General features: G+C 71.7%; 41 protein-coding genes, 1 tRNA gene and 1 pseudogene. 27 read left to right on the top strand and 16 right to left on the bottom strand.

Annotated elements, in window-relative coordinates; all coding sequences use genetic code 11:
- Positions 1-63: 63 nt before the first annotated feature.
- From DEJ30_RS16365 to DEJ30_RS16355, 3 genes are read right to left on the bottom strand one after another with little or no spacing between them, the layout of a single operon-like run.
- Positions 64-834 (bottom strand): ABC transporter ATP-binding protein, encoded by a 771-nt coding sequence (locus tag DEJ30_RS16365; RefSeq protein ID WP_110862737.1) that lies wholly within the window; start codon positions 832-834, stop codon positions 64-66.
- Complete coding sequence (locus tag DEJ30_RS16360; RefSeq protein ID WP_258370020.1) at positions 834-1,658, bottom strand: ABC transporter permease; 825 nt, start codon at positions 1,656-1,658, stop codon at positions 834-836. The genes DEJ30_RS16365 and DEJ30_RS16360 overlap by 1 nt, the downstream gene beginning before the upstream one ends.
- A gap of 43 nt (positions 1,659-1,701) precedes the next feature.
- A complete protein-coding gene (locus DEJ30_RS16355; RefSeq protein ID WP_110862735.1) occupies positions 1,702-2,397 on the bottom strand; it encodes an NTP transferase domain-containing protein in 696 nt (231 codons plus the stop codon).
- A gap of 297 nt (positions 2,398-2,694) precedes the next feature.
- Here DEJ30_RS16355 and DEJ30_RS16350 point away from each other — a divergent pair, with 297 nt between their 5' ends.
- The 3 genes from DEJ30_RS16350 to DEJ30_RS16340 all read left to right on the top strand — a co-directional run bounded on the left by DEJ30_RS16350 (position 2,695) and on the right by DEJ30_RS16340 (position 5,863).
- On the top strand, positions 2,695-3,948 hold the full coding sequence (locus tag DEJ30_RS16350; RefSeq protein ID WP_258370019.1) for an ABC transporter ATP-binding protein: 1,254 nt from the start codon (positions 2,695-2,697) through the stop codon (positions 3,946-3,948).
- Entirely contained in the window at positions 3,924-5,495 is a 1,572-nt protein-coding gene (locus DEJ30_RS16345) for an ABC transporter permease (RefSeq protein WP_110862734.1), read from the top strand. Before DEJ30_RS16350 ends, DEJ30_RS16345 begins: the two co-directional genes overlap by 25 nt.
- 107 nt (positions 5,496-5,602) lie before the next feature.
- Positions 5,603-5,863: a DUF3039 domain-containing protein gene (locus DEJ30_RS16340; protein WP_099051947.1), complete on the top strand. Its 261-nt coding sequence runs from the start codon at positions 5,603-5,605 to the stop codon at positions 5,861-5,863.
- 173 nt (positions 5,864-6,036) lie between these two features.
- Here DEJ30_RS16340 and DEJ30_RS16335 read toward each other — a convergent pair.
- Positions 6,037-7,329 (bottom strand): annotated as a pseudogene (locus DEJ30_RS16335) (nicotinate phosphoribosyltransferase); the annotation flags it as partial.
- A 112-nt stretch (positions 7,330-7,441) separates the two neighbouring features.
- Between DEJ30_RS16335 and murI the strand changes: the two are divergent.
- From murI to rdgB, 3 genes are read left to right on the top strand one after another with little or no spacing between them, the layout of a single operon-like run.
- The gene (gene murI / locus DEJ30_RS16330; RefSeq protein WP_027464600.1) at positions 7,442-8,287 is read left to right on the top strand and encodes a glutamate racemase; all 846 of its coding nucleotides are present in this window, start codon (positions 7,442-7,444) and stop codon (positions 8,285-8,287) included.
- Entirely contained in the window at positions 8,284-9,021 is a 738-nt protein-coding gene (gene rph, locus DEJ30_RS16325) for a ribonuclease PH (RefSeq protein WP_027464601.1), read from the top strand. The genes murI and rph overlap by 4 nt, the downstream gene beginning before the upstream one ends.
- Complete coding sequence (gene rdgB / locus DEJ30_RS16320; protein ID WP_110862733.1) at positions 9,018-9,611, top strand: RdgB/HAM1 family non-canonical purine NTP pyrophosphatase; 594 nt, start codon at positions 9,018-9,020, stop codon at positions 9,609-9,611. Before rph ends, rdgB begins: the two co-directional genes overlap by 4 nt.
- Positions 9,612-9,739: 128 nt before the next feature.
- Here rdgB and DEJ30_RS16315 read toward each other — a convergent pair whose 3' ends face one another.
- The 3 genes from DEJ30_RS16315 to DEJ30_RS16305 all read right to left on the bottom strand — a co-directional run bounded on the left by DEJ30_RS16315 (position 9,740) and on the right by DEJ30_RS16305 (position 12,081).
- A complete protein-coding gene (locus DEJ30_RS16315; protein ID WP_110862732.1) occupies positions 9,740-10,447 on the bottom strand; it encodes a DedA family protein in 708 nt (235 codons plus the stop codon).
- Positions 10,448-10,592: 145 nt separating this feature from the next.
- A tRNA-Leu gene (locus tag DEJ30_RS16310) sits at positions 10,593-10,673 on the bottom strand.
- Positions 10,674-10,773: 100 nt separating this feature from the next.
- On the bottom strand, positions 10,774-12,081 hold the full coding sequence (locus DEJ30_RS16305) for an MFS transporter (protein WP_110862731.1): 1,308 nt from the start codon (positions 12,079-12,081) through the stop codon (positions 10,774-10,776).
- A gap of 56 nt (positions 12,082-12,137) precedes the next feature.
- Between DEJ30_RS16305 and mnmA the strand changes: the two genes are divergently transcribed.
- From mnmA to DEJ30_RS16260, 9 genes are all read left to right on the top strand, one after another.
- Positions 12,138-13,244: a tRNA 2-thiouridine(34) synthase MnmA gene (gene mnmA, locus DEJ30_RS16300; protein WP_110862730.1), complete on the top strand. Its 1,107-nt coding sequence runs from the start codon at positions 12,138-12,140 to the stop codon at positions 13,242-13,244.
- 66 nt (positions 13,245-13,310) lie between these two features.
- Positions 13,311-15,641, top strand: coding sequence for an NAD-dependent DNA ligase LigA (ligA, locus tag DEJ30_RS16295; RefSeq protein WP_110862729.1), 2,331 nt, complete (start codon positions 13,311-13,313; stop codon positions 15,639-15,641).
- A gap of 179 nt (positions 15,642-15,820) precedes the next feature.
- The gene (locus DEJ30_RS16290; RefSeq protein ID WP_110862728.1) at positions 15,821-17,251 is read left to right on the top strand and encodes an alpha/beta hydrolase; all 1,431 of its coding nucleotides are present in this window, start codon (positions 15,821-15,823) and stop codon (positions 17,249-17,251) included.
- 231 nt (positions 17,252-17,482) lie between these two features.
- A complete protein-coding gene (locus DEJ30_RS16285) occupies positions 17,483-19,801 on the top strand; it encodes a transglycosylase domain-containing protein (protein WP_110862727.1) in 2,319 nt (772 codons plus the stop codon).
- A 131-nt stretch (positions 19,802-19,932) separates the two neighbouring features.
- On the top strand, positions 19,933-20,232 hold the full coding sequence (gene gatC, locus DEJ30_RS16280; protein ID WP_017887005.1) for an Asp-tRNA(Asn)/Glu-tRNA(Gln) amidotransferase subunit GatC: 300 nt from the start codon (positions 19,933-19,935) through the stop codon (positions 20,230-20,232).
- An 11-nt stretch (positions 20,233-20,243) separates the two neighbouring features.
- Positions 20,244-21,791 carry an Asp-tRNA(Asn)/Glu-tRNA(Gln) amidotransferase subunit GatA gene (gatA, locus tag DEJ30_RS16275; protein ID WP_110862726.1) on the top strand — a complete coding sequence of 516 codons (1,548 nt, stop codon included), beginning with the start codon at positions 20,244-20,246 and terminating at the stop codon, positions 21,789-21,791.
- Positions 21,791-23,296 (top strand): Asp-tRNA(Asn)/Glu-tRNA(Gln) amidotransferase subunit GatB, encoded by a 1,506-nt coding sequence (gene gatB / locus DEJ30_RS16270; protein WP_110862725.1) that lies wholly within the window; start codon positions 21,791-21,793, stop codon positions 23,294-23,296. The genes gatA and gatB overlap by 1 nt, the downstream gene beginning before the upstream one ends.
- A gap of 109 nt (positions 23,297-23,405) precedes the next feature.
- Positions 23,406-24,569 carry a type III polyketide synthase gene (locus tag DEJ30_RS16265; protein WP_110862724.1) on the top strand — a complete coding sequence of 388 codons (1,164 nt, stop codon included), beginning with the start codon at positions 23,406-23,408 and terminating at the stop codon, positions 24,567-24,569.
- Positions 24,566-25,288, top strand: a complete 723-nt coding sequence (locus DEJ30_RS16260) for a methyltransferase domain-containing protein (RefSeq protein WP_110862723.1) — start codon at positions 24,566-24,568, stop codon at positions 25,286-25,288. Before DEJ30_RS16265 ends, DEJ30_RS16260 begins: the two co-directional genes overlap by 4 nt.
- Positions 25,289-25,389: 101 nt before the next feature.
- On the opposite strand, the gene DEJ30_RS16255 is transcribed toward DEJ30_RS16260, so the two are convergent.
- Positions 25,390-26,439 (bottom strand): zinc-dependent alcohol dehydrogenase family protein, encoded by a 1,050-nt coding sequence (locus tag DEJ30_RS16255; protein ID WP_110862722.1) that lies wholly within the window; start codon positions 26,437-26,439, stop codon positions 25,390-25,392.
- 80 nt (positions 26,440-26,519) lie between these two features.
- Between DEJ30_RS16255 and DEJ30_RS16250 the strand changes: the two genes are divergently transcribed.
- Both DEJ30_RS16250 and DEJ30_RS16245 read left to right on the top strand, forming a co-directional pair.
- Entirely contained in the window at positions 26,520-27,497 is a 978-nt protein-coding gene (locus DEJ30_RS16250) for a DUF3097 family protein (RefSeq protein ID WP_110862721.1), read from the top strand.
- Between the two features lie 70 nt (positions 27,498-27,567).
- Positions 27,568-28,221 carry a spermidine/putrescine ABC transporter substrate-binding protein gene (locus DEJ30_RS16245; protein WP_110862720.1) on the top strand — a complete coding sequence of 218 codons (654 nt, stop codon included), beginning with the start codon at positions 27,568-27,570 and terminating at the stop codon, positions 28,219-28,221.
- A 7-nt stretch (positions 28,222-28,228) separates the two neighbouring features.
- Here the strand turns inward: DEJ30_RS16245 and DEJ30_RS16240 are convergent, their stop codons facing one another.
- Entirely contained in the window at positions 28,229-28,651 is a 423-nt protein-coding gene (locus DEJ30_RS16240; RefSeq protein WP_111192599.1) for a DUF3054 domain-containing protein, read from the bottom strand.
- A 585-nt stretch (positions 28,652-29,236) separates the two neighbouring features.
- Between DEJ30_RS16240 and DEJ30_RS16230 the strand changes: the two genes are divergently transcribed.
- The 4 genes from DEJ30_RS16230 to DEJ30_RS16215 all read left to right on the top strand — a co-directional run bounded on the left by DEJ30_RS16230 (position 29,237) and on the right by DEJ30_RS16215 (position 33,641).
- Positions 29,237-30,823 (top strand): inositol monophosphatase family protein, encoded by a 1,587-nt coding sequence (locus DEJ30_RS16230; protein WP_181420187.1) that lies wholly within the window; start codon positions 29,237-29,239, stop codon positions 30,821-30,823.
- A gap of 120 nt (positions 30,824-30,943) precedes the next feature.
- The gene (locus DEJ30_RS16225) at positions 30,944-31,735 is read left to right on the top strand and encodes a hypothetical protein (protein ID WP_110862718.1); all 792 of its coding nucleotides are present in this window, start codon (positions 30,944-30,946) and stop codon (positions 31,733-31,735) included.
- Between the two features lie 59 nt (positions 31,736-31,794).
- Positions 31,795-32,796, top strand: a complete 1,002-nt coding sequence (locus DEJ30_RS16220; RefSeq protein WP_110862717.1) for an ATP-binding cassette domain-containing protein — start codon at positions 31,795-31,797, stop codon at positions 32,794-32,796.
- A complete protein-coding gene (locus tag DEJ30_RS16215) occupies positions 32,793-33,641 on the top strand; it encodes an ABC transporter permease (protein ID WP_051596514.1) in 849 nt (282 codons plus the stop codon). The genes DEJ30_RS16220 and DEJ30_RS16215 overlap by 4 nt, the downstream gene beginning before the upstream one ends.
- A 71-nt stretch (positions 33,642-33,712) precedes the next feature.
- On the opposite strand, the gene DEJ30_RS16210 is transcribed toward DEJ30_RS16215, so the two are convergent.
- Both DEJ30_RS16210 and DEJ30_RS16205 read right to left on the bottom strand, forming a co-directional pair.
- The gene (locus tag DEJ30_RS16210) at positions 33,713-34,375 is read right to left on the bottom strand and encodes a response regulator transcription factor (RefSeq protein WP_110862716.1); all 663 of its coding nucleotides are present in this window, start codon (positions 34,373-34,375) and stop codon (positions 33,713-33,715) included.
- Positions 34,372-35,607 carry an ATP-binding protein gene (locus tag DEJ30_RS16205; RefSeq protein ID WP_110862715.1) on the bottom strand — a complete coding sequence of 412 codons (1,236 nt, stop codon included), beginning with the start codon at positions 35,605-35,607 and terminating at the stop codon, positions 34,372-34,374. Before DEJ30_RS16205 ends, DEJ30_RS16210 begins: the two co-directional genes overlap by 4 nt.
- Before the next feature lie 114 nt (positions 35,608-35,721).
- Here DEJ30_RS16205 and DEJ30_RS16200 point away from each other — a divergent pair, with 114 nt between their 5' ends.
- The 4 genes from DEJ30_RS16200 (at position 35,722) to DEJ30_RS16185 (ending at position 40,502) form a co-directional block, all read left to right on the top strand.
- Positions 35,722-37,122 carry a PspC domain-containing protein gene (locus DEJ30_RS16200; protein WP_181420186.1) on the top strand — a complete coding sequence of 467 codons (1,401 nt, stop codon included), beginning with the start codon at positions 35,722-35,724 and terminating at the stop codon, positions 37,120-37,122.
- An 11-nt stretch (positions 37,123-37,133) separates the two neighbouring features.
- Positions 37,134-37,442 (top strand): hypothetical protein, encoded by a 309-nt coding sequence (locus DEJ30_RS16195; RefSeq protein ID WP_110862713.1) that lies wholly within the window; start codon positions 37,134-37,136, stop codon positions 37,440-37,442.
- A 154-nt stretch (positions 37,443-37,596) separates the two neighbouring features.
- Entirely contained in the window at positions 37,597-39,498 is a 1,902-nt protein-coding gene (locus DEJ30_RS16190) for an amino acid transporter (protein ID WP_258370021.1), read from the top strand.
- Complete coding sequence (locus DEJ30_RS16185; protein ID WP_220032976.1) at positions 39,495-40,502, top strand: DMT family transporter; 1,008 nt, start codon at positions 39,495-39,497, stop codon at positions 40,500-40,502. The genes DEJ30_RS16190 and DEJ30_RS16185 overlap by 4 nt, the downstream gene beginning before the upstream one ends.
- 53 nt (positions 40,503-40,555) lie before the next feature.
- Here DEJ30_RS16185 and DEJ30_RS16180 read toward each other — a convergent pair whose 3' ends face one another.
- Complete coding sequence (locus DEJ30_RS16180; protein WP_110862711.1) at positions 40,556-42,238, bottom strand: long-chain-fatty-acid--CoA ligase; 1,683 nt, start codon at positions 42,236-42,238, stop codon at positions 40,556-40,558.
- A gap of 95 nt (positions 42,239-42,333) precedes the next feature.
- Here DEJ30_RS16180 and DEJ30_RS18690 point away from each other — a divergent pair, with 95 nt between their 5' ends.
- Both DEJ30_RS18690 and DEJ30_RS16175 read left to right on the top strand, forming a co-directional pair.
- Positions 42,334-42,930, top strand: a complete 597-nt coding sequence (locus DEJ30_RS18690) for an oxygenase MpaB family protein (protein WP_375231885.1) — start codon at positions 42,334-42,336, stop codon at positions 42,928-42,930.
- Complete coding sequence (locus DEJ30_RS16175) at positions 42,825-43,259, top strand: oxygenase MpaB family protein (RefSeq protein ID WP_375231886.1); 435 nt, start codon at positions 42,825-42,827, stop codon at positions 43,257-43,259. Before DEJ30_RS18690 ends, DEJ30_RS16175 begins: the two co-directional genes overlap by 106 nt.
- An 82-nt stretch (positions 43,260-43,341) precedes the next feature.
- Here DEJ30_RS16175 and DEJ30_RS16170 read toward each other — a convergent pair whose 3' ends face one another.
- The 4 genes from DEJ30_RS16170 to DEJ30_RS16150 all read right to left on the bottom strand — a co-directional run bounded on the left by DEJ30_RS16170 (position 43,342) and on the right by DEJ30_RS16150 (position 47,156).
- Positions 43,342-44,331: an aldo/keto reductase gene (locus DEJ30_RS16170; protein WP_110862709.1), complete on the bottom strand. Its 990-nt coding sequence runs from the start codon at positions 44,329-44,331 to the stop codon at positions 43,342-43,344.
- The gene (locus DEJ30_RS16165; protein ID WP_071246600.1) at positions 44,328-44,894 is read right to left on the bottom strand and encodes a TIGR03086 family metal-binding protein; all 567 of its coding nucleotides are present in this window, start codon (positions 44,892-44,894) and stop codon (positions 44,328-44,330) included. The genes DEJ30_RS16170 and DEJ30_RS16165 overlap by 4 nt, the downstream gene beginning before the upstream one ends.
- A gap of 683 nt (positions 44,895-45,577) precedes the next feature.
- The gene (locus DEJ30_RS16155; RefSeq protein WP_027464630.1) at positions 45,578-46,138 is read right to left on the bottom strand and encodes a YceI family protein; all 561 of its coding nucleotides are present in this window, start codon (positions 46,136-46,138) and stop codon (positions 45,578-45,580) included.
- A 109-nt stretch (positions 46,139-46,247) separates the two neighbouring features.
- Entirely contained in the window at positions 46,248-47,156 is a 909-nt protein-coding gene (locus DEJ30_RS16150) for a hypothetical protein (RefSeq protein WP_146238630.1), read from the bottom strand.
- Positions 47,157-47,526 lie beyond the last annotated feature (370 nt).

The following is a 47,526-nucleotide window of genomic DNA, read 5'->3' as shown; positions in this document are numbered from 1 at the left end:
AGATGTGTATAAGAGACAGAGCCAGTGACACCCGTGTTGGTGCAGGGGGAGTACCTCGGCCGGTCAGGAGCCGTAGTCGGCCGCGTACCGGGCCAGCGCGGCCTCGATGGTGCCGTCGAGCTGCAGACGACCCTTGTCGAGGTAGAGCCCCCGGTCGCAGAAGCGGCGGAGGTCCTTGTCGCTGTGGGAGACGAAGAACAGCGTCCGGCCGCCGGCCAGGAGCTGCTCGATCCGCTTGTAGCACTTCTCGCGGAAGGCCTTGTCGCCCACCGCCAGCACCTCGTCGACCAGGATGACCGGCTCGTCGAGCCGCGAGATCACGGCGAACGCGATGCGGACCTTCATGCCGCTCGACAGGTGCTTGTAGGGGGTGTCCACGAAGTCGGCGATCTCGGCGAAGTCGATGATCTCGTCGAAGGCATCGCGGATCTCGGCCCGCGACATGCCGTGCAGGCCCGCCGTCAGGTACACGTTGTCGCGCACGGTGAGGTCACCGACGAAACCACCCGTGATCTCGATGAGCGGGGCGACGCCGGCACCCACGTCGACACGGCCCTCGTCGGGCAGCATGACCTGGGCCACGAGCTTCAGCAGGGTCGACTTGCCCTGTCCGTTCCGCCCCACGACGCCGATCGCCTCGCCCGGGCGGACGTCGAACGACACGTTGCGGAGCGCCCAGAACTCATCCGCACGCTTGCGGCGCCCGCGTCCTGCGAACAGGTCCTTGAAGTTCCGGCTCGCGCGACGGTTGCGCTTGAAGCAGATGCCGGCGTCGCGCACCGAGATGACCGGGGAGACGGTCTCGGTGTGTCGGGTCTGGTCGGTCGCGGTCATCACAGCTCCTTCAGCACACGGTGCTCGCTGCGGCGGAACACCGCGAAGCCGACCACCAGGACGATGCCGGTCACGACCACCGAGGCGCCGACCTCGAGCCAATCGAGCTGGCCGGGGAAGAACGCCGCACGGTACATGCCGAAGATGCCGGTGAGCGGGTTGATCGCGGCGATGTCCCGCAGGGCGGGCGGCAGCGCGTGCGTGCCGTAGATGATCGGGGACGCGTAGAACAGGAACCGAAGCACGAGCTTGGTGGCGCGCTCGAGGTCACGGAAGAAGACCACGAGCGGGGCGACGATGAGCCCCAGGCCGTAGACCAGCGCGCACTGCAGCACGATCGCCAGCGGGAAGAACACGACCTGCCAGTGCAGGTGCGCACCCGTCGCGATGGCGAAGGCGGCCAGGACCGGCAGGCTCAGCAGGAACTCGATGCCCTTCGACGCGTCGATCCGTGCCACCCAGATCGTGCGGGGGATGGTGGTCGAACGGATGAGCTTCGATTCCTTGATGAACGCCCGGGTGGAGTCCGAGACGCCACCGGTGAACCACATCCACGGCAGCAGCGCGGACAGCAGGAACACGATGTACGGATCTTCACCGACCGAGCCGCGGTGGAAGACCTGCGTGAAGACGAACCAGTAGATCCCCGACATCACGAGCGGGTCGAGGATCGACCACAGGTAGCCGAGCGCCGACGTCGAGTAGCGGACGCGGAGGTCGCGGACGGTCAGCAGCCAGAGGGCCTGACGATAGCGCCGACCGGCGCTCCGGGCCTTCGCGGGTGCGGGAGCCACGGGCGCGGTCGGCGCACTCGCTGTGGTCACGATTTCCCTTCGGGCGGAACCGCCGAGGGATCCTGACGGTGGTTCAGGCGAACAGGTTGTTCGCGCGCTCGAGGTCCTCGGCGAAGTCGATCTCGACCGCGTACAGGTCGGAGATGTCGATCGGCGTCCAGCGTAGTCCGTCCTCGGCGATGGCAGCCTCGATGCCGCCCTCGAAGTACTCCTGGTCGTCGACGCGACCGAGCTGCCGGATGAGGGCCTGCTTGTCGGCGGCGGAGACGTAGTTGATCCCGACGGCTTCGCCGAGACCCCCGACGACCTGCTTGGAGAGCTTGTGGATGAAGCCCTCGGCGTCGACGGTGTACTTGACCTCTTCGTCGGAGACCTTGTCGGTGTTGACGCTGACGAAGGAACGGCCCTCGTCGATCATGTCGGCAGCACGGACGAGCGCCATCGGGTCGAACACCACGTCACCGTTCATCCAGAGCACACCGCTCTTGCCGGTGGCCTTGAGGGCGCGCAGCAGGCTCTTCGAGGTGTTGGTGGAGTCGTACGACTCGTTGTAGACGAAGTTCGCGTCGGGGAACGCCTCGACGATGTGCTCCGACTTGTAGCCGACGACGATCGTCACACGGGCGCTCGAACCGAACGCGGCGCGGATGTTGTCGAACTGCTGCTGCATGATGGTGCGGCCGTCACTGAGCTCCGTGAGCGGCTTCGGCAGGCTGCGGCCGAGACGGCTGCCCATCCCCGCTGCGAGGATCACGATCTGCGTGGTCATGCTGGTCCCTTCTGGTGTCCGCCCGCGCACCCTGGGGTACGGGCGGGCCTCGTCGAGTCTGCGCTTCCAACGTCCGAGTTGCCCGAGAACCGTTCGTGTCGACGGGGTCGTCGCTGCGAAGAGGCCGCCGGGATCGCCTGCTGGAGCAGGTTTTCAAGTGGTGAACACTCCTTCGTGCCCTGGTGAATGATACGGAAACACCCCCTCGCGGGGTACGGGTCTGCGCGCTTCGTACTCAATTCGTGACCCTGGCCGCGACGGTTCCCGACGGTCGGAGAGCGTTGGTACGGTGGGTCGATGCCAGCGCGAGCAGAGAACGAGGACGTGTACGCCACGGCCGACGCTGCCTGGATGACCGAGGCGGGGGACGCCGACGACGCGGACACCGCCGCGGCTGCTGAGGACGACGCAGCCGACGACGACACGGGGGACACCGATGCGGACGACGCCGCCACTGATGACGCCATGACCGACGCCACGACGGACACCCGCACGGACGCGACGGACACCCGTACGGACGCGACGACGGATGCCCGCTCCGACGCGACGACGGACGACCGCACCGACGACGCGACGACGGCCGCAGCGCCGCGCCCCGCGAAGGCGCGCAACGGCAAGGGACGCACCAAGCGCCCGACGAAGGCCGCCCCGCGGACCGGCGCCGAGCCTCCCGTCCCGACCGACGCGGACGACGCGACGGACGACGCCGGCCGGGCGACCGCCGCCGCCCCGCCCGCGACCAAGAAGCGCGCGCCCCGCTCCGCCGCACCGAAGCAGCCGCAGACGCTCCAGCCCGTCGTGCTCGCAGCGAGTGGCCTGGTCAAGCGGTACGGGCAGACCCTGGCCGTCGACGAGGTCGACCTCGAGATCCGGCAGGGCTCGATCTTCGGCGTGGTGGGCCCGAACGGCGCCGGCAAGACGACGACCCTGTCGATGGTCACCGGACTGCTGCGACCCGACGCCGGCTCGGTGACCGTGCTCGACCACGACGTCTGGGCCGACCCGACGGCGGCGAAGCGCAGTCTCGGCGTCCTGCCGGACCGGCTCCGTCTGTTCGACCGGCTGACCGGTGCGCAGCTCCTCTACTACTCGGCCACGCTCCGCGGCCTCGACGGTGCCACCGCACGGAAGCGCAGCGCCGACCTCGCCGAGGCCTTCGGGCTGGGTGAGGCGCTCGGCCGCCAGGTCGCCGACTACTCCGTCGGCATGGCGAAGAAGATCGCCCTGGCCGCGACCCTGATCCACTCGCCGCGCGTGCTCGTGCTCGACGAGCCGTTCGAGTCGGTCGACCCGGTGAGCGCGGCGACGATCACGGACATCCTGCGCCGGTACACCCGGGGCGGCGGCACGGTCGTGCTGTCGAGCCACTCGATGGAGCTCGTGCAGCGCACCTGCGACTCGGTCGCCATCATCGTCGGCGGCAGGGTCCTGGCGTCCGGCACCATGGCCCAGGTCCGCGGGCGCAAGAGCCTCGAGGACAAGTTCGTCGAACTCGCCGGCGGTCGTGTCGTCGCGGAGAGCATGGAATGGTTGCACAGCTTCTCCGGCTGAGGGCGGACCTGCTCGCGGGCGAGGTCCGCGGCACCGCCCGCCGGTCCGTCGCCGTCGTGCTCGCCAGCCTCGTCGGACTCCTCGCCGCCGTGTTCGTCGCGTCGCAGACCATCGCCCTCGGTGACGCCGACCCGGACGTCGCACGCGCGGTCATCGTGCCCGTCGGCACCCTGATCACCTTCGGGTTCACGGTCGTGCCGCTCGTCGTCGGCCGGAGCGACCAGCTCGACCCGCGGCGCTTCGCGGTGTTCGGCATCGAGCGCCGTCGCCTGGCGATCGGGCTCGTCGTCGCCGGACTCGTCGGCATCCCGGTGATCGGCGTCGTCATCGTCGCCGTCGGCCAGGTCGTCGCCTGGGCGCGCAATCCCGGTCTCGGCCTGCTCGCAGTGCTCGGCGGGGTGCTCGGCGTCGCGACCTGCGCGCTCCTGATCCGCGTCTGCTGCACCGTCGGCTCCCGGCTGATCGGGCCGGACCGCTCCCGCGACGCCGGGTGGCTGGTGGCCCTCGTCATCATCGCGCTCTCGATCCCGACGGTGGCGCTGCTGCTGCGGGTCGACTGGCTCGACCCGCAGGGCGCCGAGATGCAGCGCGTCGCGGACGTCGCCGGCTGGACCCCGTGGGGTGCCGCGTGGGCCGTGCCCGCCGAGGTCGCGAGCGGCCACGTCGGCACCGGTGTCGTGAAGCTCCTCGTCGCGGTCGCCGTCGTCGCGCTCCTCGCCTGGGCGTGGTGGGCACTCGTCAGCCTTGCGCTCGAGACCGTCGACGACCGCGCCCGCACCCGCCGCTACCAGGGCCTGGGCTGGTTCGACCGGTTCGGTTCGGCCCCGGTGTCGGCCGTCGCCGCCCGGGCGCTCACCTACTGGGTCCGCGACCCGCGGTACCGCACGTCGTACCTGATCATCCTGCTCGTGCCGATCGTCGTCATCCCGCTCGGTGTCGCCGGGGTGCCGTGGCAGTGGACCGCCCTCGTGCCGCTGCCGCTGATGGCCCTGATCGCCGGGTTCCTGCCGCACAACGACGTCTCGTACGACAACACCGCCGTGTGGCTGCACGTCGCCTCCGGTGCACCCGGGTGGAGTGACCGGCTCGGTCGGGTCGTGCCCGTGCTGGTCGCGGGGGCGCCCGCGATCGTCGCCGGGGCCGCGCTGTCCGCGTGGCTGTTCGGTGACCGGGCTGCCTTCCCGCTGCTCATCGGCGTCAGTGCGAGTGCGCTGCTGTCCGGGCTCGGGTTGTCGAGCGTCGTGTCCGTGCTCATGCCCTACCCGACGGTGCGCCCGGGCGACCACCCCTTCCAGCAGCCGCAGGCCGCCGGCGTGACCGCCACGGTCGCGCAGGCGACCATGGTGATCGGCATCGTGCTCTGCACGGTCCCCGCTGTCTGCCTCGCGGTGCTCACCGCCGTGCAGGGACCGGAGCCCTGGTCGGTGCTGACGCTCCTGGTGGGCGTCGGGATCGGTGCCGTCGTGCTCGTCATCGGTGTGTCCGCGGGTGGACGCCTGTTCGACCGCCGTGGCCCGGACCTGCTCGCCGCGGCCCAGCGCAACTAGGGGCGCACCGCACCGCACCGCACCGCAGCGAGCGGCGAAGCGCAACTGACGGCACAGCGCAACGAACGAGCGGCGCACCCGAGGGCGGACCGTCGTACCCTGGACCCATGAGCATGACGGAACCAGGCGGCGGCCTCGACGTGATGGACCGGGAGCTCGAGAAGCTCCTCGAAGACGAAGCGATCGAACCCGGTGACCACGAGCGGTTCTCGCACTACGTGAAGAAGGACAAGATCCTGCAGTCGGCCCTGTCCGGCAAGCCGGTCAAGGCCCTGTGCGGCAAGAAGTGGATCCCGGGTCGCGACCCGGAGAAGTTCCCGGTCTGCCCGGACTGCAAGGCCATCTACGAGAAGATGAAGGCCGAGTAGACGCGACCAGCAGACGGACAGGAGGCCCGTGGCGACGCCGCCACGGGCCTCCCGTCCGTCGTCTCCGTCAGCTGGCCGGACGTCGTGAGCAGAAGAGGTCGGGTCGCCCTCGGACACCCGACCATCGCTGCTCACGAAGCGGCGACGCGACGCGACGCACGTGCGCGCGTGCCCTAGATCACCAGGGTGGGGATGGCGGGGTCGCCGCGCCCGATGCGCGACGCGTCGGCTGGCAGCTCCGCCTTCGCGCGCTTGTGGTGCGCGCGTGCGGCCTCGACGCCCTGCGTGCCGAGGAACGCCGGGTCGACCTCGCCGCCGGTGACGACGGGGACCAGCAGCGGCCGCTCGTCCGGGCCGACCTGCGCACCCGTGAGCACGATCTCGGCGGTCGCGACGCCGTTGCGGAGTCGTCGGCCCGCCTCCTTCCGGCCGCCGATCGATGCCTTGTCGGCCGACTTCTTGGCGACGGGGACCCAGTCGCCGCCGTCGGCGTCCCGGTGCGCGACGAGCTTGAACACCATGCCGGCGGCGGGGTGCCCCGAGCCGGAGACGACCGAGGTGCCGACGCCGTACGAGTCGACCGGGGCAGCTCGGAGCGCGGCGATCGTGTACTCGTCGAGGTCGTTCGTCACCGTGATCTTCGTGCCCGTCGCGCCGAGGCGGTCGAGCTGGGCGCGCACCGCGGCGACGACGGACGGCAGGTCACCGCTGTCGATCCGGACGCCGCCGAGCTTGCCGTCGGTGAGCCGGACGGCCGTCTCGACCGCGGCCTCGATGTCGTAGGTGTCGACGAGCAGGGTCGTGCCGCTGCCGAGCGCGTCGAGCTGCGACCGGAACGCCTGCTCCTCGGAGTCGTGCAGCAGCGTGAAGGCGTGCGCGGCGGTGCCCATCGTGGGGATGCCCCAGGTGCGGCCGGCCTCGAGGTTGCTCGTCGCACCGAAGCCGGCGATGTACGCGGCACGGGCAGCGGCGACCGCGTTCCACTCACCGGTGCGGCGGGAGCCCATCTCGGCGAGCGGGCGGCCGTCGGCGGCGGACACCATGCGGGCGGCGGCCGAGGCGATCGCGGAGTCCGCGTTGAAGATGCTCAGGGCGAGGGTCTCGAGCACGACGGCCTCGGCGAAGGTGCCCTCGATCTGCAGGATGGGCGAGTTCGGGAAGTAGACCTCGCCCTCCCGGTAGGCGCGGACGTCGCCGCTGAACCGGTAGTCGGCGAGCCACGAGGCGGTGCCGGCGTCGATGACGCCGCGGTCGCGCAGGAACCCGATCTCCTCGTCGCCGAAGCGGAAGTCGCCGAGGGCGGTGAGGAAGCGTCCGAGTCCGGCCGCGACACCGTAGCGGCGGCCGTCCGGCAGCCGCCGGGCGAACACCTCGAAGACGCATCGGCGGTCGGCGGTGCCGTCCTTCAGGGCAGCGTCCACCATGGTGAGCTCGTACTGGTCGGTGAGGAGCGCGCTGGTCACGTCTTCGACACTAGTGACGTGACCCTCGGGAGGCCCGGATCACTCCGGGCGCCCGGCACGCGTGGCGCGCGTGGTCGCGTCGGTGCTCGTCGGCGGGCGTCGGTACGCTGGTGCCGTGACGGATGCACCGATCGGAGTCTTCGACAGCGGGGTCGGCGGCCTCACCGTGGCCCGCGCCATCATCGACCAGCTCCCGCGCGAGAGCATCCGGTACGTCGGCGACACCGTGCACTCGCCCTACGGTCCGAAGCCCATCGCCGACGTCCGCCGCTACGCGCTCGAGGTCATGGACGACCTGGTCGAGCAGGGCGTGAAGGCCCTGGTGATCGCGTGCAACACCGCCTCGTCCGCCGTGCTCCGCGACGCCCGCGAACGGTACGAGCAGGCGTACGGCATCCCCGTGGTCGAGGTCATCCAGCCCGCGGCCCGCGCCGCCGTCAAGCAGACCCGCACGGGCCGCATCGGGGTCATCGGCACCGTCGGCACCATCGCGTCGCGCGCCTACGAGGACGCCTTCGCGGTCGCCGCCGACGTCACGCTGACCACCGCCGCGTGCCCCCGGTTCGTCGAGTTCGTCGAGGCGGGGGACACCTCGTCGCCGTCGCTGCGCGAGATCGCGGCCGGGTACCTCGACCCGATCCGTGCCGCCGACGTCGACACCCTCGTGCTCGGCTGCACCCACTACCCGCTCATGTCCGCCGCGATCCAGTTCGTCATGGGTCCGGAGGTCACGCTCGTCTCCAGCGCCGAGGAGACCGCGAACGACGTCTACCGCCGGCTCGTGGAGCACGGGCTCGAGCGCACCGCGACCACCGCCCCGACGTACTCGTTCGAGGCGACGGGCGACGACAAGAACGGCTTCATCCGGCTCGCCCGGCGCTTCCTCGGCCCCGAGGTCTCGAGCGTCGGCCACCTCCAGACGGGGGCCATCACGCTGCCCCGCACCGAAAGGACCCCATGACCGACAACCTCCGCGTCGACGGCCGCACCGCCACCGACCACCGTCCCGTCACCATCGAGCGGGGGTGGAGCACGCAGGCCGAGGGCAGCGCGCTCATCTCCTTCGGCAACACCAAGGTGCTCTGCACCGCGTCGTTCACCAACGGCGTGCCCCGCTGGCTCGCCGGCAAGGGCACCGGGTGGGTCACCGCCGAGTACTCGATGCTGCCGCGGTCGACCAACGAGCGCATGCAGCGCGAGTCCATCAAGGGCAAGGTCGGCGGTCGCACGCACGAGATCTCCCGCCTGATCGGGCGTTCGCTCCGCGCGGTCGTCGACACGAAGGCCCTGGGCGAGAACACCCTCGTCATCGACTGCGACGTGCTGCAGGCCGACGGCGGCACCCGCACGGCGTCGATCACGGGTGCGTACGTGGCGATGGCCGACGCGATCGAGTGGGGCCGCGCCAAGGGCTTCATCGCGAAGAAGGCCACGCCGCTCACCGACAGCGTGCAGGCGATCTCGGTCGGCATCGTCAAGGGGGAGCCGATGCTCGACCTGGCCTACACCGAGGACTCCGCCGCGGACACCGACATGAACATCGTCACGACGGGGTCGGGCAAGTTCATCGAGGTGCAGGGCACCGCCGAGCACGCGCCGTTCGACCGTGACGAGCTGAACGTCCTGCTCGACCTCGGCCTGGCCGGCAACCAGTCGCTCGCAGCGATCCAGCGTTCGGTCCTGGGTCTGGCGTGACGTCCCGCGAGGTGGTGCTGGCCACCCACAACCAGGGCAAGGTCGTCGAACTGCGCGAGATCCTCGGGTCGGCGCTGGGCGAGGGTGTCGAACTCGTCGGGTACGACGGCCCCGAGCCGGTCGAGGACGGCGACAGCTACGCGGCGAACGCCCTGATCAAGGCGCGTGCCGCCGTCGCGCACACGGGGCTGCCGGCGCTCGCCGACGACTCCGGGATCGCGGTCGACGCCCTCGGGGGCGCACCGGGCATCCACTCGGCCCGGTACGCCGGCACCCGCTCGGACGCCGACAACATCGCGCTGCTGCTCACGAACCTGCAGGGTGTCGTCGAGCGGACCGCCGCGTTCGTGTGCGCAGCAGCCTTCGTGACGCCCGACGGCCAGGAGCACGTGGTCGAGGCGGTCTGGAACGGCGAGGTCCTGACCCAGCCCGTCGGGGACGGCGGCCACGGCTACGACCCGGTGTTCCGGCCGGACGACGCCGATCGCTCGTCCGCCGAGCTCACCCGTGACGAGAAGAACGCGCTCTCGCACCGCAGCAAGGCGTTCCGGGGGATCGCGCCGATCGTTCGGGAGCACTTCGGCGTCTGAGCGCCAGCGCTCTTTCCGTTCCGCACGACCGGAGTCGCCCCGGACCACGTGATCACGTGGTTCGGGGCGACTTCGGTCGTGCGCTGGAGCGCGGGAGCGCGGGAGCGCCGGTACAGCCGGTGCTGCGGCTAGAGCGTCGGGTCGATCGTCGGGGCCGTGGTGGCCTCGGCCTCGTTCGTGTGCTTCGCCTTGCGGGCGTTGCGCAGGTACGTCAGCGCCATCGGCACGACGGTCACGACGACCGCGGCCAGCAGGATGATGTCGATGTACTCGCGGACGATGTGCGCCACGAAGGGGATGTGCCCGATGAAGTACCCGAGGAACGTCACGCCGACGCCCCAGACCACGGCGCCGATCGCGTTGTAGAGCGAGTACTTCTTGTAGTCCATCCGGCCGACGCCCGCGGCGATCGGGGCGAAGGTGCGGACGACCGGCACGAAGCGCGCCAGGATCACGGCGAGGGGGCCGAAGCGGTGGAAGAACGCGTTGGTGCGCTCGACGTTCGCCTTGGAGAAGAGCCCGCTGTCCTTCCGCTCGAAGATCGGTGGCCCGGCCTTCTTGCCGATGTAGTAGCCGAGCTCACCGCCGAGGAACGCGGCGGCGCCGATCATCAGCGCCGCGACCCACACCGGGATGCCGCCGATCTCGCCGCCGCGGTCGAAGGCGAACAGGCCGGTGATGACCAGCAGGCTGTCGCCCGGGAAGATGAAGCCGATGAGCAGACCGGTCTCGGCGAACACGATCGCGCAGACCACGAGCACGGCGATGGCCCCGAAGTGGTCGAGGATGTACTGCGGATCGAGCCACGGGATCAGGGCGAGTGCGACGGAGTGCATGGTTCTTCCGGTCGTGGAGGCGGGGGTCACGGGGAGGACTCCCGCGGGACGAGGGTACCGCCCGGAAGTGACCGGGCCATCCCTCGCAGGGCTGACCCGCTCGAGGCGTGCGGATGACCGCAACGGTGCGGCAGGAGGGACTCGGTGCGGAAGGAGGGACTCGAACCCTCACGCCTGGGGCACAGGAACCTAAATCCTGCGTGTCTACCGATTCCACCACTCCCGCGAGCAGCGGCAGTCTACCGAGCGCGGGGTGCGGGGCGGACGTGCGCCGGGCCTCCAGGCCGTGGTGCGGACCGTGCGCGGTCCGCAGGCGCCGCCGTGTGTCAGCGCAGCGGGCGCGGCAGGTACCGGGGGACGTACCGGAGCAGGATGCCCGCGCCGACCAGGCCGAGCACGCCCATCACCCCGCTGGCGACCGCGATGGACGCGACGGCGGTCACGCCGGAGATGAGGAGCGGTGCCGCCGCCGACCCGAAGTCGCCGGTGAACCGCCAGGCCCCCAGGAACGGTGCCGGGGCGTCGCGCGGTGCGAGGTCCGCGCCGAGCGTCATGAGGATGCCGGAACCGACCCCGTTGGCCAGGGACATGCCCATCGCGATCGCGACGAACCAGCCGACCCGGGCGTCCAGGTAGCCGCTCCAGGCGAGCAGGAAGTAGCTGATGCTCAGGCCGAGCATGCAGGGCAGCGCGCTCGCGAGCCGTCCCCACCGGTCCATGATCTGCCCGCTCGTGTAGAAGAGCGCGAAATCGACGGCTCCGGCGATGCCGATCACGAGCGCCGCGGTCGAGTCGTCGAGGCCGACGCTCACCGCCCAGAGCGGCAGGATCACCTGCCGCCCGGCGCGCATGGCGCCGATCAGGCCTGCTCCGCTGCCGAGCCGCAGCAGGACCGCCCCGTTCGCGCGGATGGTGCGGAAGAGGCCCTGCGCCTCCTGCTGGACGAACTGCGCGCCGGTGTCGGCGGGCTCTTCGGTCGCCTGGTGGCTCGCGTCCGTCGCGTGGTCGGCCGACAGCCGGGAGGCCCGTGGCGGCAACCGCAGGCCGCGTGTGCCCGTCGCCGGGTCGCGCAGCACCAGGAGCACGGTCGCCGCCGCCAGGCAGCACACGACGTGGATCCAGAAGGCGCTGCTGGTGGTCCCGGTCAGGTGGATGACGCCGGCGGCGATGAACGGGCCGACGAAGTAGCCGAAGCGGAAGACGCCGCCCAGGCTCGACAGCGCCCGTGCCCGGATCCGCAGGGGGATCGCGGTGGTCATGTAGGCGTGCCGGGCGAGTGCGAACACCGCGGTGGAGACGCCGACCAGGAACACCCCGAGCGCCAGGACCCAGGCGTTCGCGGCCGTCGTGGCGACGACGAGCCCGACCACCGAGACGAGCGCGGCGCCGATCATCGCGTTCCGCTCACCGATGCGGGCGACGACGATGCCGGACGGCACGTCGCCGATGAGCTCCCCGACCAGGATGAGCGAGGCGACGAAGCCCGCGAACGCCAGGCTGGCGCCGAGGGAGTCGGCCGCGATCGGGATGATCGGGATGATCGCACCCTCGCCGATCGCGAAGAGCGCGGCGGGCAGGAACCCGGACAGCAGGACGGACCGGAAGTCGAATGAGTCGTTCCCCGTCGTGGCCATCGCCCGACCAACGGTACGCCAGCGGTACCGCTTCGTCGGCGGGTTACCCTGGAGGCATGCGTGTTCTTGCGGCGATGAGCGGTGGTGTCGACTCGGCGGTGGCCGCAGCCCGGGCGGTCGACGCCGGCCACGACGTGGTGGGCGTGCACCTGGCCCTGAGCCGGATGCCCGGCACCCTGCGCACCGGCAGCCGCGGGTGCTGCACCATCGAGGACTCGATGGACGCCCAGCGCGCCGCGTCGGCCCTTGGGATCCCCTACTACGTGTGGGACTTCTCGGCCCGGTTCAAGGAGGACGTCGTCGACGACTTCGTGGCCGAGTACCAGGCCGGCCGCACCCCGAACCCCTGCATGCGCTGCAACGAGCGGATCAAGTTCGCGGCGCTGCTCGAGAAGGCGCTCGCCCTGGGGTTCGACGCCGTCGCGACCGGGCACTACGCCTCGATCGTCACCGGTCCCGACGGCTCCCGTGAACTGCACCGGTCGGCCGCGTGGGCGAAGGACCAGTCGTACGTGCTCGGGGTCCTGACCGCCGAGCAGCTGCAGCACGCGATGTTCCCGCTCGGAGCCACCCCGTCGAAGGACGAGGTCCGGGCCGAGGCCGCCGAGCGCGGGCTGACGGTCGCCCAGAAGCCGGACTCCTACGACATCTGCTTCATCCCGGACGGCGACACCCGTGGCTGGCTGGCGGACCGCGTCGGCACCGCCCCCGGGGACGTGGTCGAGCGCGACGGCACGGTCGTCGGTTCGCACGAGGGCGCGACCGGCTACACCGTCGGACAGCGCCGCGGCCTGGCCCTCGGTCGCCCGGCACCGGACGGCAAGCCCCGGTTCGTGCTCGAGATCCGTCCGAAGGACAACACCGTCGTCGTCGGCCCGAAGGAAGCCCTCGCCGTCACCTCGATGTCCGGCTCGCGGTTCACCTGGGCGGGCACGGCCCCGGCCGACCCCGCGACGCCGTTCGCCTGCGACGTGCAGATCCGCGCGCACGCCGACCCGGTGCCCGCGACCGCCCGGGTGCAGGACGACGTGCTCGTCATCGGCGTCGACGAGCCGCTGCACGGTGTCGCTCCCGGGCAGACCGCCGTGGTCTACGTCGGTACGCGGGTGCTCGGCCAGTGCACGATCGACACCACGGTCAGCGCCGTCCCCGTCGACGCCTGACCCCGCCGCTCCCGGGGCGCACGCTCGCTGCACGCCGCGTCGGTGGTGCACGGTAGAACTGATGCCATGAGCGAGACCGACGCGACGTTCGAGACCATCGCCCCCGACGGGCTCGACGCCGCCCAGGCCGCGCGCGAGGTCAACCGGTTGCGCGCCCGCGTCAACGAGCTGCGCCACGACTACTACGAGGGCAACGCCTCGCCCCTGTCGGACGCCGACTACGACGCCCTGGTGCACCGCCTCGACGCGATCGAACGGCGGTTCCCGGAACTCCTGACGCCCGACAGCCCGACGCAGACCGTGGGCGGGCAGGCGCAGACGACGCAGTTCGCACCGGTCGAGCACGCCGAGCGCATGCTCTCGCTCGACAACGTCTTCAGCCCCGACGAGCTCACCGAGTGGGCCCTCAAGGTGCAGCGGGACGCCGGCGCCGAGCGGGTGCGGTTCCTGACCGAGCTGAAGATCGACGGCCTGGCGATCAACCTGCGGTACCAGCACGGTCGGCTCGTCTCGGCCGCCACCCGCGGTGACGGCGTGGTCGGCGAGGACGTCACCGGCAACGTCCGCACGATGGGCACAATCCCGGACCGCCTGTCGGGCACCGGCCACCCGCCCCTGGTCGAGGTCCGGGGCGAGATCTTCTTCCCGGTCGCCGAGTTCGACGAGCTCAACGCGAACCAGCGCGAGGCGGGGGAGCGCGTGTTCGCCAACCCGCGCAACGCCGCCGCCGGGTCCCTCCGCCAGAAGGAAGAGGGCAAGTCCGAGGCGAAGCGTGCCCTGATGGTCGACCGGCTGCGGCGTCTGCGGATGCTCGTGCACGGCATCGGCGCGTGGCCCGTGCGTGAACTCGAGCAGGGCACCGACGTCCGCAGCCAGTCCGAGGTGTACGAGCTGCTGCAGACCTGGGGGCTCCCGACGAGCAGCCACTACCGGGTGTTCGACACCATCGACGAGGTCAACGGCTTCGTGCGGACCACGGGGGAGCGCCGCTCGGCCGTCGAGCACCAGATCGACGGCGTCGTCGTGAAGGTCGACGACCTCGCCCTGCACGAGGAACTCGGGTCGACGTCACGGGCGCCGCGGTGGGCGATCGCCTACAAGTACCCGCCGGAAGAAGTGCACACGACGCTCACCGACATCGTGGTCAGCGTCGGCCGCACCGGCCGTGCCACCCCGTTCGCGGTGATGGCCCCGGCCGAGGTCGCCGGGTCCGTCGTCCGCCAGGCCACGCTGCACAACCAGCAGGTCGTCAAGGCGAAGGGTGTGCTGATCGGCGACACCGTCGTGCTGCGGAAGGCCGGCGACGTCATCCCCGAGGTGCTCGGCCCGGTGGTCGAGCTCCGGGACGGCTCCGAGCGCGAGTTCGTGATGCCGACGAACTGCCCCGAGTGCGGCACCGAGCTCGCCCCCGCGAAGGAAGGCGACATCGACCTGCGCTGCCCGAACGCGAAGAGTTGCCCGGCACAGGTGCGCGGTCGGGTCGAGCACATCGCCTCGCGCGGGTCGCTCGACATCGAGGGGCTCGGCGAGGTCGCGGCCGCGGCGCTGACACAGCCGCTCCGCCCGGAGACCCCGCCGCTCGTCACCGAGGCCGGACTGTTCGACCTGACCATGCAGGACATCGTCCCGATCGAGGTCATCGTCCGCGACGCCGAGACGGGCATGGAGAAGGTCGACGACGACGGCGCCCCGAAGCGCGTCACACCGTTCAGCCGGGCGCGCAAGAAGACCGACCCGCCGTTCGACCCCGAGGCGCGGGGCGCCGACTACACCGGTGAGCCGAGCCGCTACCCGTCGAAGAACGCGTTCGAGATGCTCGCGAACATCGACGCCGCGAAGACGAAGCCCCTGTGGCGGATCCTGGTCGGCTTGAGCATCCGCCACGTCGGACCCGTCGCCGCCCGAGCCCTGGCGAACCACTTCGGCTCCCTCGACGCGATCCGTTCGGCCTCGCGCGAGGACCTCGCGGCCGTCGACGGGGTGGGCGGCATCATCGCCGACGCCCTGCTCGCCTGGTTCGACGTCGACTGGCACCGCGAGATCATCGACCGCTGGACCGCGGCCGGCGTGCAGTTCGCCACCCCGGGCCACCCCGGCCCGGGCAGTGCCGACGTCGAGGGCGGCGTGCTGAGCGGCGTCACCGTCGTCGCGACCGGGTCACTCGAGGGCTACACGCGAGAAGGTGCACAAGAGGCGATCATCGCCGCCGGCGGCAAGGCGGCCTCGAGCGTGAGCAAGAAGACCGACTTCGTGGCCGCCGGTCCGGGTGCCGGTTCGAAGCTCACGAAGGCCGAGCAGCTGGGCGTCCGGATCATCGACGCCGAGCAGTTCCACCTGCTCGTGACCGAGGGGCCGGCGGCGCTCGCCGAACCGGAAGCGCCGACGACCGAGGACTGAGCGGGATGCACAGCACGCCCGGTCGCATCCGCTGAGCGCGGCGCGCCGTCGGACGTGCCCAGTTCGGGGGACAAGTTGCATCGCGCATGGATGATCGACGGACATCTCCATAGACTCGACCGAGCATCACCCGTCGTCTGCAGGGGGACGTCGGGACGGCCTTCCCGGGGGAGACCCGATTGCTGCTCATCGCTGCGGCTCTGCTCACCGCCTCGGTGCACTCGCTCGGAGTGATCGAGGCCCCAGGCATGCCCCCGGCGCACCAGGTCACGGTCACCAGCACCGCCGCGACCCGCATCGTCCCGGTCGCGGACCCCGTCGTCGCCACGCTCTCGGCGGCACCGGCGGCACCGGCGGCACCAGCGGCGGCACCGGCGGCACCAGCGGCGGCGTCGGCGTCGACGTCGGGGGTGGGGGTCGACGACCTCGCCGCCGCGCACGGACGAGCCTTCGTCGAGGACCTCGGCGCACTCGGCGCCGCCGACCTGCGAAGCGCAGCCACCGACCGTCGTGTCGTGGCGACGGTGCAGGACGACCCGCCGCCCGCGCAGACCGTCGCGCAGTGGTGGTCGCACCTGCCGGCCGACGAGCAGGACCGGCTCCGGGTGCACGCACCCGCCCTGGTGGGGAACCTCGAGGGCGTGCCGTACGCCGTCCGTGACCAGGCCAACCGCGCGACGCTGACGTCCGGCCTCGCCGACGCCGACCTCGGTGCTGCCCGGGCCGCGATGCTCGGGCAGGTCCGGGACTCCCTGGTGCAGGAGCCGGGCGACCCGCGGCGCTTCCTGGTGGCGCTCGACACCCGGGGTTCCGGGCGTGCGGCGATCAGCATCGGCGATCTCGACACCGCGGCCGACGTCACCGTCGTGGTGCCGGGCATGTTCTTCACGGTGACCGGGCAGATGACCGACTTCACGAACACCGCCGACGACCTGTCCCGCGAGCAGGCCACCCTGGCGCCACTCGCCGCCACCGGCAACGGGTCGGGTGCCGCCGTCGTCGCGTGGATGGGGTACCGGACGCCGGACCTGTCGAACATCCTGTCGCTCGGGCTCGCACGGACCGGGGCGGAGCGGCTCGAACGGACCGTCGCAGGGCTGCGCGTGATCCGCGCGGGCGACCAACCGCGGGTGAACATCGTCGCGCACTCGTACGGGTCGACCACGGCGATGACGGCCCTGGCGTCGGGGCGGATGACCGCCGACACCCTGACCGTGCTCGGGTCGCCGGGCAGCGACGTCCGGACGGCGGCCGACCTCGCCGTCGCCACCGGGCAGGTCTTCGTCGGCGGTGCGCACAGCGACCCCATCGCGGGCTCCGGGTACTTCGGCACCGACCCGGGTGGGGCGTCGTTCGGGTCGACCGTGCTCGACCTGGCCGGGGGCGCCGACGCGCTGTCGGCCGGTGACGTGTTCCGGCGACCCGTGGGGCACAACGACTACCTCAAGCCGGGCACGGCATCGCTGCACGACGTCGCCCTGATCGGCATCGGGCGCGGCGACCTGGTGCGCGAGCAGATCCGACGCGGGAAGTCGGGTGGTGACGACATCGTCGGCGCCTCGCCGGACATGTACCTCGTGCGCCCGCAGGACCTGCAGCCCCGTGACTGAGCGGCCCTGGCCGACCCGGCGGACCCGCCGGTCGTGGCGACGCGGTGGGCGTGACCCGATCGTGACCGGCGGCCGACGTGCCGGAGCCGTCGCGGGCCTCCCGGCCGGATCGGTACGCCCGTGCGCATCGCGACCCGTCCCCGGAACGGGCTGGGGGCAACCTGAACGCGACCGCAGCCTGCACTCGTTCCAGGGCAGAACCAGTACAGCCCTGCTGCCTACGGTGCCGTCATGCGTGTGGTGCGATGGCCTGGTGCTCTCCTGATGTTCGTGGTGATGTCCGTGCTCGCCGGCATGCTCGTCGCCGTCGCGGTGACCCCGGCGGTCGCCGTCGTGGGAGAGGGGACCTCCGGGGCGGTCTCGTTCTTCGAGGACCTGCCGACCTACCTCGACGTGCAGACCCCGCAGCAGGTGTCGTCCGTGTACGCGGAGAAGGGCGGGAAGCAGGTCAAGATCGCCTCGTTCTACGCTGAGAACCGCACGAACGTGACGGCCGACCAGATGGCGGACCCGCTCAAGCAGGCGGCGATCGACACCGAGGACCCGCGCTACCACGACGAGGGCGGCATCGACGTGCTCGGCACGCTCCGCGGTGTCGCCGCGACCGTCGTCGGCGGGGACGTGCAGGGCGGCTCGAGCATCACGCAGCAGTACGTCAAGAACGTCCTGGTGCAGCAGTGCGAGGAGCTCACGGGCACGGACCAGGCCGCCACCGAGAAGAAGGTCGAAGCCTGCTACGAGGACGCGGCCGGCGTCACGCCGCAGCGCAAGCTGCAGGAGATGCGGTACGCCATCGCGGTGAACAAGAAGTACTCGAAGGACGAGATCCTGACCGGGTACCTCAACATCGTCGGGCTCGGCGGGCGGGTCTACGGTGCCGAGGCCGGGGCCGAGCACTACTTCGGCGTGCACGCGAAGGACCTGTCGCTCGTGCAGTCGGCCACGCTCGTCGCGATCCTCAACAACCCGTCGAACCTGCGCATCGACGTGCCGAGCGACAAGGACAACGGCACGGCCAACGGGTACGAGCTGACGAAGGAACGCCGCGACTACGTGCTCCGCCGGATGCAGGCGCACGGCTCGATCACGAAGGCACAGATGACGGAGGCGATCGCGACGCCGGTCACGCCGAAGATCACCGAGACCGCGAACGGGTGCTCGACCGCCGCGACGAACTACGACGCCGGCTACTTCTGCGACTACGTCCGCGACCAGGTGCTGCAGGACCCCGCGTTCGGCAAGACCGCGGCGGCACGCATCGCCACGCTCGACACCAAGGGGCTGCAGATCCACACCTCGCTCGACCTCGACCTGCAGGGCCAGGCACAGTCCGCCCTGTCCACCTACGTGCCGGCCACGATGGCCGGCGTCGACGTCGGCGGCTCGAACGTCACCGTGGAGCCCGGCACCGGCCGGATCATGTCGATGGTCCAGAACACCACGTACACGCAGGGGGACAACGCCGCGGCCGGCGCCACGGCGGTGAACTACAGCGCCGACTCCGGGTACGGCAACTCGGGCGGGTTCCAGACCGGCTCGACCTACAAGGTGTTCACCCTGGCCGAGTGGCTCGCCAGTGGGCACACCCTGTCCGACTCGGTCACCACCTCGGAGCACCAGTTCGAGAACGCCGAGTTCACCAACACCTGCCAGAACGTCGCGGGCGGCACCTGGAACGTCGCCAACGCCGAGAGCGTGCCGTCGTCGATGTCGGTCGAGGCGGCGACGGTCGAGTCGATCAACACCGCGTACGCCCAGATGGGGAAGCAGCTCGACCTGTGCAAGATCGCCCAGCTCGCGCAGTCGATGGGCATCCACCGCGCCGACGGCGGTGACCTGACGCAGACGCCGTCCTCGATCCTCGGCGTGAACGAGCTCTCGCCGATCGACCTGGCCGAGGCCTACGCGGGCTTCGCCGACGGCGGCATCGTGTGCACGCCCACCGCGATCGACTCGGTGACCGATGCGGACGGCACGAAGATCACCCCGACGCCGTCGTCCTGCACGCAGGGTGTCTCGGCGGACGTCGCGGGCACGGTCGACTACGCGCTGCAGGGTGTCCTGTCCGGGTCGGGGACGGCCGCGAGCGCGAACCCCGGGGACAGCGTGGCGAAGTTCGCGAAGACCGGCACCACCGACGGTGACGTGCAGAACTGGCTGGTCGCGTCGTCGACGAAGTACACGAACGCCACCTGGGTCGGCAACGTGCAGGGGAGCGTGAGCCTGGCGAACTGGCCGTTCCTGCAGGGCACCACCGGGTACAGCGCGAAGTTCGGGGTCGGGAAGTCGATGATGGCGTACCTGGACCAGACCGTCGGCGGGGGAGCGCTGCCCGCACCGAGCCAGGCGATGATCGGGCAGGCGAGCAAGTCGTCTTCGTCGTCGTCGTCTTCTTCGTCGTCGGGCTCCTCGTCCGGGCAGAGGACGGCGCAGGACGACCCGACGACGCCGACGGCTGCGCCTGCCGCTCCGGCTGCTCCGGCTTCGCCAGCGCCCGTCGCGACGGTGGCTCCGGCGGTGCCGGCTGCGGGAGACCAGAACCGGAAGTGACCCTCTGGAGGCCCGGTGCCGGTCCGGCGGACCGGCACCGGGCCTTGCGGGGCGTTGTCCACAGCCGCGCCTGCGCGCCCGACGCAGCCAATAGACTGTGGGGCATTCCACGAACCGATCGACGGAGCACCATGCCTGACATCACGAGCGAGCAGGTCGCGCACCTGGCGAACCTCGCACGTATCGCACTCACGCCCGACGAGATCGAGAAGCTGACCGGGGAGCTGTCGCACATCGTCGAGAGCGTCGCCAAGGTCGCCGAGGTCGCGACCGACGACGTCCCGGCGACGAGCCACCCCGTGCCGCTCGGCAACGTCACCCGACCCGACGTGGTCGGCACGACGCTGACGCAGGAGCAGGCGCTCTCCGGGGCGCCCGACTCCGACGGCGAACGGTTCCGCGTGACCGCCATCCTCGGCGAAGAACAGTAGGGCGAAGAACAGTGACTGACGACATCACGAAGCTGAGCGCCGCGGCGCTCGCCGACGCCCTCGTGGCGCGCGACGTCTCGAGCGTCGAGGCCACCCAGGCCCACCTCGACCGGATCGCCGCCGTCGACGGCGACGTGCACGCGTTCCTGCACGTCAACGAGAACGCCCTGGCCGTGGCGAAGTCGATCGACTCCCGCCGTGCCGCCGGCGACGACCTCGGGCCCCTCGCCGGTGTGCCGATCGCGGTCAAGGACGTCCTGTGCACGCAGGACATGCCCACGACCGCCGGGTCCAGGATCCTCGAGGGCTGGGTGCCGCCGTACGACGCCACCCCCGTCGCGAAGCTCCGCGCCGCCGGCCTCGTGCCGCTCGGCAAGACCAACATGGACGAGTTCGCGATGGGCTCGACCACGGAGTTCTCGGCCTACGGTCCGACCCGTAACCCGTGGGACCTCGACCGGATCCCCGGCGGGTCCGGCGGTGGCTCGGCCGCCGCGGTGGCCGCGCACGAAGCCCCCTTCGCCCTCGGTTCGGACACGGGTGGCTCCATCCGCCAGCCCGGTGCCGTGACGGGCACGGTCGGCGTGAAGCCGACCTACGGCGGGGTGAGCCGCTACGGCGCCATCGCCCTGGCGTCCAGCCTCGACCAGATCGGTCCGGTGTCCCGCACCGTCCTCGACGCCGCGCTCCTGCACGACGTCATCGGCGGGCACGACCCGAAGGACTCCACGTCCATCCCGGACGCCTGGCCCTCGATGGCCGCCGCCGCACGCGAAGGGCTGCAGGCGGACACGCTCCGCGGCCTGCGCGTCGGCGTGGTGAAGGAGCTCGCCGGGGGCGACGGGTTCCAGGCCGGTGTCACCCAGCGCTTCCAGGAGACGGTCGCGCTGCTCGAGTCGGCCGGTGCGGTCGTCGTCGAGATCGACGCCCCGTCGTTCGCGTACGCGATCAGCGCGTACTACCTCATCCTCCCGGCCGAGGCGTCGTCGAACCTCGCCAAGTTCGACTCGGTGCGCTTCGGCCTCCGGGTCACGCCCGAGAACGGTGCCACCGTCGAGGACGTCATGGCCGCCACGCGTGAAGCCGGCTTCGGGCCCGAGGTCAAGCGGCGCATCATCCTCGGCACCTACGCCCTGAGCGCCGGCTACTACGACGCGTACTACGGCTCGGCGCAGAAGGTCCGCACGCTCGTGCAGCGGGACTTCCAGGCCGCCTTCGAGCAGGTCGACCTGCTCGTCAGCCCGTCGGCGCCGACGACCGCGTTCCCGATCGGTGAGCGCATCGACGACCCGCTGGCGATGTACCTCAACGACCTCACGACGATCCCGGCGAACCTCGCCGGCGTCCCCGGCATGAGCATCCCGAACGGCCTCGCGCCCGAGGACGGCCTGCCCGTCGGCGTGCAGCTGATGGCGCCCCAGCGTGAGGACGCCCGGCTGTACCGCTACGGTGCCGCCCTCGAGCGCCTGCTCGAACAGCAGTGGGGCGCGCCGCTCATCGCGTCCGTCCCGGACCTCGACCAGAGTCAGCAGTCCGCTGCGCAGGAAGGTGTGATCTGATGGCGCAGAAGGACGCGCTGATGGACTTCGACGAGGCGCTCGAGCGCTACGAGCCGGTGCTCGGCTTCGAGGTCCACGTCGAACTCGCGACGAAGACCAAGATGTTCTCGGACGCCCCGAACTTCTTCGGCGGCGAGCCCAACACGAACGTCACCCCGGTCGACCTCGGGCTGCCCGGGTCGCTGCCGGTCGTGAACGCACAGGCCGTGCGGTACTCGATCCAGCTCGGGCTCGCGCTCGGCTGCTCGATCGCCGAGTCCTCGCGGTTCGCCCGGAAGAACTACTTCTACCCGGACAACCCGAAGAACTACCAGGTCTCGCAGTACGACGAGCCCATCGCCTACGAGGGCGAGGTCGAGGTCGAGCTCGCCGACGGCACGATCTACAACATCCCGATCGAGCGCGCCCACATGGAAGAGGACGCCGGCAAGCTGACGCACGTCGGTGGTGCCACCGGCCGCATCCAGGGCGCCGAGTACTCGCTCGTCGACTACAACCGTGCCGGTGTGCCCCTGGTCGAGATCGTCACGAAGCCGATCTTCGGCGCCGAGCACCGTGCCCCCGAGCTCGGTGCCGCCTACGTGCAGGTCATCCGCGACCTCGTCCGGGCGCTCGGTGTCTCCGAGGCCCGCATGGAGCGCGGCAACCTGCGGTGCGACGCGAACATCTCGCTGCGCCCCCGCGGGCAGGAGAAGCTCGGCACCCGCACCGAGACCAAGAACGTCAACTCGTTCCGCGCCGTCGAGCGTGCGATCCGCTACGAGATCCAGCGCCAGGCCGCGATCCTCGCCGCCGGTGGCACGATCACGCAGGAGACCCGCCACTGGCACGAGGACACCGGCCGCACCTCGGCCGGTCGTCCGAAGTCGGACGCCGACGACTACCGGTACTTCCCGGAACCCGACCTGCTGCCCGTCGTGCCGGACCCGGCCGTCGTCGCGGAGCTCCGTGCTTCGCTGCCCGAGGCCCCGGTCGCACGTCGCCGTCGCCTGAAGGGTGACTGGGGCTTCGCCGACCTGGAGTTCCAGGACGTCGTCAACGGCGGGCTCCTCGACGAGGTCGAGGGCACCGTCGCCGCCGGCGCCGCACCACAGGCCGCCCGCAAGTGGTGGACCGGTGAGATCAGCCGCGTCGCCAACGCGCAGGACGCCGCTCCCGGTGACCTGGTGTCGCCGAAGCACGTCGCCGAGGTCATCGCGCTCGTCGAGTCCGGTGACCTGACCGACCGCCTGGCACGCCAGGTGCTCGAGGGCGTCATCGCGGGCGAGGGTTCGCCTGCCCAGGTCGTCGAGGCCCGCGGGCTCAAGGTCGTCTCGGACGACTCCGCCCTGACGGCTGCGGTCGACGAAGCACTCGCGGCGCAGCCCGACGTGCTGGCGAAGATCCAGGACGGCAAGGTCCAGGCGGCCGGCGCGATCATCGGTGCGGTCATGAAGGCCATGAAGGGCCAGGCCGACGCCGCCCGCGTGCGGGAACTCGTGCTGGAGCGCGCGCAGCAGTCGTAGGCAGTCCCACCACGGAGGGCACGTCACCGGTCGGTGCCGTGCCCTCCGTGCGTCCCGGTCGCCGTGTGCATCCTGGGGACGCGTCAGCGATCGGGTGACAGGATGAGTCGTGTCCGCAACGATCCGCGCCATCGGAACCGCCGTCCCCGAGACGACCCTCGACCAGCCCCGGGTGCGTGACCTCTTCTCCGCCCAACCCGACCTCGGGCGGCTCGGTCAACGGCTCGTCCCGGCCGCGTTCGACGGGTCGGCGGTCGACCAGCGGCACACCGTCCTCGAGGAACTCGACTCCGCACGTGCCGGTGGTGCCTTCCGCGACGACGACGGCACCCTGCGCTCGCCGTCCACCGGCTCCCGTAACGACCGGTACCGCGAACTCGCCCCGCCGCTGTTCGTCGCCGCCGCCCGCGACGCCGTCGAACGCGCCGGCATCGCACCGGAGTCCGTCACGCACCTGGTCACCGTGTCGTGCACCGGGTTCACGCAGCCCGGACCCGACATCGACGTCGTCGAGCAGCTCGGGCTCCCCGGTGGCGTCTTCCGGCACCACATCGGCTTCATGGGGTGCTGCGCCGCGTTCCCCGCGCTCCGGATCGCCGCGGCGTTCGTCGACCAGGACCCGGACGCCGTCGTGCTCGTGGTCTGCGGGGAACTCTGCACCCTGCACGTCCGCGCCTCGAACGACCCCGACCAGATCGTCGCGAACAGCGTCTTCGGCGACGGTGCGGCCGCCGCGGTGGTCGCCCGCGACGGAGCCGGTCTGCGCTTCGACGACTTCACGACGGCCGTGGTGCCCGAGGGAGCGTCCGAGATGGCGTGGAACATCGGGGACGAGGGCTTCGAGATGGTCCTGTCCACCGCCGTGCCGAAGCTCGTCGGCCTGCACGTCCCGAGCGCCGTGCAACCGCTGCTCGACGGCGGGCCCGCCTCGGACGTGCCGGTGTGGGCGGTCCACCCGGGCGGCCGGGCCATCCTCGACCGCACCCAAGAGTCGCTCGGCCTGCCGGACCGTGCGATGGAGTCGAGCCGGCGGGTGCTGCGCGAACACGGCAACATGTCGAGCGCCACCGTGCTCTTCGTGCTGCGCGACGCCGTCGACGCCGGTCTCGAGGACGGCAGCCCCGTCGTCGCGCTCGCCTTCGGCCCCGGCCTCACGGTGGAGAGCGCCCGGCTCACCGCCGTCCGGACCGAGGCGTCGCCGGCCGTCGAACCCGCTCGCGTGCCGGCCGTCGAGCCCGCGCGCGTGCCGGTCGCGACCACGGGCGTGGCGTGAGCCGTCGCACCGGAGACGACCCGGGCCTCCCGTCCGTCGACCTGCGCACCCGCGCGCTCGACCTGACCGAACTGATGGACGACCCGGACTGCGACCCGCGCGCGCTCGCCCGCACGTTCCGGCGTTTCGCCGTCGTGAACGCGCTCGTGAGCGGCTGGCGTGCAGCCTGGCGCTCGCACGTCGTGCCCGCGTTGCCGGCGAACGGCCGTGGGCGGGTGCTCGACCTGGGGTGCGGCGGCGGCGACCTGGCCCGCTCGCTGGTGCGGTGGGCGGCGAGCGACGGCTTCGACCTCGAGGTCGTCGGGGTCGACCCGGACGGACGCGCCATCGCCGCGGCACGACGGTCGTCCCCGACCGGTGTGACGTTCCGGCAGCAGTCGAGCGGTGACCTGGTCGCGGCGGGTGAGCGGTTCGACGTCGTCGTGTCGAACCACGTGCTGCACCACCTGGGCGACGAGGAGCGGCGGGGGTTCCTCGCCGACTCGGAGCAGCTCGCGAGCGGACGCAGCCTGCACTCGGACATCCGGCGGTCGACGGCGGCCTACCGGGCGTACGCGCTCGCGTCGCCGCTCGTGGCGGCGGGGACGTTCATCCGCGTCGACGGCCTGCGGTCGATCCGCCGGAGCTTCACCGTGCCGGAACTCCGCGACGTGCTGCCCGGCGGGTGGCGGGCCGAGGCGGCCGCACCGCACCGGGTGCTCGCGATCCGCGACGCGTGAGCTGGCTGCCCGGACCTTTCGTGCTCAGCGACAGATCACGGGCGTGCGAGTGCGTGAACTGTCGCTGAGCGCGAACGGCCAGCCGGCGGCCCCGCGCGCCACTACGGGCGCAGCAGCACCTTGATGGCCCGGCGCTCGTCCATCGCGCGGTAGGCCTCGGCCGCCTGGTCGAGCGGCAGCTCCAGGTCGAAGACGCGACCGGGGTCGATCGCGCCGGACAGCACGTCGGGCAGCAGCTCGGGGATGTACTTCCGGGCCGGGGCCATGCCGCCCGCGATGGCGATGTTCGTGTCGAACAGGTAGCGCGTGCCGATCGTCGGCACCCCGTGCGGGACCCCGACGAAGCCGACGTTGCCACCGGGGCGCACCGAGTGCAGCGCCTGGTCCATGCTCTCCTCGGTGCCGACGGCCTCGACGGCGCAGTCGGCCAGGTCGCCGCCCAGGAGCTCCCGGACGGCGTCGACGCCCTCGGCGCCACGGGCGGCCACGATGTCGGTCGCGCCGAACTCGCGGGCGAGCGCCTGGCGGTCGGCGTGCCGGCTCATCGCGATGATGCGCTCCGCACCGAGCCGCTTCGAGGCGAGCACGGCGGACAGGCCGACCGCGCCGTCGCCGACCACGACGACGGTCTTGCCGGGGCCGACCGCTGCCGACACGGCGGCGTGGTGGCCCGTCGAGAAGACGTCGGACAGGGTGAGCAGCGACGGCACCAGGGCCGGGTCGACCGGGCCGGGGACGACGACGAGCGTGGCGTCGGCGTCCGGGATCCGCACGTACTCGGCCTGTGCGCCACCGACGGGGTCGCCGTAGGCGTCCGTGCTGCCGAAGCCGGACAGGTGGTCGCAGCCGGTGGTCATGCCGTTGCGGCAGGCCTGGCAGGTGCCGTCGTTCATGGTGAAGGGGGAGATGACGAAGTCGCCCTCGTGCAGGCCGGTGACGTCGTCACCGACGGCGACGACCTCGCCGACGAGCTCGTGGCCGATCGGCCGCGGCCGCTTCGTCTCGGTGACGCCGCGGTACGGCCAGAGGTCCGATCCGCAGACGCAGGCCGCGAGGACCTTGACGACGACGTCCTTGCCGGACAGGAGCCCGGGTCGGTCGCGCTCCTCGACGCGGATGTCGTTCGGGGCGTGGATGATCGCTGCGCGCACGGGCGGGCCTTCCGTCGAGATGATGGGGAACCGGCGCGGTCGACGTCGTCCGGGCCGTCGTCGACAGTACCCTCGTGCGGGTGGACGACGACCGGTACGGCGGCGATGTGCTCTCGGGGGACTGGCGCTCGCGCGGGGTGAAGAAGGTGCGGCAGGTGCCGCTCGAACGGGACATGGTGCTCGAGGACCCGGACTCCGGGTGGGCCGGTGCCGTGGTGGGGCTCGAGGCGGGCAACATCGCGCTCGAGGACTGGAAGGGCCGCACGCGCTCCTTCCCCTTCACCGGGCAGTTCCTGCTCGAGGGTGAGCTGGTGACGCTGGGGCGGCCGTCGGCGCCGGTCGGGCGGTCGGCTGCGGGTGCTGCTGGGGCTGGCCCTGCTGGTACCGCTGGCCGTGCTGGCGCTGCTCGTTCCGTCGGTGCCGTGCATGCGGACTGGAGGCCCGGGGGCGCGCCCGCCGTGCGGCAGGCGTCCGACGGCGGTCGCCTCCGCACCGCGTCCGGATCGTTCGCCGTGGAGTCGCAGCGTGCTCGGGTGACGCTCCCCAGCCGCATCATGGTCGAGGGCAAGCACGACGCGGAACTCGTCGAGAAGGTCTGGGGCGCCGACCTGCGCGTCGAGGGCGTCGTGGTCGAGGAGCTCTCCGGCGTCGACAACCTGGCCGCGGTGCTCGACGAGTTCCAGCCGACGCGGGAGCGTCGGGTCGGGGTGCTCGTCGACCACCTGGTGCCCGGGTCGAAGGAGTCCCGCTTCGCCGACGCCGTGATGCGTGGCAGGTGGGGAGCGCACGTGCTCGTCGTCGGGCACCCGTTCGTCGACGTCTGGCAGTCGGTCAAGCCGGCGCGGGTCGGGCTGCAGGCGTGGCCGACGATCCCGCGCTCGATCGAGTGGAAGGCGGGCATCTGCCAGGCACTCGGCTGGCCGCACGCCGAGCAGGCCGACATCGCCCGGGCGTGGCAGCGGATCCTCGGGCAGGTGCGCACGTTCGCGGACCTCGAGCCGGAGCTGCTCGGCCGTGTCGAGGAGCTGATCGACTTCGTGACGGAACCACAGGCCTGAGAACCGGCGGATTGCCCGACCGGCGCGGTGTGCCGGGGGTGATCCGCGCCTCCAGGCCTACTGTTGAGGGATGGACGGCATCGACGGTCGCGTGCGGGGCGCGGTCGACCTGTGGCTGCGCTGGCTGCCGCGCTGGCAGATCGGTACCGCCCGCCCGCGCACACGCATCTGCCGGAAGTGCACCGGGTCCCCGATCGCCGCGGCCGCCGGGTTCGGACCCGACGTGCCGCACGCCGTCCAGCACGCGCTGATCGGGCGGATCTCGACGATCGTCGAGGACGCCGTCGACGACTACACGGCGAAGAACCTGCCGCTGCTGCAGCGTGAACTCGAGCGGGCGGCGGCCCGGAAGCGGCACGCGGGGTACCAGCCGGCCGAGGGGTTGTCGCCGGAGTTCCAGGGCCTGGACGTGGACCCCGAGCCGTCGCCGGGGTCGCCGTTCCTGTTCACGCTGGGCGAGCTGGCCGGCACCGGTGCGGGAGAGCAGACGCCGCGCGAGCCGTTGTCCGACGAGGCGAAGGCTGCGCTCCGGCACGAGATCGCGCTGTCCGACGAGTGTGCGCGGTCGACCGGTACCGCGGTGTGCCTGGCGCTCATCGACCACCGGCCGCGGATCGCCGAAGCCGTCGAACGGCTCGTGGAGCCGCAGATCGAGGCGCTGGTGTCGGACATGTTCCGCGGGTTCGACGGGCCGGACGAAGGGGCGCGTTCGGGCCTGTTCTGAGCGGTGTTCAGCGCCCGGCGACGGTCGCGTTTCGGTCCGACCGACGTGCGGCAGCGCGCAGGACCAGACGAGCGATCCCGCGCCACCCGAGCAGGAACACCCCGAGCACGATCGTCGCGACGATCACGAACGAGATCGGCAGCGGATTGCCGTCGACGTCTCCCTGACCGGTCGCGACCCGGATCGCCAGTCCGACGAACACCGTGAGCACCCACACCACGACGCCGGTCGGCCAGAAGCGCAGCGGTCGTGACCAGGCGCCGCTCGTGACGTAGGCGATCGCCCACCCGGCCAGGAACGGGTAGACCGTCGTCCACAACGAGAGCACCGAGTTCGATTCACCGTGCGAGGAACGGCCGATGAGTGCGAACAGGACGATCAGCACGATGTCGATCACGGCTGCGAGCCAGCCCCAGGTGCGAAGTGTCACGGCTCCATTCTCGCAGCCGACGAGCCTCGGCCATCGCGCCCGTCGGACCTGTGGAGAGATCGGTTCCGTGCACGGACTGGTCGCACCGACCCGCACGGTACCCCGCTGCCGCGACGATCGATGAATGCGTGCACTTCCACCGTTCCCCACTGCTCCGGACTGTCCCTGGTCTCCGTGGCCCGAACGGGACCACGTCATCGAGTTCGACGGCGAGGTGAAGTACCGCGACCCGTCGATGCGACACGGGGGAACGGCTGCCCATGCCGTGATCGCCGAGAAGCACCGCGAGAACCGGTAGCGGTCGTTCGACGTGGTGCGCGGCGTCGTCCGGCTCGGCTGGAGCGACCTGTGGAACGAGGTCGCGTTCCCGCAGGAGTTGCGCAGGGCCAACGTTCCGATGCGGCGCTGAAGCTCGCACCGTACGAGGTGCTCGGGCGCAGTGTGCGAGGTTCCCACCACCGTCCAGGGCCGCGAGGCCACCACGCTGCGCGGAACCTCGCACCCCGCGGGCACAGCCCGCGCTGCGGCTCTCACCGTTCACGGGGGCGTCACCTGCGGTTCGCCCTGGTCCGGGAACATGCGCGGATGACGACGAGTCCGCCGGTCCCCGTCACGCAGGTGGTCCCGGCCAGCCCGGACGGGAGGCCCGGCGTGCGTCCGCCACACCTCGTCGCCCACCGCGGTGCGCCGCGCGTCCGGCGCGAGAACACCCTGCCCGCCATCGCGGTCGCCGAGGCGCTCGGCGCCGAGGTGATCGAGGTCGACGTCCGTCGCACCGCCGACGGCGTCGCCGTCCTGCTGCACGACGAGACCCTCGGCCGGATGTGGGGCGACGCCCGCCGGGTGTCCGACGTCGACTGGTGCGACGTCGCCCGGCTCGGCAACGGCCTCGACCGGATCCCGCGGCTCGACGGTGCGCTCGAACGGCTCGACGGGTGTCGGTCGACCCTGCTCGTCGACCTGACCGACGCCGAGGACGCCCTGGTCGCCGCCCGCACCGTCGCCGGATTCACCGGCTCCACCGCGGTGGCCTGGTGCGGGGCGCCGGCGGCGATGGCGGCGGTCCGCTCCGTGCTGCCCGACGCCGACGTCTGGCTGGCGTGGGAGTCGCTCGACCCGCCCGTCGCCGCGGACCTCGAGGCGCTCGAGCCGTCGACGCTCAACCTCGACGTCGCGTTCCTCACCCCGCGCACCGTCGAGGTCGCGCACGCCCTGGGCCTGCGCGTCGCGGTCTGGACCATCGACGACGTCGAGCCCGCCGTCTGGGCAGCCCGGCTCGGTGCCGACTCGATCACCACGAACGACGTCGGGTCCATCGGAGCGGCCCTGTCGGCGGCCGAGCGCGACGGCTGGCCCGAGCGCGACCGCGAGCCCACCGAGACCGAGGTCGCCTCGCGCGCCCAGGCCCTGGCCCACCGCATCGCCCACGAGGTCATCGCCTACACGCGCGAACACCCGGTCAGCGAGGTCCACACCAAGGCGAACCCCGCCGACCTGGTCACCGACGTCGACCGCCTGGTGGAGCAGCACGTCCGCTCCCGCGTGCGGATGGTGTTCCCGACGCACGGGTTCACCGGCGAGGAGTACGGCGAGGCCCCCGGCGACCGGCACCGCTGGTTCCTCGACCCGGTCGACGGCACCACCAACCTGGCGAACGGCGTGCCCTGGACCTCGATGTCGCTCTGTCTGACCCGTGGCGGCCGTCCGCTCGTCGGCGTCGTCGCGGACCCCTGGCGCGGCGAGGTGCTCGAGGCCCGACGTGGCCGGGGCGCCACCCTGCGCGACCGCCAGCTCCGACTGGACGACACACCCCGGCCGCTCGCCGGCGCCGTCGTCGGCACCGAGCTCGACGGACACCGCCCGTGGTCGGGGTTCGGGGCGTTCCTCGACGCCCTGGCCGACCGGTCGTGCACGCTCCGGGTCCAGGGATCGGGCACGTTGACGATCGCCCAGGTCGCGGCCGGGCGGGGGATCGGCGGCTGCGTCTCGGCGTTCGACCCGGTCGACCACGGCGCCGCAGTGCTGCTCGTGCACGAGGCCGGGGGCGTCGTGCTGACGCCGTCCGGCCCCGTGGAGGGTTTCCCGCCCGTGGGGGAGCCGCTCCTCGTGGCGCACCCGGGGGCCGCGGACGAGCTGCACGCGGTGTGGACGGCGGCGCTCGCTGCTGGGTGAGCCGCGGCGCTCCCGGCCGACTCTGAGCGGGCGCTCAGTCATCCGACGCCGGGGGTTCGTAGTGTTGCAGTCCACGACGGGTCCGACCGGACCCACCGTGCACCCGAAGGAGCATCGACCATGGGATTCCTCGACCGCCTGCTCGGACGTCCGGAGCGTGACCGATCCGCTGACGGACAGCAGAACCAGTGGGGGCAGCCGCAGCAGCAGCAGGGCTACCGGTACGGCCAGCAGTCCTACCAGCAGCCGGCACCGTCCGCACCGCAGGGCGGCCAGTACGGCGTCCCGCAGTGGGGCGGTGGACCGACGCAGCAGCAGGGCGCGACGACCGACGACGAGCGTGCTGTCGAGCGCTACCGCTACCTGCTCCGCACGGCACCGCCGGAGCGCATCGAAGAGGTCCACGCCGAGGCCTTCGCCAAGCTGACCGACGAGCAGCGCCGCATGGTCTACGACGAGTTCACCCGGACCGCGCCTCCCGGTGAGGCGCCCCGTGGCGACGACCCCCGCTCGCTCGCCCAGTCGGCGACCCGCTCCGAGATCCGCCAGCCGGGGTTCATGGAGCGCTCGCTCGGCGGCGTCGGCGGTGGCGGCGGACGCTTCGGCGGCCAGCGCGGCGGCCCGTCGTTCGGCAGCATGATCGGTGCCTCGATCCTCGGGACGGTGGCCGGCTACGTCATCGGTTCGGCGATCATGAGCGCGTTCCTGCCCGACCCCGGATCGTTCGATGGCGGTACCGACGCTGCGGGTGACGGTGGTTCGGAGGACACTGGTGCTGAATCCGGCGATGCCGGGGCGTCCGACGGCGGCGCATCCGACGGCGGCGGCTTCGACAATGCGGGCTGGGGCGACAGCGGATCCGACTTCGGCGGTGGCTTCAGCGACTTCGGTGGTGGTGACTTCGACGTCTGAGTGACGTCCGTCGCTCCGCCGGACCCCCGGGTACCCACCGTGTCTGACGAAGGAGCGACATGGCCATCATCGAAGCCTCCGGGCTGACCAAGACCTACAAGTCGAAGTCCGGGCCGGTGCACGCGCTGGCCGGACTCGACCTGTCGGTGCCGCAGGGCACCGTGAAGGCACTGCTCGGGCCGAACGGCGCGGGCAAGACCACGGTGGTGAAGGTGCTCACCACCCTCATCACGCCGGACTCGGGCACCGCGACGATCGACGGCATCGACGTGATCGCCGACCCGCAGGCCACTCGGCGGTCCATCGGGGTGTCCGGGCAGTACGCGGCGGTCGACGAGAACCTGACCGGGTTCGAGAACCTCGAGATGATCGGGCGGCTCTACCACCTGGGCCGCAGGACGGCGCGCGATCGTGCCCGCGAGCTCATCGACGTCTTCGACTTGTCCGAGGCGGGGGACCGTCCGGTGAAGGGCTTCTCCGGCGGCATGCGGCGACGCATCGACCTCGCCGGGGCGCTGGTGATGAACCCGCGCGTGCTGTTCCTCGACGAGCCGACGACGGGCCTCGACCCCCGCAGCCGGCTGGCGCTCTGGGGCATCATCGAGGACCTCGTGGCCGAGGGCGCGACGGTGCTCCTCACCACCCAGTACCTGGAAGAAGCCGACCGGCTCGCCGACGACATCGCGGTCATCGACGACGGGGCGGTCATCGCCGAGGGCACCGCGGACCAGCTCAAGGCGCAGGTCGGCGGGCACCGGGTGGTCGTGACCCTGGTCGACGAGGCCGACGGCGACGCGGCGACCACGGTGCTGCTCCGCTACGGGGTCGGCGAGGTCGAGGCCTCGGGCGACGGCCGCACCCGTGCCATCGCGGTGGAGGCCGGTCCGGCAGCCCTGCAGCGCGTGCTCGCCGACCTGGGCGAGGCCGGCATCGACCTCCACGACGCCGGCATGCGACGCCCGACCCTCGACGACGTCTTCCTCCGCCTGACCGGACACGCGGCGACGGACGACGCCGCCGACGAACCCGCGGCCACCAAGCAGAAGGAGACGGCACGATGACCACCACGTCCCTCGCGCCGGGCCGCCAGCTGCCCGTCGTCGTCACCTCGCCGCTCGCCGTCTGGGTCGAGGACGGCTGGACCGTCACCAAGCGGAACCTCATCAAGCTCAAGCGGTCGCCGGACATGCTCGTGTTCGCCGTGCTGCAGCCGATCATGTTCGTGTTGCTGTTCAGCCAGGTGTACGGCGGCGCCATCCAGGTGCAGGGCACCGACTACACGCAGTTCCTGATGGCGGGGATCTTCGCGCAGACCGTGGTGTTCGGCGCGACGTTCTCCGGGTCGGCGATGGCGCAGGACCTGAAGGAAGGGCTGATCGACCGGTTCCGCACGCTGCCGATGTCGGCGTCCGCGGTACTGGTCGGGCGCACCAACTCCGACCTCGTCCTCAACTCGATCTCGATGGCGATCATGATGCTCACCGGCCTGGCGGTCGGGTGGCGGGTGAACTCGTCGCCGCTCGAGTTCCTGGCCGGCATCGCCCTGCTGCTGCTGTTCAGCTACGCGTTCAGCTGGGTCATGGCGCTGCTCGGCATGAGCGTCAAGACGCCCGAGGTCATCAACAACGCCTCGTTCATGATCCTGTTCCCGCTGACGTTCATCTCGAACGCGTTCGTGCCGAGCGACACCCTGCCGCTGGTGCTGCGCGTGTTCGCGGAGTGGAACCCGGTGTCGTCGCTCGTGCAAGCCGCGCGGGAGCTGTTCGGCAACGTCGGGTCCGCGCCGGTGCCGGACATCTGGACGATGCAGCACCCCGTGCTGACGGTGCTGATCGGGATCGCCGTGATGCTCGTGGTCTTCGTCCCGTGGGCGGTCAACAAGTACACCCGCATCAGCGCGAAGTGAGGCCGGCGTGGGCGGTCAACAAGGCTGCGCCATCCCCCCGCATCAGCGCGAAGTGATGCTGGCGTGGGCGCTCAGAGCAGCTTGCGCTGCAGCGCCCACGCGGTCAGCTCGTGCCGGTTCGACAGCTGGAGCTTCCGCAGGACCTTCGACACGTGTGTCTCGACGGTCTTCACCGAGATGAACAGCTCCGTCGCGACCTCCTTGTAGGCGTACCCACGCGCGATGAGCCGCATGACCTCCTGCTCGCGGGCTGACAGGCGGTCCAGCTCGGCGTCGTGCTGCGCCGTCTCGCCGCTGACCGCTCCGAAGGCGTCGAGCACGAAGCCGGCCAGGCGCGGCGAGAACACCGCGTCCCCGTCCGCCACACGGGCCACGGCCTCGGCGACCTCGGCACTCGACGAGCTCTTCGTGATGTACCCGCGGGCGCCGGCGCGGATGACCCGCACCACGTCGTCGGCGGCGTCCGACACGCTCAGCGCGAGGAACCGGGTGTCCGGGTTCTCCGGTGCCGACCGCGTGATCACCTCGGCACCGCCGCCGCCGGCGCCGCCCGGCAGGTGCACGTCGAGCAGGACGACGCGCGGGCGCGTGGCCGCGACGAGCGTCACGGCTTCGTCGACGGTCGCCGCCTCACCCACGACCTGGAGGCCCGGTGGCAGCCCGGCGCGCACGCCGGCTCGGAAGATGGAGTGGTCGTCGACGATCGCGACCGTCAACGGGGCGGGCTCGGTCATGCGTGCTCCTCATCGTGGGCCGCGGGTGCGAGCGGCAGGGTCAGCCGGACCTCGGTGCCGGTGCGGCCCGGCCCCGGCGCGATGGTCGCGTGGCCGCCGAGGCGCTGCATCCGGCCGATGATCGACTCGCGGACGCCGTACCGGCCCGCGGGCACCGAGTCGACGTCGAAGCCCGGGCCGCGGTCGCGGATGCTGAGCTCGACCCGGTCGCCGGCGGTCTCGGCGTACACGCTCACGGTCCCGCCGGCGTGCCGGGCGGCGTTGAGCATCGCCTCGCGGGCGGCGGCGACGAGCCCGTCCGGCAGGTCGCTGCGGGCGGGTCCGACCGCGATGACCTCGATGCGGGCGGGGTACTCGGCCTCGATGTCCACGGCCGCGTCCCGCAGCTGCGTGCCGAGGTCGCGCGCCGGTTCCGCCTGCTCGGTGAAGAGCCAGGACCGCAGCTCGCGCTCCTGCGCTCGCGCCAACCGCGCCGCGTCCGAACCCGGCTCGGCCTTCTGCTGGATGAGGGCGAGGGTCTGCAGCACCGAGTCGTGCAGGTGCGCCGCGAACTCGGCCCGCTCGAGGTCGCGGACGCGGGCGGCGCGTTCCACGGCGAGGTCGCGGACGAGTCGGACCACCCACGGGGCGACGACGACCGCGACCCCGACCAGGACGGCCACCGCGGCGGTGAGGACCGTCCAGACGTTCGGGCGGCTGCTCGTCGTGAAGAACAACAGGATGCCGAGGACGACGAGCACCAGGGCTCCGAGCGCCCGGACGACCAGGGCGGACGACCCGGCGGTGCGGACGTTGCGGAGCGCGTCGAACTGCCGCCAGGCGAGTGCGGCGCCGGTGACGACCACGACGGCGGGCACGACGACCTCGAGGGGGACCGCCGCGCCCATCCGTGCCGCGACGACGGCGCCGGCGGCCACGAGCAGGGCCACGCCGAGCAGGATCTCGACGACCGGGGCGCGCCGGGCGGACGCGGTGGCCTCGTCCTGGTCGACGTCGGCGGCAGGAGTCAGCACGGACTTGAGCGGTGCGCTCCCGGCGGTTGCCCCGGCGGCAGCGCTCGGCACGGTCGCCCAGAGCCAGGCGTAGAGCAGCAGCCCGGCGCCGCCGCAGACCACCAGGACCACGGTGGCGAGTCGGACGGCCCCGACCGGCAGCCCGGTGTGCGCTGCGAACCCGCTGCAGACCCCGCCGACGACCCTGGGGGTCGGGCGCGTCATCGTCGCGGTGGCCATGGGCCAATCCTGGCACCCGGACGGCGGTCGCAGCAGGGTCCGGGGCCGGGATCAGGGACCGGTCAGGGGGAACCCCGATGGTGTCGGCGCAGCACTGCCGGGATGCTGGTGGTCATGACCGATCACCAGCACGACTCCGCTCCCGGCGCCGCCGCCGGCAGCGCCGACTCGACGACCCGGTTCTTCGACTGGGTCCGCGGCCTCGGCATCGCGCGCACCGACGACCGTTGGCTCGCCGGCGTGTGCGGTGCCGTCGCCCGCCGCACCGGGCTCGACCCCCTCGTGGTCCGCGGCGTGACGATCGTCGTCGCGCTGCTGGGCGGGCCGGTCTTCCTCGCCTACGCCGTCGGCTGGGCGCTGCTGCCCGACACCGCCGGACGCATCCACGTCGAACGGATGATCCGCGGGGTCCTCGACCCGGCGCTCATCGCGATCGGCGCGCTCGTGGCACTGACCTTCGTGCCCGCGGCCCGGGGTCTCTGGTGGCAGGGGGTCCCGGACGCCTGGGGCATGCCCGACTGGCTCGAGGCGACCCTGGCCACGGCTTGGAGCATCGTGCTCGTCGGCGGGATCGTGTGGCTCATCGTGGTCCTGGCCCGACGCGGGGTGGACGGTGATCGGACAGCGGGCTCGGGCACGGGCACCGGCACCGACCCGACCGCTGCACCGCGGGGCGACTTCTGGACCAGCCCCGACCAGCCGCGCCCGGCACGAGCCGCGTGGACCGCGGAGGCGACCGGTGCGACGGACGCGGGACGGGCCTCCTGGCAGTGGGACGTGCCGGCGAGCCCCGAGGACCGGCGACGGCGGCACGAGGAGCGGCTGCGCGCGGAACGGGAGCGGACGGCCGAGTGGCGTGCCGTGCGGTCGGAGCGACGCCCCGGGGCGGCGTACGTGGCGGTGTCCCTCGGACTCGCGCTCGTCGCCGGAGCCGGTGTGGCGGTCTGGGCGCAGCAGGCCGGGTGGTCCGTCCCGGTCCTCGGGATCGCGGCCGCGCTCGCGGTGCTGGCGGTCGCGACGATCGCCGCCGGGATCCGCGGCCGTGACGACGGCGTGCTCGGACTGTTCTCGACGGTCGCCGCGGTGGCCCTGGTGGTCACCGGGGTCCTGCCCGCCGGCACCCAGGTCTCGCTCATCGGCGGCACCACGTGGCAGGTCGAACGCGCCGCGTCGGGGACCGAACGGGACTTCGCGATGCTGGCCGGCGGTCCCACGCTGGACCTCCGCGGACTCGAGCCGTCGGCGGTCGGGGGCGACGTGCACCTGTGGTTGGGTGCCGGCGGAGCCGAGGTGCTGCTGCCGACCGACCTGCCGGTGCGGCTCGAGGTGAGCGGTGTCGGCTACGGGATCGACACCGGCGGAGGCGACGACGACGGCGCCGGCGGGGTGCTCCGGACCACCACGCTCGAGAACCGGGCGGCACGCACGGCCGATGCGGACGAGACGACGACGGTGCACCTGTGGGTACTCGGCGGTGGCGTCGAGGTGCCGCGGGCGTTCACGGTCGGCGAGTGAGGAGCGGGACGATGACGACGGACAGCACGACCAACGACAACCCGACGAACGACGGCACGACGAACGACGAGGCGACGGCACCGGTGGCCTCCCCGGTGGCTCCGGACGGGCTCGCCTGCCGACCCCGACGCGGTGGCGCACGCTTCGGCACGATCCTCTGGGGCGTGCTGCTCCTGGTGTTCGCCGGAGCGATGGCCGTGAGTGCGCTGCCGATGTTCTCAGTGGACACCACGACCCTGCTGTTGGCCGCCTGCATCGCCGCCGGTGTGCTGCTGGTCGTGGCGGGGATCGTGGCGGCCCTGTCCCGCACACGGCGCTAGTCGGACCGCTCCGTGCACAGGGCTGTCCGGGTGTGCACGGGGGTCACCCGGACGGCTTAGCATCATCCACGTGACCGCGACAGACGCCGAGCGGGCCGCCCAGCGCGACGCCACCGAGCAGCCCCTCGACCGCAGCACCCGCCTGCGCCGGTGGATGCTGCACGGGGCCGACCAGGGTGCCTCCCACCAGGGCCCGCACCAGGTCGAGGTCGAGAAGACCCACCCGTGGTGGCGGGTCATGTGCCTGACCGGCGTCGACTACTTCTCCACCCTCGGGTACCAACCCGCCATCGCCGCGCTCGCCGCGGGTCTGCTGTCGCCGATCGCGACGATCGTCCTCGTGCTCGTCACGCTGTTCGGGGCGCTGCCGGTCTACCGCCGGATCGCCCACGACAGCTTCCGGGGCGCCGGGTCGATCATGATGCTCGAGAAGCTCCTGCCGTGGTGGGCGGGCAAGCTCCTCGTGCTGGTGTTGCTCGGGTTCGCCGTGACGGACTTCATGATCACGATGACCCTTTCGGCGGCCGACGCCACGGCGCACATCGCCGAGAACCCGTACACGCCGCACTGGTTCACCGAGATCCCGGTGCCGCTCACCCTGGCGCTGCTGCTCCTGCTCGGCATCGTGTTCCTGCGCGGGTTCAAGGAGGCCATCGGCATCGCGGTCGGCCTCGTCGCGGTGTTCCTCGCCCTGAACGCGGTCGTCATCATGGTCTCGCTCTGGCACGTGTTCGAGAACCCGATGGTGGCGAGCGACTGGTGGTCCGGGCTGACGGCACAGCACAGCAACCCGCTCGTGATGGTCGGCATCGCCCTGATCGTGTTCCCGAAGCTCGCGCTCGGGCTCTCCGGCTTCGAGACCGGCGTCGCGGTGATGCCGCAGGTCCGCGGCGACGCCAGCGACGACACCAGCGACCGACCCGAGGGTCGGATCCGCGGCACCAAGCGACTGCTGACCGTCGCGGCGCTCATCATGAGCTCGTTCCTCATCACGTCGTCGATCGTGACGACGTTCCTCATCCCGCAGCACGAGTTCCAGCCGGGCGGTGGTGCGAACGGGCGTGCCCTGGCGTACCTGGCGCACGAGTACATGGGCGGGGTCTTCGGGTCGATCTACGACTTCTCCACCGTCGCCATCCTGTGGTTCGCGGGCGCGAGCGCGATGGCGGGGCTCCTCAACCTGGTGCCGCGGTTCCTGCCCCGCTACGGCATGGCGCCGCAGTGGGCGCGTGCGGTGCGTCCCCTCGTGATCATCTTCACGCTCATCGCGTTCGTCATCACGATCATCTTCCAGGCCGACGTCGACGCCCAGGGCGGCGCCTACGCCACCGGCGTGCTGGTGCTCATCACGAGTGCCGCGGTCGCGGTGACGCTGTCCGCGCGCCGCAAGCAGCAGCGCAAGCGCACCATCGCGTTCGGTGTGATCTCGGTCGTGTTCGTCTACACCACGGTCGCCAACGTCATCGAGCGGCCCGACGGCGTCCGGATCGCCGCGATCTTCATCATCGCGATCGTCGTGGTGTCGCTCGTCTCGCGCGTGCGGCGTTCGTTCGAGCTCCGAGCGTCGTCGATCGAGCTCGACGCGACCGCCCGGCAGTTCGTCGAGGCCGATGCCGACCAGTTCAGTTCGGTCTGCATCATCGCGAACGAACCCGGTGCCGGCACGGCCGAGGCGTACCGGGCGAAGGGGCGCGAGGAACGCCGCGACTCCGGCATCCCGGCCCGCGTGCCGACGATGTTCCTCGAGGTCCTGCCCGCCGACTCCTCCGACTTCGAAGAGGACCTGGTGGTCGAAGGCCACGTCATCCACGGGTTCCGCGTGCTCAAGGTCCGTTCCGGCAACGTCCCGAACACCATCGCGTCGACGCTCCTCGCCATCCGCGACATCGCCGGGGTGGTGCCGAGCATCTACTTCGAGTGGAACGAGGGCAGCCCGATCCGGAACGCCCTGCGCTTCGTGTTCACCGGCGCCGGCGACGTCGCCCCGGTGACGCGCGAAGTCCTGCGCGAAGCGGAACCCGAGGTCAACCGACGGCCGAGCGTCCACGTCTCGTGAGCCGCACACCGGGCGCGGGGCGTGCCTCCAGGCCCGTCGGCGGCCTGGCCGCGATCGCGGTCGCCGCGGCGGTGTGGGGCACCACCGGGACCGCGACGCACTTCGCGCCCGGTGTGCCGGCGTTCGTGTTCGGTGCGGTCACCTTCGGGCTCGGCGGCCTCGTGCTCGCCGCGACCGCGGGCCGGGGCACGCTGCGTGCCGTCACGCAGCGCCGGACCCGCGGCTGGGCACTGCTCGGTGCCGCTTCACTCGTGGTCTACGCGGTCGCCTTCTACGCGGCCCTCGCCGACGCCGGGGTCGCGCTCGGCACGACCCTGGCCATCGGCTCGTCGCCCGTCTTCGCCGGGCTGGTCGAGTGGGTCGCCGACCGCAGCCGCGTCACCCGCCGGTGGGTCCTCGCCACCCTGGTGAGCGTGGTCGGCATGGTCGTCGTCACCCTCGCGCGCTCCGAGCACGACGGCGGCGGGCGGTCGCTCGCGGTCGGCGTCGGCAGCGCCCTGGTCGCCGGGCTGACGTACGCGCTGTACTCGTGGGCGGTGGCGCGGGGGATGCACGCCGCGACGAGCCGGATGCCGATCGCCGTCGGTCGCGCGGAGTCCGACAGCATGCGCGTCGGCGGGGACGTCGGGGTCGCCGCCGCACGGGCTGCCCGCGGGCCGAACGAACGCGGGCTCGTCGGCGCGGTGTTCGGGATGGCCGCGGTGCCGCTCGTCGTGCTCGCCGTGGTGGCGGGCGGGCCGTTCCTGACCGAGTCCGGCAACTGGCCGGTGTTCCTGTACCTGGCGCTGGTGCCGACGGTGATCGGCCACTCGCTGTACGCGCTCGGGCTCCGGACGGTGACGGCGTCGGTCGCGACGCTGCTGTCCCTGCTCGAGCCCGTCGTGGCCGCGGTGCTGGCGGTGCTCGTGGTGGGGGAGCGCCTGGGGCTCGGCGGATGGGCCGGCATCGTGCTGGTGGTGGCCGGGCTGTCCGTGCTGGCGCTGCCCGCGCGGCGCTCCAGCTGACCAGCGGCAGCGCCCGCGCATCAGCCGGACCGGCGCCGCCCCGAGGCCGCCCGTCAGCCCTCCAGGATCTGGTCCCGCACCTTCCGCCGCAGCACCTTGCCGATCATCGAACGCGGCAGGTCCTCGACCACGACGACCCGGCGCGGCACCTTGTACGCCGCCAGGTGCTCGCGCGACCAGGCCCGGAGCGCGGCCCCGTCGAACGTCGCGGGGTCCTTGGGCACGACCGCGGCGACGACCTGCTCGTTGCCGCCCTGCGTGATGCCGACGACCGCGACCTCCTTGACGCTGGGGTGCTTCAGCAGGGTGTCCTCGACCTCGGACGGCGACACGTTGAAGCCGCCGGTGATGATGAGTTCCTTGAGGCGGTCGACGATCCGGACGTACCCGTCGGCGTCGATGGCCACGATGTCGCCGGTGCGGAACCAGCCGTCGGCGGTGAAGACCTCGTCGGTGGCCTCGGCCTTGCCCCAGTAGCCGCGGAACACCTGCGGGCCACGGACCTGCAGTTCGCCGGGCTCGTCGATGCCGAGCACCTTCGTGTCGTCGTCGGGGTCGACCACGCGCGCCTCGGTGGAGGCCAGCGGTAGGCCGATCGATCCGAGTCGACGCTCGGGGGAGACCGGGTTGGCCATCAGGACCGGGGAGCACTCGGACAGGCCGTACCCCTCGACCAGGTAGCCGTCGGTCCGGGCTTCCCACGGCTCGACGATGTCCTGCGACAGCGGCATGGCGCCGGAGATGCCGATCTCGATGCCCTTGAGCGACACCTTCGCCGAGTCGGCCGCGTGCTGCAGCCGGGCGTAGATCGGCGGCACGGCCGGCAGGAACGTCGGCGGGTGGCGCTTGATGGCGGTCAGGACGAGGGCCGGGTCGAACGCGGGGAAGAGCACGAGCCGCGAGGCCATGCTCATCGCGAAGGTCAGGCAGAGCGTCAGGCCGTAGGCGTGGAACATCGGCAGCACCGCGTACACGACGTTGTCGCCGCGGCGGATCTGCGGCACCCACGCGCGGGCCTGGGCGGCGTTCGCCAGCAGGTTCCGGTGGCTCAGGACCGCACCCTTCGGCGTCCCGGTGGTGCCGGACGTGTACTGGATCAGCGCCACGTCGTCGGTGGCCGGTCGCGGGTGCCGCTTCGACAGCTTGCGGGTGTCGGCGAGGTCGTCCCACTTGACCGTGCCACGCACCTTCGCCGTCAGCTTCGCGCGGGACTCGCGGGCCTTCGCGACCGGCAGGGCCAGGGCGAGCCGGGTGCTCCGGGGCATGGCACGGGTGATGTCCACCGAGACGATCGCGTCGAGGTGCACGTCGGCCGGGAAGTCCTGCAGCGTCGCGACGGACTTGTCCCACGCGATGGCGACCTTGGCCCCGTGGTCCTCGAACTGGTGACGGAGCTCGCGTGGCGTGTACAGCGGGTTGTGCTCGACCACGATCGCGCCGAGCCGCAGCACCGCGTAGAACGCCACGATGTGCTGCGGGCAGTTCGGCAGGACGATGGCGACGCGGTCACCCGCTCCCACGCCGAGCTTCCGCAGGCCGTTCGCCGCGCGGAGGATCTGCTCCTCGAGGTCGACGTAGCTCGTCGTGCGCTTGAAGAACTCGAGGGCGACCTGCCTGGGGAACTTCCGGGCCGACTGCTCGACCAGGTCGTACAGGGAACCACTCTGTTCCTCGATGTCGTGCGGGACCCCCGGGGCGTACGAGGCAAGCCAGGGACGAGGCGTGTCGATGCTCACCCGACCCAACCTAGTGGGCGACCCCCGTGCACGCTGGGAGGGCCACTTTGCGCGATGTCACCCCCACGCCCAGGTGACGGACGGAACATGACGACATGTCCGCTGTCTCCGACGTGTTCCGGTCCCGCCTCAACCAGACGTTCACGGGCGGTTCGACCGGTACGGAAGCCTGGATGGACGACCTGGAACACGGAACCGACGCGGGCTTCTTCGGTCCGGGCTCCGCCACGTGGGCGGTGCACGGCGGCAGCCACGGCATCGTCGCCGGCGTGCGGGCACTGCTCGTCCAGGCGCTGCACCCCGGCGCGCTCGCCGGTGTCGCCGACCACTCCCGGTACCGCGAGGACCCGTTCGGTCGCCTCGCGGGCACCAGCCGGTGGATCGCCACCGTCACGTACGGCGACCGGCAGACCGCCCGCAGCGGCAGCGACTGGGTGCTCCGCCTGCACGAGCGGGTCCGTGGCAGTACGTCGACGCGCACGGCACGACCCGCCCCTACGCGGCCAACGACCCGGACCTGGCGCGCTGGGTACACCTCGCCTTCACCGACGCGTTCCTCCGCGCCGCCCAGCGCTGGGGAGGCCCGATCCCCGGGGGCGCCGACGCCTACGTCCGCGAGTGGGCGGAGGCCGGGCGCCTCATGCGCATCGTCGACCCGCCCGAGTCCGAGGCGGAGCTCCGTGCCCAGATGAACGGGTACCTGGACCGCGGCGAACTCCTGGTGGACTCGCGCACCCGGGACGTCGTCCGGTTCATCAAGGACCCGCCGCTGTCCCGCCTGCTGCGACCCGGCTACCGGGCGGTGTTCCAGGGCGCCGTGTCCACGCTCGACCCGCGGCACCGGTCGCTGCTCGGACTCCGAGCGCCGGTCGTCGGCCCGGTGGAGCTGCCGGTCGTGCGGACCACGAAGCTCGTGCTCGACGGGATCGGCGCGGTGCTCGACGACCAGACCGGTTCCGAACGGGCCGCGCGGCGGCGCATCGCGCGGCTGCAGCGCGCTGACGGCAGCGCGGTCGCCTGACCACGGCGGTCACCGCGACAACCGAACGGACGGGAGGCACGGTGCCAGCTGGCACCGTGCCTCCCGTCCGCTCGTGGGGGCGTCAGAAACCCGACGGCACCCGGGGCGTGTAGGCGGACTCGAGTCGCGTGACCTCGTCGTCGGTGAGCGTCAGCGACGCTGCGGCCACCGCGTCGTCGATGTGGTGCTCCTTCGTCGCGCCGACGATGGGCGCGGAGACCGCGGACTTGCCGGCGACCCAAGCCAGGGCGACCTGCGCCATCGGGACGCCGCGCTCGGTGGCGACGGCCTCGACCGCGTCGACGATCGCACGGTTGGCGTCCTCGTCCTGCTTGTAGAGGGTCTTGCCGAACTCGTCGGTCTGCGCACGCGAACCCGACCCGGAGGCGTCCCAGGGGCGGGTGACGCGGCCGCGGGCGAGGGGGCTCCACGGGATCACGCCGACGCCGGTGTGCTCGCAGAAGGGGAGCATCTCGCGCTCCTCCTCGCGTTCGAGCAGGTTGTACTGGTCCTGCATGCTGACGAACTTCGTCCAGCCGTGGCGTTCCGCGGTGTGCTGCATCTCAGCGAACTGCCACGTCCACATGCTGCTCGCGCCGATGTAGCGCGCCTTGCCGGCCTTCACGACGTCGTGCAGGGCCTCCATGGTCTCCTCGACCGGCGTCACCGGGTCGAAGCGGTGGATCTGGTACAGGTCGACGTAGTCCGTGCCCAGCCGGGTCAGGGAGGCGTCGATCTCGTGCATGATCGCCGCGCGGGACAGCCCGGCGCCGTTCCGGCCGGGACGCATCCGGTTGAAGACCTTCGTGAAGACCTGGACGTCCTCGCGCGGAGCCAGCTCGGCCAGGAGCGTGCCGGTGATCTCCTCGCTGCTGCCGTCCGAGTAGACGTTCGCGGTGTCGAAGGTCGTGATGCCGGCCTCGAACGCGCGGCGGACGAACGGGCGGGCCTCGTCGATGCCGACGCTCCAGGCGTGTGAGCCCCGGTCCGGGTCGCCGTACGACATCATGCCGAGGACGACGCTGCTGATCTCGAGCCCCGAGTTGCCGAGGCGCTTCGTGTCGGTGGTCATGCAGTCACTCTGGCATCGCGGCCTGTGACGGCCAGCAGGCGGACCTGGAGCGGGGAGTCCTCGGTGACGTCGACCGGGGGTGCGTAGAGGCCGGTGGCGGCGAGGTCCTCGATCTGCGGCTCGAAGTACTCCCACACGGCGCGGACGAGCTCGTCGGGCAGGGACTCCTCGGCGCCGGTCGCCCGGGCGAGGTCCCACGTGTGGATCGTGATGTCGCTCGTCTGCTCGGTGAGGTACTGCGCGGCGGGCACGACGTCGGTGCTGAGGTGCACGGGGGTGTCCTGCGGGGCGTTCCGCCAGGCGTCGGTCGCGGCGGTGGCGAAACGGTGCCACTCGGCCACCAGGTCGTCGCCGATCGGCTCGAGGTCGGCCTGGGCCTGGGCGTAGTCGCACCCGGTCAGGAGCTTCGGGATCCAGCGCTGCTCGTCGACGACGTGGGCGACGAGGTCGCGGGTGGTCCACTCGGAGTCGGGGGTGGGGGCGTCCCAGTCGGTGACGGCGGCGACGCGGCGGCCGAACTCGGCTGCCGCGAGGGCCTGCATCGCGATCCAGTCGGTGGCCATGGTGGTGCTCCTGTTCGTCGTGCGGGCGTGTGCTCTCGGTGCAACTCGGGGTCCGGAGTGCGGATTCCCCTCGCTGCTGTCGTACAGGCCAACGTTACGCGGGGGCGGCGCGTGGCCGTCGCTCTTCCGCTCGTTCCCGCTGTCTCCCTTGCCCTTGCCCTTGCGCCTGCCCTTGCCCCTGCGCCTGCCCCTGCCCCTGCGCCTGCCTGCGCTGCCCCTGCCCTACCCTGCCCTGCGCTGCGCTGCGCTTCCTCGTGCCTTCTTGCGCGAGCGGGCGAAATGCCGCACTTGTCGCCGCCGTGTCCCGGGCATTCCGCCCGCTCGGCCGCGCTTCCGATCTCGGCCGGTGTCGCTCGCACCCTCCGCTCAAGTCCTTGCGCGAGCGGGCGAAATGTCCGGCGCGCCACGGGGACCGGCCTGGTGTTTCGCCCGCTCGTGGCGTGGGGGTGGGCGTGGGCGCGGGTGTGATTGCGGCGATCGGTGTCGACTTCGGTGCCGGCATCGGCGAGCGGGCGGAATGCCTGACGAACCAGGACGAAGCTCCGGGTATTTCGCCCGCTCGTGGTCGGGGGACCGGCGCGGGCAACGGAGAACGCCCCGACTCCGTGTGGAGTCGGGGCGTTCTTCTCGGGTTCGGGGAGTGCCGCTCGGTGCCCTCAGTCAGGCGTCGAGTCAGAGGTGGCTCAGGCCGCCTGGAGGACGAACTGGACGTCGAGGTTGATCGTGACGTCGTTGCCGAGCGTGAAGCCGCCGGCCTCGAGCGCCGCGTTCCAGTTCACACCGAACTCGGTGCGGTCGATCTTCGTGGTTGCCTCGGCGCCGAACTTGACCTGGCCGTAGCCGTCCGTGGTGAACCCGCCGAGCTCGGCCTTGAGGACGACCGGCTTGGTGACGCCGCGCAGGGTCAGGTCGCCCGCGATGTGCAGGTCGTCGCCCTTCGCCTCGATGCTCGTGGAACGGAAGGTCAGCTGCGGGTGCTCCTCGGTCAGGAAGAAGTCGCTCGTCTTGAGGTGCTGGTCGCGCTGCTCCTGGCCGGTGTTGATCGACGCGACGTCGATGTTGGCCTCGACGGTCGACTCGAGCGGGTTCTCGGCGGTGACGACGGTGGCGTCGAAGGTCTCGAACTTGCCCTTGACCTTGCTGATGGCGAGGTGGCGGACCGAGAAGGTGACCTCGGAGTGGGTCGGGTCGATCTTCCAGGTGCCGGTCTTGTAGCCGGGAACGGTGTCAGCGGTGAGCGTCATGGTGGTCCTTCTTCCGAACGAGAGTCTGCGGTGCGACGCACTCCATGCGCCTGCATCGAGTTGATACTACGACAGTGTGCACGGTTTTGGTTGAAGCGTCAACCATTGTTCACCCAAGTGTCGCAAACCGCGTGTCGTGGGCTCCTCTGGCGCCGGCTTCGAGCAGCCGACGGATGCGGTGCACGAAACGCTCGACCCCGTGATCGAGGTCGTCTGCTGTTGCTCTGACGAGCCACCAGTCGACGTCCTTGAGGTGCTCGCCGCGCGTGAGGTCCTTTCGGAAGCTGGCTGGATCGGTGCGGTGCAGATCGCTCTCGTACTCGATCGCGACCCTGGCATCGGGGTAGGCGAGGTCCACACATGCGATCCACCGCCCGTCGACGACGACATCGTGGTTGAGCGCCGGTTCCGGGAGTCCGCGGCGGACGAGTGCCAGCCGTGTCCGGGTTTCTCCGGGAGACCGAGATCCCCTCCGGATCTCATCGAGCGCGAGGCGGAGCTTCACGATGCCGCGGATGCCGCGTCGTCGTCGGACGGCCTGGGCGAGTTCGTCGAGTGTCGTCCAGCCGAGCCACCCCACGAGCGCATCGCCCGCGACGATGAGTTCGTCGAGTGTCAGCATCGAGCCCAGTGCGACGAACGTATCGGCCGGAGTGGTCAGTGGCACTCCTCGTGCGATCGTCGCGCGGACTGACCCGTACCGGGCCCGGTGGCCGACCGCGCCGCGAACTCGGAGCGCTTGGTCGGTCCCGATCGTCGTGACGTGCAACCGCTGGTCGCGTTCGAGGCGACGGGGCAGCGGGACGCCGATGATCGCTGCTGCAGTGACATGGCTGAACACCTGATCGGGGCGGAGCCGAGGAGCGAGTGCTCTCGCACGGTCATCCACGGACTCCGGTGGGAACGCTGATCGGATGCCGTGGAACGGGCGGATGAGATCGCGAGCGTCGAGTCGGCCACGCGAAACGCCGCGGTGCAGCGCATCGCGTACTCGGAACGAAGCGTCGCGGAGTGCCATCGGGAGTCGCCGTCTCGCGGTCATCTCCACAGCGTGACGGCGAGCCGGTCTTGCGGACGGGAGTCGGGCCTCCTTTGTGGACGGCTGGCCCGCTCTCGCCGCTGTGGAGGGACGGTTGCTTCCGCGAGCGGGCGAAACGCCGTGCTTGCCGCCTGACCGAACGGCGGTGTTTCGCCCGTTCGCGCGGCCCGCTCGCCGACAGCTCGGGACCCGCTGCTCGGGACCCGCTGCTCGGGACCCGCTGCGCGGAAGCCGCCGCCGGGGTCGCGCCCGAGGCGAGCAGGCGAGCGGGCGAGCGGGCGACATGTCCGGGTGTGCCGTCGGGAGCACTCTGGCATGTCTCTTATACACATCTCCGAGCCCACGAGAC

Origin of the sequence: Curtobacterium sp. MCPF17_003, assembly GCF_003224385.1 — a bacterium.
GTDB lineage: Bacteria > Actinomycetota > Actinomycetes > Actinomycetales > Microbacteriaceae > Curtobacterium > Curtobacterium flaccumfaciens.
This window is presented reverse-complemented; position numbering and strand designations above follow the sequence as displayed.

Excerpts from the sequence above, each read along its gene's own strand:
- DEJ30_RS18690 (WP_375231885.1), top strand. The coding sequence starts at position 42,334 with ATGTCCGCTGTCTCCGACGTGTTCCGGTCCCGCCTCAACCAGACGTTC.
- DEJ30_RS16215 (WP_051596514.1), top strand. The coding sequence starts at position 32,793 with ATGACCACCACGTCCCTCGCGCCGGGCCGCCAGCTGCCCGTCGTCGTC.
- DEJ30_RS16355 (WP_110862735.1), bottom strand. The coding sequence starts at position 2,397 with ATGACCACGCAGATCGTGATCCTCGCAGCGGGGATGGGCAGCCGTCTC.
- DEJ30_RS16190 (WP_258370021.1), top strand. The coding sequence starts at position 37,597 with ATGCTGCACGGGGCCGACCAGGGTGCCTCCCACCAGGGCCCGCACCAG.
- DEJ30_RS16245 (WP_110862720.1), top strand. The coding sequence starts at position 27,568 with ATGGACGGCATCGACGGTCGCGTGCGGGGCGCGGTCGACCTGTGGCTG.
- gatC (WP_017887005.1), top strand. The coding sequence starts at position 19,933 with ATGCCTGACATCACGAGCGAGCAGGTCGCGCACCTGGCGAACCTCGCA.
- DEJ30_RS16345 (WP_110862734.1), top strand. The coding sequence starts at position 3,924 with ATGGTTGCACAGCTTCTCCGGCTGAGGGCGGACCTGCTCGCGGGCGAG.
- DEJ30_RS16305 (WP_110862731.1), bottom strand. The coding sequence starts at position 12,081 with ATGGCCACGACGGGGAACGACTCATTCGACTTCCGGTCCGTCCTGCTG.
- DEJ30_RS16285 (WP_110862727.1), top strand. The coding sequence starts at position 17,483 with ATGCGTGTGGTGCGATGGCCTGGTGCTCTCCTGATGTTCGTGGTGATG.
- DEJ30_RS16205 (WP_110862715.1), bottom strand. The coding sequence starts at position 35,607 with ATGGCCACCGCGACGATGACGCGCCCGACCCCCAGGGTCGTCGGCGGG.
- DEJ30_RS16230 (WP_181420187.1), top strand. The coding sequence starts at position 29,237 with ATGACGACGAGTCCGCCGGTCCCCGTCACGCAGGTGGTCCCGGCCAGC.
- DEJ30_RS16165 (WP_071246600.1), bottom strand. The coding sequence starts at position 44,894 with ATGGCCACCGACTGGATCGCGATGCAGGCCCTCGCGGCAGCCGAGTTC.
- ligA (WP_110862729.1), top strand. The coding sequence starts at position 13,311 with ATGAGCGAGACCGACGCGACGTTCGAGACCATCGCCCCCGACGGGCTC.
- mnmA (WP_110862730.1), top strand. The coding sequence starts at position 12,138 with ATGCGTGTTCTTGCGGCGATGAGCGGTGGTGTCGACTCGGCGGTGGCC.
- DEJ30_RS16195 (WP_110862713.1), top strand. The coding sequence starts at position 37,134 with ATGACGACGGACAGCACGACCAACGACAACCCGACGAACGACGGCACG.
- DEJ30_RS16155 (WP_027464630.1), bottom strand. The coding sequence starts at position 46,138 with ATGACGCTCACCGCTGACACCGTTCCCGGCTACAAGACCGGCACCTGG.
- DEJ30_RS16315 (WP_110862732.1), bottom strand. The coding sequence starts at position 10,447 with ATGCACTCCGTCGCACTCGCCCTGATCCCGTGGCTCGATCCGCAGTAC.
- DEJ30_RS16210 (WP_110862716.1), bottom strand. The coding sequence starts at position 34,375 with ATGACCGAGCCCGCCCCGTTGACGGTCGCGATCGTCGACGACCACTCC.
- DEJ30_RS16220 (WP_110862717.1), top strand. The coding sequence starts at position 31,795 with ATGGCCATCATCGAAGCCTCCGGGCTGACCAAGACCTACAAGTCGAAG.
- DEJ30_RS16170 (WP_110862709.1), bottom strand. The coding sequence starts at position 44,331 with ATGACCACCGACACGAAGCGCCTCGGCAACTCGGGGCTCGAGATCAGC.
- DEJ30_RS16200 (WP_181420186.1), top strand. The coding sequence starts at position 35,722 with ATGACCGATCACCAGCACGACTCCGCTCCCGGCGCCGCCGCCGGCAGC.
- DEJ30_RS16150 (WP_146238630.1), bottom strand. The coding sequence starts at position 47,156 with ATGGCACTCCGCGACGCTTCGTTCCGAGTACGCGATGCGCTGCACCGC.
- DEJ30_RS16365 (WP_110862737.1), bottom strand. The coding sequence starts at position 834 with ATGACCGCGACCGACCAGACCCGACACACCGAGACCGTCTCCCCGGTC.
- DEJ30_RS16225 (WP_110862718.1), top strand. The coding sequence starts at position 30,944 with ATGGGATTCCTCGACCGCCTGCTCGGACGTCCGGAGCGTGACCGATCC.
- rph (WP_027464601.1), top strand. The coding sequence starts at position 8,284 with ATGACCGACAACCTCCGCGTCGACGGCCGCACCGCCACCGACCACCGT.
- gatB (WP_110862725.1), top strand. The coding sequence starts at position 21,791 with ATGGCGCAGAAGGACGCGCTGATGGACTTCGACGAGGCGCTCGAGCGC.
- DEJ30_RS16350 (WP_258370019.1), top strand. The coding sequence starts at position 2,695 with ATGCCAGCGCGAGCAGAGAACGAGGACGTGTACGCCACGGCCGACGCT.
- DEJ30_RS16340 (WP_099051947.1), top strand. The coding sequence starts at position 5,603 with ATGAGCATGACGGAACCAGGCGGCGGCCTCGACGTGATGGACCGGGAG.